52 protein-coding genes and 1 tRNA gene (1 of these 53 running past the window's edge) are annotated in these 57,671 nt (G+C 33.7%); 24 read left to right on the forward strand and 29 right to left on the reverse strand.

Annotated elements, in window-relative coordinates:
• From ACWA1B_RS14625 to ACWA1B_RS14635, 3 genes are all read right to left on the reverse strand, one after another.
• On the reverse strand, positions 1-1,290 hold a 1,290-nt coding region (locus tag ACWA1B_RS14625; protein WP_456908114.1), incomplete at its 3' end, for a MopE-related protein.
• Between the two features lie 10 nt (positions 1,291-1,300).
• The gene (locus ACWA1B_RS14630; protein ID WP_456908116.1) at positions 1,301-4,555 is read right to left on the reverse strand and encodes an RHS repeat domain-containing protein; all 3,255 of its coding nucleotides are present in this window, start codon (positions 4,553-4,555) and stop codon (positions 1,301-1,303) included.
• An 11-nt stretch (positions 4,556-4,566) separates the two neighbouring features.
• Positions 4,567-6,228, reverse strand: coding sequence for a T9SS type A sorting domain-containing protein (locus ACWA1B_RS14635; protein ID WP_456908118.1), 1,662 nt, complete (start codon positions 6,226-6,228; stop codon positions 4,567-4,569).
• A 370-nt stretch (positions 6,229-6,598) separates the two neighbouring features.
• On the opposite strand from ACWA1B_RS14635, the gene ACWA1B_RS14640 reads away from it, so the two are divergent.
• The 4 genes from ACWA1B_RS14640 to ACWA1B_RS14655 all read left to right on the forward strand — a co-directional run bounded on the left by ACWA1B_RS14640 (position 6,599) and on the right by ACWA1B_RS14655 (position 9,629).
• Positions 6,599-6,853 carry a GIY-YIG nuclease family protein gene (locus ACWA1B_RS14640; RefSeq protein WP_456908120.1) on the forward strand — a complete coding sequence of 85 codons (255 nt, stop codon included), beginning with the start codon at positions 6,599-6,601 and terminating at the stop codon, positions 6,851-6,853.
• Between the two features lie 418 nt (positions 6,854-7,271).
• Positions 7,272-7,496, forward strand: coding sequence for a TlpA family protein disulfide reductase (locus ACWA1B_RS14645; protein ID WP_456908122.1), 225 nt, complete (start codon positions 7,272-7,274; stop codon positions 7,494-7,496).
• 223 nt (positions 7,497-7,719) lie between these two features.
• Positions 7,720-8,484, forward strand: coding sequence for a ThuA domain-containing protein (locus ACWA1B_RS14650; RefSeq protein WP_456908124.1), 765 nt, complete (start codon positions 7,720-7,722; stop codon positions 8,482-8,484).
• 65 nt (positions 8,485-8,549) lie between these two features.
• Entirely contained in the window at positions 8,550-9,629 is a 1,080-nt protein-coding gene (locus tag ACWA1B_RS14655) for an acyltransferase family protein (RefSeq protein ID WP_456908126.1), read from the forward strand.
• Positions 9,630-9,711: 82 nt separating this feature from the next.
• Here the strand turns inward: ACWA1B_RS14655 and ACWA1B_RS14660 are convergent, their stop codons facing one another.
• Both ACWA1B_RS14660 and ACWA1B_RS14665 read right to left on the reverse strand, forming a co-directional pair.
• Positions 9,712-10,017 (reverse strand): hypothetical protein, encoded by a 306-nt coding sequence (locus ACWA1B_RS14660; RefSeq protein ID WP_456908128.1) that lies wholly within the window; start codon positions 10,015-10,017, stop codon positions 9,712-9,714.
• A 234-nt stretch (positions 10,018-10,251) separates the two neighbouring features.
• On the reverse strand, positions 10,252-11,106 hold the full coding sequence (locus ACWA1B_RS14665) for a leucine-rich repeat domain-containing protein (protein ID WP_456908130.1): 855 nt from the start codon (positions 11,104-11,106) through the stop codon (positions 10,252-10,254).
• Between the two features lie 179 nt (positions 11,107-11,285).
• Between ACWA1B_RS14665 and ACWA1B_RS14670 the strand changes: the two genes are divergently transcribed.
• The gene (locus ACWA1B_RS14670; protein ID WP_456908132.1) at positions 11,286-11,774 is read left to right on the forward strand and encodes a DUF1761 domain-containing protein; all 489 of its coding nucleotides are present in this window, start codon (positions 11,286-11,288) and stop codon (positions 11,772-11,774) included.
• 117 nt (positions 11,775-11,891) lie between these two features.
• Entirely contained in the window at positions 11,892-13,037 is a 1,146-nt protein-coding gene (locus ACWA1B_RS14675) for a peptidogalycan biosysnthesis protein (protein WP_456908134.1), read from the forward strand.
• A gap of 13 nt (positions 13,038-13,050) precedes the next feature.
• On the opposite strand, the gene ACWA1B_RS14680 is transcribed toward ACWA1B_RS14675, so the two are convergent.
• Complete coding sequence (locus ACWA1B_RS14680) at positions 13,051-13,920, reverse strand: diacylglycerol/lipid kinase family protein (RefSeq protein WP_456908136.1); 870 nt, start codon at positions 13,918-13,920, stop codon at positions 13,051-13,053.
• Between the two features lie 62 nt (positions 13,921-13,982).
• Here ACWA1B_RS14680 and ACWA1B_RS14685 point away from each other — a divergent pair, with 62 nt between their 5' ends.
• Positions 13,983-14,945, forward strand: coding sequence for an App1 family protein (locus ACWA1B_RS14685; RefSeq protein ID WP_456908138.1), 963 nt, complete (start codon positions 13,983-13,985; stop codon positions 14,943-14,945).
• 233 nt (positions 14,946-15,178) lie between these two features.
• Here ACWA1B_RS14685 and ACWA1B_RS14690 read toward each other — a convergent pair whose 3' ends face one another.
• On the reverse strand, positions 15,179-17,092 hold the full coding sequence (locus tag ACWA1B_RS14690) for an ABC-F family ATP-binding cassette domain-containing protein (protein ID WP_456908140.1): 1,914 nt from the start codon (positions 17,090-17,092) through the stop codon (positions 15,179-15,181).
• Between the two features lie 334 nt (positions 17,093-17,426).
• On the opposite strand from ACWA1B_RS14690, the gene ACWA1B_RS14695 reads away from it, so the two are divergent.
• On the forward strand, positions 17,427-17,810 hold the full coding sequence (locus ACWA1B_RS14695; RefSeq protein ID WP_456908142.1) for a DUF983 domain-containing protein: 384 nt from the start codon (positions 17,427-17,429) through the stop codon (positions 17,808-17,810).
• Here ACWA1B_RS14695 and ACWA1B_RS14700 read toward each other — a convergent pair.
• The 8 genes from ACWA1B_RS14700 to topA all read right to left on the reverse strand — a co-directional run bounded on the left by ACWA1B_RS14700 (position 17,776) and on the right by topA (position 28,775).
• Positions 17,776-18,864: an NAD(P)/FAD-dependent oxidoreductase gene (locus ACWA1B_RS14700; RefSeq protein WP_456908143.1), complete on the reverse strand. Its 1,089-nt coding sequence runs from the start codon at positions 18,862-18,864 to the stop codon at positions 17,776-17,778. The two genes, ACWA1B_RS14695 and ACWA1B_RS14700, sit on opposite strands and share 35 nt — an antisense overlap.
• Before the next feature lie 75 nt (positions 18,865-18,939).
• Positions 18,940-19,932 (reverse strand): type IX secretion system ring subunit PorN/GldN, encoded by a 993-nt coding sequence (porN, locus tag ACWA1B_RS14705; protein WP_456908145.1) that lies wholly within the window; start codon positions 19,930-19,932, stop codon positions 18,940-18,942.
• A gap of 164 nt (positions 19,933-20,096) precedes the next feature.
• A complete protein-coding gene (porN, locus tag ACWA1B_RS14710) occupies positions 20,097-21,086 on the reverse strand; it encodes a type IX secretion system ring subunit PorN/GldN (RefSeq protein ID WP_456908147.1) in 990 nt (329 codons plus the stop codon).
• Positions 21,087-21,130: 44 nt separating this feature from the next.
• Positions 21,131-22,669 (reverse strand): type IX secretion system motor protein PorM/GldM, encoded by a 1,539-nt coding sequence (porM, locus tag ACWA1B_RS14715; protein ID WP_456908149.1) that lies wholly within the window; start codon positions 22,667-22,669, stop codon positions 21,131-21,133.
• A gap of 52 nt (positions 22,670-22,721) precedes the next feature.
• Positions 22,722-23,369 carry a type IX secretion system motor protein PorL/GldL gene (porL, locus tag ACWA1B_RS14720; RefSeq protein WP_456908151.1) on the reverse strand — a complete coding sequence of 216 codons (648 nt, stop codon included), beginning with the start codon at positions 23,367-23,369 and terminating at the stop codon, positions 22,722-22,724.
• 57 nt (positions 23,370-23,426) lie between these two features.
• Positions 23,427-24,830 carry a T9SS ring complex lipoprotein PorK/GldK gene (gene porK, locus ACWA1B_RS14725; protein WP_426486272.1) on the reverse strand — a complete coding sequence of 468 codons (1,404 nt, stop codon included), beginning with the start codon at positions 24,828-24,830 and terminating at the stop codon, positions 23,427-23,429.
• Positions 24,831-25,092: 262 nt separating this feature from the next.
• On the reverse strand, positions 25,093-26,244 hold the full coding sequence (locus ACWA1B_RS14730; protein ID WP_456908154.1) for a formimidoylglutamase: 1,152 nt from the start codon (positions 26,242-26,244) through the stop codon (positions 25,093-25,095).
• A 14-nt stretch (positions 26,245-26,258) separates the two neighbouring features.
• Positions 26,259-28,775 carry a type I DNA topoisomerase gene (topA, locus tag ACWA1B_RS14735; protein ID WP_456908156.1) on the reverse strand — a complete coding sequence of 839 codons (2,517 nt, stop codon included), beginning with the start codon at positions 28,773-28,775 and terminating at the stop codon, positions 26,259-26,261.
• 372 nt (positions 28,776-29,147) lie between these two features.
• Here topA and miaB point away from each other — a divergent pair, with 372 nt between their 5' ends.
• The 9 genes from miaB (at position 29,148) to ACWA1B_RS14780 (ending at position 38,576) form a co-directional block, all read left to right on the forward strand.
• Positions 29,148-30,593, forward strand: a complete 1,446-nt coding sequence (miaB, locus tag ACWA1B_RS14740) for a tRNA (N6-isopentenyl adenosine(37)-C2)-methylthiotransferase MiaB (protein ID WP_456908158.1) — start codon at positions 29,148-29,150, stop codon at positions 30,591-30,593.
• Positions 30,594-30,636: 43 nt separating this feature from the next.
• Positions 30,637-31,026, forward strand: a complete 390-nt coding sequence (locus tag ACWA1B_RS14745) for a GxxExxY protein (RefSeq protein ID WP_456908160.1) — start codon at positions 30,637-30,639, stop codon at positions 31,024-31,026.
• A 191-nt stretch (positions 31,027-31,217) separates the two neighbouring features.
• A complete protein-coding gene (locus ACWA1B_RS14750; protein WP_456908162.1) occupies positions 31,218-32,474 on the forward strand; it encodes a sigma-54 interaction domain-containing protein in 1,257 nt (418 codons plus the stop codon).
• A gap of 101 nt (positions 32,475-32,575) precedes the next feature.
• Complete coding sequence (locus tag ACWA1B_RS14755) at positions 32,576-33,094, forward strand: LptE family protein (RefSeq protein WP_456908164.1); 519 nt, start codon at positions 32,576-32,578, stop codon at positions 33,092-33,094.
• Between the two features lie 85 nt (positions 33,095-33,179).
• The gene (locus ACWA1B_RS14760) at positions 33,180-34,577 is read left to right on the forward strand and encodes a tetratricopeptide repeat protein (RefSeq protein WP_456908166.1); all 1,398 of its coding nucleotides are present in this window, start codon (positions 33,180-33,182) and stop codon (positions 34,575-34,577) included.
• 3 nt (positions 34,578-34,580) lie between these two features.
• On the forward strand, positions 34,581-34,916 hold the full coding sequence (gene secG, locus ACWA1B_RS14765) for a preprotein translocase subunit SecG (RefSeq protein WP_035651795.1): 336 nt from the start codon (positions 34,581-34,583) through the stop codon (positions 34,914-34,916).
• Between the two features lie 142 nt (positions 34,917-35,058).
• Entirely contained in the window at positions 35,059-35,334 is a 276-nt protein-coding gene (locus ACWA1B_RS14770; protein WP_012023920.1) for a co-chaperone GroES, read from the forward strand.
• A 79-nt stretch (positions 35,335-35,413) separates the two neighbouring features.
• On the forward strand, positions 35,414-37,042 hold the full coding sequence (gene groL, locus ACWA1B_RS14775) for a chaperonin GroEL (protein ID WP_456908169.1): 1,629 nt from the start codon (positions 35,414-35,416) through the stop codon (positions 37,040-37,042).
• A 331-nt stretch (positions 37,043-37,373) separates the two neighbouring features.
• The gene (locus tag ACWA1B_RS14780; RefSeq protein WP_456908171.1) at positions 37,374-38,576 is read left to right on the forward strand and encodes an alkaline phosphatase family protein; all 1,203 of its coding nucleotides are present in this window, start codon (positions 37,374-37,376) and stop codon (positions 38,574-38,576) included.
• Positions 38,577-38,740: 164 nt separating this feature from the next.
• On the opposite strand, the gene ACWA1B_RS14785 is transcribed toward ACWA1B_RS14780, so the two are convergent.
• The 3 genes from ACWA1B_RS14785 to ACWA1B_RS14795 form a co-directional block, all read right to left on the reverse strand.
• A complete protein-coding gene (locus ACWA1B_RS14785; RefSeq protein WP_456908173.1) occupies positions 38,741-40,270 on the reverse strand; it encodes a SulP family inorganic anion transporter in 1,530 nt (509 codons plus the stop codon).
• A 60-nt stretch (positions 40,271-40,330) separates the two neighbouring features.
• Positions 40,331-40,543, reverse strand: a complete 213-nt coding sequence (locus tag ACWA1B_RS14790; protein WP_142450545.1) for a hypothetical protein — start codon at positions 40,541-40,543, stop codon at positions 40,331-40,333.
• A 146-nt stretch (positions 40,544-40,689) separates the two neighbouring features.
• Positions 40,690-41,061 (reverse strand): hypothetical protein, encoded by a 372-nt coding sequence (locus ACWA1B_RS14795; RefSeq protein WP_456908175.1) that lies wholly within the window; start codon positions 41,059-41,061, stop codon positions 40,690-40,692.
• Positions 41,062-41,146: 85 nt separating this feature from the next.
• Here ACWA1B_RS14795 and ACWA1B_RS14800 point away from each other — a divergent pair, with 85 nt between their 5' ends.
• The 6 genes from ACWA1B_RS14800 to ACWA1B_RS14825 all read left to right on the forward strand — a co-directional run bounded on the left by ACWA1B_RS14800 (position 41,147) and on the right by ACWA1B_RS14825 (position 46,618).
• Entirely contained in the window at positions 41,147-41,362 is a 216-nt protein-coding gene (locus ACWA1B_RS14800; protein ID WP_456908177.1) for a hypothetical protein, read from the forward strand.
• 593 nt (positions 41,363-41,955) lie between these two features.
• Entirely contained in the window at positions 41,956-43,311 is a 1,356-nt protein-coding gene (locus ACWA1B_RS14805) for a tail fiber domain-containing protein (RefSeq protein ID WP_456908179.1), read from the forward strand.
• 162 nt (positions 43,312-43,473) lie between these two features.
• Entirely contained in the window at positions 43,474-44,721 is a 1,248-nt protein-coding gene (locus ACWA1B_RS14810) for a TMEM143 family protein (RefSeq protein WP_456908181.1), read from the forward strand.
• A 3-nt stretch (positions 44,722-44,724) separates the two neighbouring features.
• The gene (locus ACWA1B_RS14815; protein ID WP_456908183.1) at positions 44,725-45,240 is read left to right on the forward strand and encodes a DUF2199 domain-containing protein; all 516 of its coding nucleotides are present in this window, start codon (positions 44,725-44,727) and stop codon (positions 45,238-45,240) included.
• A 46-nt stretch (positions 45,241-45,286) separates the two neighbouring features.
• Complete coding sequence (locus tag ACWA1B_RS14820; protein ID WP_456908184.1) at positions 45,287-45,751, forward strand: Mpo1 family 2-hydroxy fatty acid dioxygenase; 465 nt, start codon at positions 45,287-45,289, stop codon at positions 45,749-45,751.
• Between the two features lie 120 nt (positions 45,752-45,871).
• Positions 45,872-46,618: a hypothetical protein gene (locus ACWA1B_RS14825; RefSeq protein ID WP_456908186.1), complete on the forward strand. Its 747-nt coding sequence runs from the start codon at positions 45,872-45,874 to the stop codon at positions 46,616-46,618.
• 7 nt (positions 46,619-46,625) lie between these two features.
• Here ACWA1B_RS14825 and ACWA1B_RS14830 read toward each other — a convergent pair whose 3' ends face one another.
• Positions 46,626-47,420 (reverse strand): zinc-dependent peptidase, encoded by a 795-nt coding sequence (locus tag ACWA1B_RS14830; protein WP_456908188.1) that lies wholly within the window; start codon positions 47,418-47,420, stop codon positions 46,626-46,628.
• Between the two features lie 133 nt (positions 47,421-47,553).
• On the opposite strand from ACWA1B_RS14830, the gene ACWA1B_RS14835 reads away from it, so the two are divergent.
• On the forward strand, positions 47,554-47,745 hold the full coding sequence (locus tag ACWA1B_RS14835) for a hypothetical protein (protein WP_456908190.1): 192 nt from the start codon (positions 47,554-47,556) through the stop codon (positions 47,743-47,745).
• A gap of 101 nt (positions 47,746-47,846) precedes the next feature.
• Here ACWA1B_RS14835 and ACWA1B_RS14840 read toward each other — a convergent pair.
• From ACWA1B_RS14840 to murD, 10 genes are all read right to left on the reverse strand, one after another.
• Positions 47,847-47,920, reverse strand: a tRNA-Arg gene (locus ACWA1B_RS14840).
• 87 nt (positions 47,921-48,007) lie between these two features.
• Positions 48,008-48,457 (reverse strand): GatB/YqeY domain-containing protein, encoded by a 450-nt coding sequence (locus tag ACWA1B_RS14845; RefSeq protein ID WP_456908192.1) that lies wholly within the window; start codon positions 48,455-48,457, stop codon positions 48,008-48,010.
• Between the two features lie 202 nt (positions 48,458-48,659).
• Positions 48,660-50,642 carry a cell division protein FtsZ gene (gene ftsZ, locus ACWA1B_RS14850; protein WP_456908194.1) on the reverse strand — a complete coding sequence of 661 codons (1,983 nt, stop codon included), beginning with the start codon at positions 50,640-50,642 and terminating at the stop codon, positions 48,660-48,662.
• 94 nt (positions 50,643-50,736) lie between these two features.
• Positions 50,737-52,158: a cell division protein FtsA gene (ftsA, locus tag ACWA1B_RS14855; RefSeq protein WP_035651770.1), complete on the reverse strand. Its 1,422-nt coding sequence runs from the start codon at positions 52,156-52,158 to the stop codon at positions 50,737-50,739.
• A gap of 6 nt (positions 52,159-52,164) precedes the next feature.
• Positions 52,165-52,887 carry a cell division protein FtsQ/DivIB gene (locus ACWA1B_RS14860; RefSeq protein WP_456908196.1) on the reverse strand — a complete coding sequence of 241 codons (723 nt, stop codon included), beginning with the start codon at positions 52,885-52,887 and terminating at the stop codon, positions 52,165-52,167.
• On the reverse strand, positions 52,874-54,223 hold the full coding sequence (gene murC / locus ACWA1B_RS14865) for a UDP-N-acetylmuramate--L-alanine ligase (protein ID WP_456908198.1): 1,350 nt from the start codon (positions 54,221-54,223) through the stop codon (positions 52,874-52,876). The genes ACWA1B_RS14860 and murC overlap by 14 nt, the downstream gene beginning before the upstream one ends.
• Positions 54,224-54,277: 54 nt before the next feature.
• Positions 54,278-55,366, reverse strand: coding sequence for an undecaprenyldiphospho-muramoylpentapeptide beta-N-acetylglucosaminyltransferase (murG, locus tag ACWA1B_RS14870; protein ID WP_456908200.1), 1,089 nt, complete (start codon positions 55,364-55,366; stop codon positions 54,278-54,280).
• Between the two features lie 43 nt (positions 55,367-55,409).
• Entirely contained in the window at positions 55,410-56,720 is a 1,311-nt protein-coding gene (locus ACWA1B_RS14875) for an FtsW/RodA/SpoVE family cell cycle protein (protein ID WP_456908202.1), read from the reverse strand.
• Positions 56,721-56,777: 57 nt separating this feature from the next.
• Complete coding sequence (locus ACWA1B_RS14880; RefSeq protein WP_456908204.1) at positions 56,778-57,122, reverse strand: four helix bundle protein; 345 nt, start codon at positions 57,120-57,122, stop codon at positions 56,778-56,780.
• Between the two features lie 89 nt (positions 57,123-57,211).
• Positions 57,212-57,671 carry the 3' end of a UDP-N-acetylmuramoyl-L-alanine--D-glutamate ligase gene (gene murD / locus ACWA1B_RS14885; RefSeq protein WP_456908206.1) on the reverse strand. 872 nt of this gene lie beyond the right edge of the window, so 460 of the gene's 1,332 nt are visible here — the last part of the coding sequence; the start codon falls outside the window, past its right edge; it ends in the stop codon at positions 57,212-57,214.

The following is a 57,671-nucleotide window of genomic DNA, read 5'->3' on the forward strand; positions in this document are numbered from 1 at the left end:
CTTGTTGCTGTAATAAACGGATACAGATGGATTCCCGAAAGTATCACCATCACCATCATAATAAAAATACTGTGGTGCGATATTGGTTATATTGGATGTTGTGTCATTATAATCGCTCTGATTTAAAACATATCCATTAGGAGTATTACAACTAACAGTTGTTACATTCCTATCACCAAAACCATCGCCATCGCTATCTCGATACCACGTTGTATTTGGGTTTAATTCAGCCAAATAGTCGATACAATCCATGGAATTTGATACATAGCCATATGGTTGTATACAACCATAAGCAATTATCCCTGCATTTCCGTATCCATCACCGTCCTGATCACGATACCAAGGAGTATTAGGATTTACGGCAGCATTTCCATCGTTACAGTCTGAGGCATTGGCCACATAACCACCCGGCTGAGAACAGCTGGTTGTCGATATTCCCGGATTACCAAAACCGTCACTGTCCTGATCAAAATACCACACTGTATTTGGATTTATAACTGAACTGCCGTCATTGCAGTCTAATGCATTTAAGACATAATTATAACCCCCTGGTTGTGTACAGCTATTGACTGCTGCACTGGCATTACCAAATCCATCGCCATCAGCATCTTGGTACCATACTGTATTTGGATTTATAGCTGAATTGCTATCATTACAATCCGAAGCATTTAATACATAACTACCTGGTTGAGTACAGCTGACTGTCGATACTGCTCCGTTGCCAAATCCGTCCCCATCGGCATCATAATACCATCTGGTATTTGGATTTATAACTGAACTGCCATCATTACAGTCTGAGACATTAGACACATACCCCCCTGGTTGCACACAACTATTTGCGGTTACTGCTGCATTACCATATCCGTCACCATCTGAATCCTGATACCAAAGTGTATTTGGATTTATTGCTGCATTGCCATCGTTGCAATCTGAATTATTTATAACATAACCTGGTGGCTTAATACTATAAAATACAGCATTACTTGGATTTCCAAAACCATCACCATCCGAATCGTAATAAAAATACTGAGTGGGAGCAACATTAGTGATATAAGGATTACTATCATCTAAATCAGAACTTCCAGACACATACCCACTTGGCTTGGTATCTGCCATTATATATTCTGTTTTACTTCCATATCCATCACCATCTCTATCAGCATACCATTTATATGAACCTCCTCCACCTGGTGGAGCGGCCATAGGTGCTGCCATTATTTTTTCATTATTTTGTGAATACCCAAAAGACACTAAAAGCAGTAGCAGAAAAGTATATATATATTTTTTCATAATTGTATCTTTAGTTTTTATAATGATATTGATTTTCTGATACGATTTTTCCTGTTGCATCTCTTGTCAATTTTAGACGATTGAACTCGTCATATTCATAATACGTAGTATATCCTTTTGGGTCTGTTACTGTTGTTGCTCCAACTAATGGTTTATAAGTATAAGTTGTTGTCATTGCATTTGTAAGACTGTTTCTTAAAGTATTTAAGGCAGCTATCAAATTGGCTTCAGTTCCTGAGCTTGATATTGTTTCTAAATTTGCTACTGAAGATTCTACTTGTGCATAAGTTCCGTTTTCAATTTTCGCAATGGGCTGCGTTTTATTATACCCCCAGATAAAAGAGACTGTAGTACCGGCTTCAGGAGTATATTGCAAAATATTTCCTTTATCATCATATTTATCAAAGGTGATTCTCTTCTCTAAAGCGTTAGTAAATTTTGATGTATAAATGTATTTCGGCAATATTAAATTTGATGTGGTTGCGTCTTTCCCGTATACTGTTTTTTGCTCTGATAGCTTTGTCGTTGCTCTAAAATTTTCAGTTTTTAATGGTGTGTCTATCATGTTATTTGTGATCATATCGGTCACAAAAGGTTCTGCAGACAAATCCTGTGGATAATAATACTTGGTTTCCAGAGTTTCCTGTATTGATGATTTTGTGCTTTGAGAAGTCAACTGAATATGCGCTGGATTACTATATTGATACGTTGTTGTCGTTTCAATAGGATTTAATCCGTTTAAATCATATTTTTTAGAGATAGAAGATTCTAAATAAAACCAATAGCCAATTGTTTTATACTCTACAATACTGAAGTTTTCTACTGTTTGGGAGCTAGGACATGGTTCCTCATAATTTTTCCTGACAGTATATGCTTTTATTTCGTTGCTGTAAGAAGGGTCTAGCTTGTAATTATTTGTATTATCTGCTACAATTACAAATGAGCTTCCAGTTTTCTTTGGAAATATCTGTGATTTTATTTCCAAACCATTATCCCATCCAAAATTCGTTAATGGAGCACTTTTGATATCTGGTCCTAAAATAGGATTCCCAAAATTATCTCTGTGCACAATAAATTCTTTCATTTCTCCACCATTCTCAAAATTATCACCACCTTCACTAATAGTTACGTATTTGTAAAAACAATTAGTACTACCAGTATCAAATAATGAAACTATGCTACTTGAACTAATTGTGAGGAAATTATTATCTACATACCAACATAAACCCAATTGCCCTTGACCCACAGCACACGTTCTTCTTGTCATAGACAAATCAACATAATAAGGTGTTTTTCCCTTATCCCCAGAAGAATGAGTTATATCGTCTTTATTGGCGTAATGATATCGTTTGTAAATAGCTTTTGCAGATGAATCCGCAAAATCTTTAGTAGTTTTAATTCGTACTCCGCCAGTTTCCAAATTTGTATTTGATACGACTGGGGCAGTTGGATAATACTTTACTGATAATGTTGCTACCGTATTAAATCCTCCTTTAAAAAGATGTAGATAATATGTTTTTCCTGCTTTGGCATCTAAATAAAAATCTTTAGTTGTTTTACTTACAAATAAATAATTTGCATAAGAAATTTTTTCACCAGTGTATCTAATATCATATAGCGAGGGACACTGCGTTTCTCCAGAATCACAAGAAACAGTTAATGATGCTATATCGTGTCCATCATCACGAGGATCTTCTATTATATTTCCATACATATCATATCGAGGTTCTTGACCACTCGAAAAACCAACATATCCACTTAGCTCAATCCTTTGATCTACTGGAGAAGTCACGCTATATACTACAGGTTCTTCATTCCAATCAGTTCTATCTCTTGTATAACGATCTGTTTTTTTGGATGGATAAACCGTTTTTTGTCCCCAATATGTATTGCTTTCATAATCAAATTCTGTATAACCTTTTGTTGGATATACCACTTTGCTTAAAAGCCCTATTTTGGCAAAATTTGCGTCTGGCTCTTTGTCAGCTCCTTTATAATCTATATCATTTAAACTATAATCAGTTATATTTTTAGGTACTAAATTAACATTAGACTTACCATTATAATAACCCCAGTGATCTTGGCTATTTGATAATCGTTGAGGAAACCCAGATTGATTGATATATTCAAAACTGTATTTTTTTGTTGGATCTAAAAATGTTATGTTTTGTAAAAAAACACGTCCATTAGCTGTTTTTAAATAATTAAAACTTAACCTTTCTATTATATTTCCTTCTGCATTTAGCTTGGTAATTGTTTGTATTTTGCTATTTCCCTCAACTTCCTCATTAACTCCTGATGCATAATAAGCAAAAGTTATTGACCCATCCTTGCTATTATTACTGTATATTTTATTAATTCTTTTTCCAAGTACCGTCATATTATAAGCAACAATACCGCTCATAACAGGAGCACTAGCTAAAGTGCCTGAACAATCTGGTTGTATTGAAGGATAAGCCATTGTAAAAGTTTGCGAATTAGACGCTGTATAATCCATAGTCGTATCATCATATGTAAGATATACTTCTACTCCAGTTGGATGTACCATTTTACTTAAATACCATGCTGTAACACTACCACTAATTACAGAATGTCCTGCTCCTTGATTTCTAAAAGCTGTTGTTTCTTTTTCTGTGAAATAGTATTTAATACCATTTGTAGTTGTCAATAAAAAATCAGCATTATTGGTTCCAGTTCTTTCAATTTTAATTTTTTGATTGTTAACAAAAACTGGCACACCGTTTTTATCATAGACAAATTTTCCGGAATTTCCATTAAAATTAAAAGAATAAATATCTGCTTCCGTATCTGCACTTGATTGCCCAGCAGCCTGATAAAATTGTACTCTAACTTCATTAGATGCAGTTGAAAAATTATCTGGAGGATAAACTGCCGCTTGCGCTTCATCGGCTTTATCCCTTACAGTACGTGTAATAACACCACCGAAATTAAGATTCCAACCTAAGCCTACATTTGTAGCAACTTCATCCACTTTAATTCCGTTTGAACCGTAAAAAAGGGACAAGGGAGATTCTAAATCTTTTGTTTTAAAACTAATCAACGGAATTGAAAGATTGGCAGCTCCCGTAAACAATCCAACAGGAACATTTCCAAATTTCCCCAATTCACCTGCTGTTGGTGATGGAGGAGTGATATTCGGCAAAAATTTACCTGTATCAGTTTGAGCAATACTACTTGAAGAAATAAATATGAAAAACAGTAAAAACAAAACTTTTACTGAATTCTTTAAAATTAGCTTGTGCATTTTGATTTTCTTTAATTAACAGATTTTATGACTTTAACTGATTCCTTTTTAACATCGGTCTTGATGTTGATGATGTAGATTCCCTCCGCATAGCGGCTTAAATCTACAGGGACAGTTCGGCTCTCGATTTTGAATTCCTGCAATATTCTGCCTGAGATATCTACCAGAGTAGCAGTTCCTTCTTTAAAATCGTATCCTATAATTACGTTTGTATACGTTTTAACAGGGTTTGGAATCGCTTCTATACTCGATTTCACTCTCTCAACTTTTTGTTTGTCTTTTAATTTGACAACCCAAAAATCATTGCTGCCAATGTTTGAATTCTTGTCTTTTGAAGCATTTGAATTTGAAGTACCAGCCATAATATAACCTCCGTCACGGGTTTCGATTACTTTTCTGAGAATATCCTCGCCACCGCTTCCAACAGTTTTATTCCAGATTTCCTCGCCTTTTTCATCTGTTTTAAGCGCGATATAATCATTAACACCGTCTTTATCAAGACTTGCTCCAACCGCTTTTGCGATTGTAGACGCTGCGGATCTTACAATCTCAGATTTGGCATAACCGCCAACCAAAAAGCTGTGATCGTTATTTTCCACCAAAGAAGTTAAAATATCAACTTTGCCAAAATCATACGTTTTGCTCCAATCAACGCTGCCTTCCTGATCTAACTTAAGGAGCCATAAGTCTGTACCATTACTTACTATGCCTCCCTGTGTCGTCAAAGCATTTTTACTATCGGAGTTTCCTCCAATAATATATCCTCCATCCACAGTCTGATGAATAACATAAGGCTGATCATCTCCATCTGCTCCATATGTTTTCTGCCATTGAATAACTCCTGAATCGTCAATCTTTACGATCCAATAATCTCCGGCACCTTTGTTATTGTCTGTCTTTTCTCCAGAAATTGGAGAGTTTGAGTATCCAGCCAAAATATAGCCGTTGTCAGAAGTCTGCTCCATACTTCTCAACAAATCTGCATATTGGCCACCGTAGGTTTTCTGCCACTCAATATTGCCTTCTTTATTCAGCTTTACAATCCAATAGTCCATATTGCCTCGGCTTTTTTCAGATTTGCTGAATAAGTCTGCTTTTGAAGTTGCAGCCGATTTTCCATCAAGTTTAATATTTGAAATTGGCTGAGGGCTTGAGCTTGAAGAACCTCCTAAAATGTAGCCCCCATCTTTAGTCTGAAAAGCACATAATAATTCGTCCTGCCCAATTCCACCGATGGTTCTTTGCCATTGTTGTCCGCCGGCAGCGTCAAGTTTTATTACCCAGAAATCAGTAACACCTTTACAATCTTCGCCTTTTTGAAAACCACTTCCAGAACTTGATGTTCCAGCAAGGATAAAGCCTCCATCTTTGGTGCCTTTAATACTTTGGAGCAAATCAAAACCATTTCCTCCAAAGCTTTTCTGCCAGTCAAGTTCTCCCTTTTCTGACATTTTCCAGACCCAGAAATCTAAATCTCCGTGATTGTCATCGGTTTTACTCCCTGTTTTATCTGACAAAGAGCTTCCTGCCAGTATAAAACCATAATCGGCTGTTGGCTGGGCATCAAATAGATAATCGGCATGAATTCCTCCGTACGACTTTTCCCACTGGATATCTTGGGAATACGTAAATATTGGTAAGAGTAAAGGAACTAGTAGGTAAAGTTTTTTCATACAATATTGATATAGATTTGCGTAAATTATAAGATTTTATAAGCAAATCTAATTGTCTGATTTATCAAAACTTTACGGTTTTCCTCATTTTCAAATATATTTTTTTTAAAGCCTAATAAATGCGGTAAATAAGCACAAGAAGAAAAATCGATCGGAATTTGATATGACGAGATTATGTCTTAATTGGAGATTTTTTTTTTTGAAAAATTTCGACAGTGGTTTTTCTTTTTATATTATATTTTCTTCTTATTGAATGTCGTTTATTTTTTTTAAATCGTCACGAAAATGGTTCGAGAATTGTCCCGTTAGGGCTACTAAGTAAAAACACCACTTCAACAAGTGGTGTTTTTTGTTTATATCATTTTGTATTATGGAAGAATTTGTAGTTTACATTCTTTATTCTGAAAAATTCAATAAAAATTACACAGGTTATACTTCTAATCTAATTGAGAGATTCAAATCTCACAATCTTCTTGAAACAAAAGGGTATACTTTAAAATTTAGACCTTGGAAAGTGATTCATGTCGAATTTTTCAATTCAAAATCTGAGGCAATAAAAAGAGAAAAATATTTAAAAACAGGAATTGGAAGAGAATTTATTAAAAATCTAATTCTTAACATTTAGCTCTTCGGGCTTATATCCGCCGCGGCGGACACAGGTTCGAGTCCTGTTCCCGCTACTAAGTAAAACACCACTTCAACAAGTGGTGTTTTTTTTATTAAAACATTTAATGACTCGTCGGGCTCATATCCGCCGCGGTGGACACAGGTTCGAGTCCTGTTCCCGCTACTAAGTAAAGATTTAGAGAAATCTGGAGCTTTTTTGTTTTTACCTTTCTGATTCTCTTTGCGGGCACAGATTGTAAATCTGCGCCATCATTGTCTATGTATCTGAGCGAAAGATTTTCATCTATCATATAGTACTTTTCCAGTTTTTAATAATCGCTACTTTGCCCGTGCCGTGAAAAAATTCCATTTCTTCAAAAAATAGAAGAACAATATAAAGGAAAAAAATTGAGTTTGTCAGTATTTCGATAGATGCAATGAAAGATCAGCCTAAATGGAGCAAATTTGTTGTAGAAAAAAAATTAGGTGGAATTCAGTTATTGGCTGAAAATGAATGGGAATCAAAAATCATAAAAGATTATGGTATTCATGAAATCCCGATATTTATTCTTCTTGATCCTAATGGCAATATTGTTTCGGCACGTGCACCTAAACCATCTGACCCTAAACTTATTGATTTATTGAACAGTTTAAAAATATAATATCAAATTTCTAAACAATAAAAAAACTGCGTAATTCTGAAAATTTCAGAATTGCGCAGTTTCTTATTTTTATATTTCTACAAGCAGAATTACAACGCTTTTCTAGATTGCAACAAAAGATTTGTAGCTGTTTCAAAAACATTTGAAAGTCTCTCATGAAGCGAAATACCTTCTTAAAGAATAAATTATTTTTTCTATCTTCCCAAAATAAAATTCAAGCGAAATGACCTTTCTTCCTTCAATAAAAAAATCGATTTTATCCATTTTAATTCTACTGGCAAGTTTTTTTCTATTTTCCTTTTATCCGAAAAGCACCGAACAAATCACTTTTAAAAAAGAAAAAAAAGTCCTTATTTTCTCCAAAACAAACGGTTTCAGACATGAAAGCATTGCTGCAGGAATTGCCGCCATCAAAAAATTGGGAGCAGAAAATCATTTTATTGTAGATGCTACTGAAGATTCTCTTGCAATTAATTCAAAAAACTTAAAACAATATCAGGTCGTTATATTTCTTAGTGCTTCGGGGCATGTTTTGGGCGAAAAGCAGAAATTAGCTTTACAGAAATTCATTGAAAAAGGAAATGGCTTTGTAGGGATTCATTCCGCTACAAATTGCGAACCAGACTGGCCTTGGTATGCTAAAATGATCGGCGGAATTTTTGATGGTCATCCAGAACCGCAGATTGCAAAACTTGTAATTGTGAATAACGAGCATCTGTCAACCAAACATCTTCCTGCGATTTGGGAAAGAAAAGACGAATTGTACAATTTCAAATATATAAATCCAGATGTAAATGTGCTTATAAAAGTTGATGAATCATCTTACAAGGGCGGCAAACATGGCGATAATCATCCTTTGGCATGGTATCACGATTATGACGGCGGAAGAGCATTTTATACAGCCTTAGGTCATAGTCCTGAAAGCTACAGCGATCCGCTTTTTGTACAGCATTTGCTTGGCGGTATCAACTATGCATTTGGCAAATAAAAGCTTCGAAAAATAAACCAAATCAAATAATTCATCAAATCCCACCTCCATTACAACACACTTACATGACAAATTTTGAGACAATTAAACCTAAACAACATTTTAAAGTTCTTGACGGACTAAGAGGTGTTGCTGCTATAGCCGTTGTAATTTATCACTTTTTAGAAATAGCAATTTCCGATTACAGCAAGAATTTATTTGCTCATAGTTTTCTTGCTGTCGATTTTTTCTTTTGTCTTTCGGGTTTTGTAATTGCTTACGCCTATGATGACCGAATCGCAAAAATTGGCGTTGTCGAGTTCTTCAAATTGCGTCTCATACGATTACATCCACTTGTTATTTTTGGGTCAATTCTGGGTTTGATTGGGTATTTTGTTTTACCATATGGCGACATTGCAAACAGAAGTATTTCTGAAATTCTGCTCTTATTTATATGTTCATTGTTATTAATTCCGCTTCCAATAATGAAAGAGCGTTATTACAATAATTTTGGATTAAACGCTCCGGCTTGGTCTTTGTTTTGGGAATATATTGCCAATATTTTTTACTCCATATTCTTATATCGTTTATCTCGCAAAATCATTCTTTTGCTAACTTGTATTGCAGGAATAGCGCTAGCTTATGTTGCTTATTATGCAAAAGGTGTTTCAGGCGGTTGGGGTGGCGACACTTTTTGGCATGGCGCTGCACGTATTTCCTACTGTTTTCTGGCGGGAATGACCGTTTATAGATTCAAATGGATTATACCTTCAAAAATTGGATTTTTAGGACTCTCGCTACTTTTATTCCCTACTTTTATATATCCATTTAACCAGGAATTCAATTTCATTACAGAACCTCTTATTGTATTGTTTTATTTTCCGTTTATAATTGCTTTGGGAGCTGGCGCCGGAACTTCAAAAAGTACAGAAAAAGTTTGTGTCTTTTCAGGAAACATATCTTATCCGCTATATATGACACATTATTTCGCAATGTGGATATTTGCTTCTTACAATCAAACTTATAAATTTACTGGGCCGACATTATATACAGTTGTTTCTATAGGAACGCTGCTTCTAATTGGATTCGCTTATCTAGTTATGACCTATATAGATATTCCGATTCGGAAATATTTGACAGGAAAAAACAAAGTGCAAAAAGCTTAATTTTTCTTTAAGCCCTTAAACTTTTTTACAAAAAAAAACCGTTCAAAATGAACGATCTTTATATTTTTATTAAGTGCGAAACTTAAGCTCTAAACAAAGCATATTTATTATAGTTAAACAAAACTTTGTCATAAGGAACAAACAGCGAAACAATTTTTTCTGAAGATGCATCAAATTGGATTCCGTGATGTTTTCTGAATAAGTAAATTTCTTTCAGGCAATTAGAAAGACTTTGGTGGATTTCAGTTGTAAAAGTTGGAACTTTTTTATCTCCTACCAAAAGATCAATTTGATAATTTGAACTGCTTTTTGATAAGTTGTTCCCAATGATTCTCAGTGTAAATGTTGTTTTTTTTCCGTATTCTTCGCCTTGATATTGCAGTGTCATAATTTTTAACATTAAAGGTTAATTATTTTTCTCTTTCGGGCTTCAGCCAAAAGGGCCGAATCTAATTTTAAAATTAAAGAAAAAAACTAAAAGTTTTTTAAATATTTTCACAAAATTAAAGCAATAATCCTGAAAAAGGAAATAAAAAAAACCGTAACGAATTACGGTTTTCAACAATTAACTAAATATATTTAATCAACTTTTTTCAGAGTAAAATTCATTCCATAAGCACGATTAATTTTCGGTAATATTTTTTTGTCTTTCAGCATTTATTTCTAATAAAAACGGATTGCCATTTTCATCAAACATTGTCATATTTAAAGCGTCTAATAAAGCCATTTTTTTCGAAACTCCTCCTTTGAATTTATTGTAAGAAAGATTCATTTCAGAAAGTTTATTCAGTTTTCCAAGTCCCTCCGGAATTTCTCCTTCAAAACTGTTGTCAAATAAACTCAGATTCTCCAAAGCTCTAAAATTCACGATTTCTCTGCTCAAATTTCCTGATAATTTATTGCCATTTAAAAGCAATACTTTTAAGGTCGAAATTTTATAAATCGAATTTGGCAGTGAACCTTGAATTTCATTATTAAACAATGCAAGAACTTCTAATTCTTTTAATTTTCCAAGATCAGCAGGCAATTCTCCAGAAATTTTATTTTTAAAAAGCTCCAGGTCTTTCAGTTTTTGCAAATCACAGATTTCTGCCGGAATTGTTCCCGAAAATTTATTATCAGAAACATTTAAAACTTCAAGTTCTTTGAGATTATGAATGTTGTTTGGCAAATTTCCTTCTAATTTATTCTTCTGAAAATTTACCTGAACCAAATTTATCAAGTCAAAAAATTCTGCAGGTAATTCTCCTTGCAAATTATTGTCTGACAAATCTAACGCTATAACTTTTCCGTTTTCGGCACGAACTCCATACCACGTTGACACAGAAAGAGATAAATTCCATTTCACTTTCCAGTCAGGACCATTTGTGGCGTGATATAATTTTATCAGAGCCTCTTTTTCTTTATCTGAAACAGTATCTGCAAAAGAATTGAAGGAAAAAGCGAGTGCTATAAAAAAAGTAATTAAGCTTTTCATAACAGATTTGGGGTTTGTTATGCTTACAAAATTATGCATTTAACAGATATAATGCACCAAATGTCGATAAAGTGTTAATAAGTAAATAATTAACAGCTTTTTTACTACTTATTACAAAAATGTTAGATTTGCATTTTTTTTGACTAAATTTGGTTCAACTAATCTAAAAACCTCATATTATGGAAATTAACTTTATTGCACTACTAGCAGCTGCTGTTGTTACTTTAGTAACTGGATTTATTTGGTATCATCCAAAAGTATTTGGAACAATCTGGATGAGAGAAAATAATTTCACTCAAGAGCAATTAAGAACTGGAAATATGCTAAAAATCTTCGGATTAACGTATGTTTTTTCTTTAATGATTACCGTGATTTTAATGGCTTTGACCATTCATCAATCAGGTGCAGTTGGAATGGTAGGCGGACCACCGATGCTTGCTAATGCAAAACCATCATTCGCTGCATTTATGGCAGATTACGGAACTGCATACAGAACTTTTAAACACGGTGCACTTCACGGTTTTATGTCTGGATTGTTTTTTGCTTTCCCGATTGTGGGAATCAATGGTTTATTTGAAAGAAAATCCTGGAAATACATTTTAATACACGGAGGATACTGGATGCTCACACTTATGCTCATGGGAGGAATTGTCTGTGCATACGCATAATCAAACATATTAAAACCCGTTTGAGACCAAAACTCAAACGGGTTTTTCTTAATAATAACTTAAAGGAAGTAAATTATTGCAAATATTATCTAATTTTGAAGAAATTAGCGCACACTTTTGAATACAACTTATTCTTTTCAAATCTACAATCGCACGTCGTTGCTCCCTTTAGAATGGAACTCGCTTGCTGCAGAAAACATCTTTTTGACAAGGGAATATCTCGAAGTACTGGAAAATTCTTGTCCGGTAAATATGATTTGTCATTTTATTGGAATTTTTAAAGATGAAAAACTAGAAGGAATTGCTTTGACTCAATTTTTGTTTGCTGAAAAACTTGAATCTTTTGGCGAACGCGATCAATGTTTAAAGACGTCGGTACGTAATTTTGCTTTCAAAAATTTTGCTTCACATGTATTGTTCGTTGGCAATAATATGCTTACGGGACAAAATGCTTTTGTTTTTTCTAAAAATACAGAAATCCCAAAAGCTGTAAAAACACTTCATAAAGCTATAAATCAGCTCAAAAAAGATTTACGATCTTCTGGTAGAAAAGTTCATATTACGAGTATAAAAGATTTTACTTCGGAGGAAATTAAACCGCTTCAAACCGAATTCAAAAATAATTATACGTTTTCGACACAGCCCAATATGATTTTTGAAATCAATGAAAATTGGAAAACCGAGCAAGATTACATCGATGCTTTATCAAAAAAATACAGAGATCAATATAAACGGGCACGCAAAAAATCAGAAGGAATTATAAAAAAGAAAATGTCTTTGTCTGATATCAAACAGTACGAAGATGTTATTTATGATTTGTATTTTCATGTGGCAAAAAATGCACCTTTCAATACCTTTTTTCTGGCGCGAAATCATTTTAGTTTTTTCAAAGAAATCATGAAAGATAACTTTTTATTTTATGGTTATTTTTTAGATGAAAAACTTATTGGATTCAATACATTAATAAAGAATGGAAAAGTAATGGATACTTATTTTCTAGGTTATGATGAAAATCTGCAACGCGAGAAAATGTTGTATCTAAACATGCTGTACGATATGATTGCTTATTCAATCAATCAAGGTTTTAAAACAATTGTATTTGCGAGAACTGCACTCGAAATCAAAAGTTCTGTCGGCGCAAAACCTTTAAAAATGTATGGTTTGATTACGCACAGCAATGCTTTGATTAATCATAATATTGCCAAATTATTCCAGTATTTGGAACCAAAAACAGAATGGCAGGAACGAAATCCTTTTAAATAAAAATCATTTCTCTTTAAGGCACAGCTATTTTCATTTGTTTGTGCAGAATATGAATTTCTAAATCAGTTTGTGCACCACAATATTCGCCATCAATTTGAAAATTTACCGGATAATCTGTTTTTATTGTGGCTTTGTCTGTTGAAATAATGACAATATCATCAGAATCAATTGGCATGTTTCCGGTAATAATTTTTCCAATTAAAAGCAGATCTAAACTTTTCAAAATTACCAATTCAAACTTTCCGTCGTTCATAGCTCCATTTGGATTAATAATTACGCCTGTTCCGTATTTCTGTGAATTGGCAATAACAATCATTCTCGCCACATGATTTATCGTTTCGTTATTGGCAGAAATCGTGGCGACAAATGGCTCTTCAGATTCTGTTAAAGTCGTAAAAGCCTGCAATGCATATCCCCAAAAACCGCGTACATCACTTTCTTCATAGTTTTTAACCAAATTGGCATTTAATCCTAAATCGCTCAAATGAATGCTTTTTTTGCCGTTGATGCAAATCATATCCATTTCAATATAATGATTCAAAAAAGCTATTTTTAGGTTTTCTTCTATTTCGGCAGGCAAATTCAAATCGACTGACAATCCGTTTGCTGATCCTGCCGGCAAAATCCCGATAATAATATCGTAATTTTCCATTGCTTCTGCCACCATTTTAATTGTCCCGTCACCCCCTGCAACGATGATTCGTTCCGGAAAAAATTCACTATAAATCGCCTGAATTTTATTTAAATCATTTCTCCCGCTTGTTTCATACACTTTAAGATTAAAATGATTGATGGTCGCAAATTCCTGAACCGTTTCGATTAAATCAGTTTTATCAAGGTCTCCAGAAATGGGATTTACAACGAATAGAATGTTCTTTTTCAAAATTTTAGTTTTAAAAATCAATTAAATTAAGTAATTTACAGTTACATAAATATACGTAATAAATGAAACCAATCTTACAATTATATCGAGGTTATGCCAATGAACAAGAATTAATTGTAATGGGGCATGTTTTTAAAAGAACGTATGACTATGACTTTCAGAAGAAAAATTTAAAAAATGCAAAATCCATAATCAATCAATTTCGGATAAAAACAATTCAGAATTTTGATGTTTATCTGAAATATGGAAATCAGGAAATTCACACTAAAACACTAGACGACGGACATTTTAAGTTTTGTATTCCGCTTGAAAATGAAACGCATTTTGGGTGGATGAGTTACGATGTCAGTATTAAATCCAATTCAGAAACAATTACTTCAAAAGAAAGTTTCATACGTCCACACAAAGGAAAATTGGGTATTATCTCCGATATTGATGACACTTTCTTGATTTCGCATACGCAGAATATCTTCAGAAAAATTTACATTTTGTTATTTAAGAATGTGAATGACCGAAAAGTTTTTAAGGATGTTGTAGCGCATTATCAAGCTTTAAGTTCAGCTGGAAGAAATAATAAAGAGGAAGTCAATGCTTTTTTTTACATTTCGAGCAGTGAATGGAATTTGTATCGTTTTATTGTACAGTTTACCAAAATTCATCATTTACCTAGAGCTGTTATTTTATTAAAAAACATCAGAAGAGGCATCACTGATTTCTTCATGAGCGGGCGCGGCAACCATGATCATAAATTCGAGAAAATAAAACACGTTTTAGAGTTTTACCCTAACTTGAAATATATTTTATTAGGAGATGATTCGCAGCATGATCCTGTTTTATATGAACGAATCTGTAAAATATTTCCTGTTACGGTTATTGCCGTTTATATTCGACAAACAGGAAAGAAACAGAAAGAAGAAGTCAAAAAAATCATGAAAAATTTAGAAACTCTGGATGTTTCTACTTGTTATTTTAAAGAAAGCAGCCAGGCAATTGAACACTCAAAATCAATTGGGATTATTAAATAGTTTTGTTTCAGGTTTCAGGTTTGAACAGAATGAATATTTAACCGCAAAACATGCTACGTTTTTTGATCTGCTATATTTTATAAAACGCAAAGTTCGCAAAGCTTTATTAATAAATAGCTTTGCGAACTTTGCGCATTGTAAATGCAAACTATAAAAAACTTAGCATGTTTTGCGGTTAAATTACTCGTCAAGATTACAACTTGAAACCTGAAACTTTAAACCTGTAACTTTACTTATGCATTAAAATTATCGATCTCTTCCTGAACGATTTCCCAATCCAGAAGCAATTGCTCTAAATCGGCTTTCTTTTTGTTGTATGCTGTAAAAAATGATGCGTCTTCAATGTGTTTATCATAATTAGTTTCCAACATTTTATCGTTATGCTGAATATCTTTTTCTAATTGCTGAATCTGGCTTTCGATTTTGCTTAGCCTGTTTTGAAGTGCTTTTCCTTTTTTCTGATCTTCGTATGAAGTTTTGGTATTTTCTTTTACTGGCGCAGTTTTAACAACATCTTTTTTCTCTACTTCGCGCATATTCTCAAGATTGCGCTGCTCTAAGAAATAGTTAATATCGCCTAAATATTCTTTGATTTTTTGATCTTTGAATTCGTAAACAATATTCGACATTCCCTGAAGAAAATCCCTGTCGTGAGAAACCAACAATAAAGTTCCGCCAAATTTTTGAAGTGCCGCTTTTAAAACGTTTTTAGATTTGATATCTAAGTGGTTTGTAGGCTCATCCATCAGCAAAACATTGATTGGTTGCAACAATAATTTACAAAGCGCCAAGCGATTTCGTTCACCTCCAGAAAGTACTTTTACTTTTTTCTCAACATCATCACCACGGAATAAAAACGAACCTAACATATCACGAACTTTCATTCGGTTTGTGTCGGTTGCGGCATCTTCCATAGTTTGCAGCAAAGTAATTTCTCCATCTAAATATTCTGCTTGATTTTGAGCAAAATATCCTAATTGAACATTATGTCCTAATTTAATATTTCCTTGGTATTCAAACTCGTTTACAAGCGCTTTGATGAAAGTCGATTTACCTTGTCCGTTTTGACCCACAAAAGCGATTTTACTTCCTCTCTCAACAAGCAAACTAATATCTTTTAGAATCGTTTTGTCTCCGTAAGCCTTTGTAACATTTTCAGCTTCGATTACCACCTTTCCAGGTTCTTTTGAAACTGGAAACGAAATATTCATTACCGAATTGTCGTCTTCGTCAACTTCGATTCTTTCAACTTTATCTAATTTTTTAATCAACGATTGCGCCATTGAAGCTTTTGAAGCTTTTGCACGGAACTTCTCGATTAATTTTTCGGTTTCTTCAATTTTTTTCTGCTGATTCTTCTGCGTAGCTAATTGCTTTTCACGAATTTCATGACGCAATTCTAAATACTGCGAATAAGGCTTATTAAAGTCGTATGCTTTCCCTAAAGAAATTTCGATTGTGCGGTTAGTTACATTGTCCAAAAACATTTTATCGTGCGATACAATGACCACAACTCCCGGATAACTGCGAAGGAAATTCTCTAACCAAATGATACTTTCGATATCTAAGTGATTGGTAGGCTCATCCAGCAATAAAACGTCATTTGACTGCAATAAAAGCTTTGCAAGCTCGATACGCATTCTCCATCCTCCAGAAAATGTTTCTGTCTGATTATTGAAAACTTCTCTTTTGAAACCAAGGCCTAAAAGAATTTTTTCAGTATCTCCAACATAGTTATAACCACCAAGAAGTTCAAAGCGATGCGTATAATCAGATAAATCTTCAATAATTTGGCCATATTCTTCACTTTCATAATCGGTTCTTGTAACCAATTGATGATTGATTTCTTCTAATTTTTTCTCTACAACTTTAATTTCTGTAAAGGCTTCATACGCTTCTTCAAGCACTGTTCTTCCTTGTTCGAAATCAATATCCTGACGTAAAAATCCCATTCGGATATCTTTTTCCTGAGAAATAACTCCCGAATCAGGTTTAAAATCGCCGGCCAACATTTTAAGCATTGTCGATTTACCTGCTCCGTTTTTACCAACAAGACCAACGCGGTCACCGGCACCTAAACGAAAAGTAACTTCTTCAAATAAATAAGTTCCACCAAAAGAAACAGAAAGATTGTGTATATTAAGCATAATGTATTGCTGAAAAACTAGAAATTAAAATCATTGTAAATAAGCCTATTGCCTTTACAATTTTAAAAGTGCAAAAGTATAACTTTTAATTGAAAGTTTTGGGACTGAAAAGAACAGCTTAATCAATATTTCTGAATTTCAATTAATTTCGATATCATTAATGAAAAATGGGCCTCAAATTATTAGAATTTTTAGTTCTGTTTTTTGTTACCAACCACATTGAAAAAGCTAAAACTCAAATAAAATAGTATCTTTGTAAGATAACTTCATCGAAAAAAATCTTCTTTTATAAATCATTTTCTTTGAATTCAGTATAAAAAAAACAGACATAACAATGTTTAAAAAAGGATCTAAAATAAACAGTATTTTCAGCGGAAGCTGCCCAAGATGTCAAAATGAAAGCATGTATGAGGACAAAAACCCCTTACATCTGACCAAAGTTCTCAAAATGAATGAAAATTGCAGTCATTGCGGTTTAAAATATCAAATCGAACCTTCCTTTTTTTATGGCGCGATGTATGTAAGTTATGGTCTAAATGTGGCTGTCGGGATTGCAGCTTTTATAGTTTCATTTGTTTTTTTTGGAAGTACTGTTGAGCAATCATTCGTTGCAATAGTAATTACTTTAATTGTATTATTTCCTTTTGTATTAAGACTTTCCAGGAATCTATATATCAATATGTTTATTTCTTACGACCCGAAGGCTGGTCAGAAGTAAGGTTTCTTAAATACCTTTTATGAAATCGTTTAATATCAGCTTCCTTATCTAAAGGAACCTGATTTTCAATATGATCATATAAAGCTTGCGCCATTGCGGGTCCAAGCATAACGCCACGAGTACCCAAACCGTTCAGAATATGCAGCGACTTATGAACTTCATGAGTACCAAGCAAAGGTCTTCTATCTGCAACTGTTGGACGAACTCCGCCAAAATGTTTTACAATTTCAAAATCGCAGGTTATAATTTCTTTTATTTTTTCCAATAGTTCTTGTTTACCTGCTTCCGTAGGTACATCCGTTTTATCAAACCAATTGTAAGTAGCTCCTACTTTGAATAAACTCTCACCTAAAGGCAAAATAAAAACACTTGTATTAACAATAAGATCTAAATTTAAGTCGGCTGCTTTTATAATAAACAGTTCACCCTTGGTACCATCTAAAGGCAAATAATTAAAAAATGGATTTTTATGCATTCCAAAGCCTTCTGCAAAAATGATATGCCTCGCCTGAATATTTTTATACTGAATTCCAGAATCCAAAAATTCGATATTGCCGCTATCGAAAGATTCTTCTAAAAGAAAATTATTTTCAAGAAGATATTTATGATAGTGTTCTAACAGTAAAGCAGTATCAACATAGCCCGTGTGCAGTACCTCTCCGTAATCATATGGCGACTCGATTCCATTGAATTTTCTAGTAATTAGTTTCGAAGATAAAAAAGGGGCTAAATTTATCTTATCAGAAGCTGCAAACCAGTTATTTTGCTCTTCTATTGAAAAGAACTTTCGTAAGATTGGCATTTTAAAATTGAATTTTTGCTTCAATTTATCTTCTACGCGATTGTAAAATTCGTTCATCAAAACCAATTGTTCCTGAGAATTCCACACTTCACTAAAACGCTTTAAAATTACCGGATTATATAGCCCACCCGCAACCCTAGAAGAATGCTGCGACTTATCGTCAATAAGTAAAATAGTTTTATTGTTTTTAAGTGCCACTTCGGCAAAAGAAATTCCGGCCAATCCAGATCCGACGATTAAATAATCAAGCATTTTGTAAGGTATAGATAAATAAAAACTCTTACCACAAAGATAGTAAGAGTTTGTCGCATAAATTAACTTGGCTGTCTAGTAATTCCACATATCCTCTTCAAAGTTACGTATCTTCTCTTTTATCCTTTCCGATTCAAGCAATTGATTTTGTGCGTTATCTTTCATGTAATCTTTTATTTCACGATCTCCGTACACATTTTCTTCTTTATAAATAATTGCATTAAAACGTCTGGAATTTAAAATCTGATCAAACGAAATTGATGCAGCAGAGTTTACATCGTTAAAAGCTTTTGCTTCATGTAATACTGCGCGGGCATCGGGAAAGAAAACCCAAAATAGCTCAATATAATCTTTCTCGTCACTATTCATCGTATAAACATCTGGAGTAACAGGACAGATACCAATTAAGCGATACTTCAATTCTCCTTGACGCTTATCAAAATACCAATATCCTTTGATTTTGTATTGTGTAACATCCTGAGCGGTCAGATCCTGTTTTAAGATATACTCTGCAGGAACTGTGCGTGTAGGCCCAACTGTTTCTTCTTTGTAACTTACATTTTTCTTCTTACCAGTGCCTGTAACGACCTTTTTCTTTACAACATGCGACCTATAATCATCAGGATTTTGGTTGATTAGTTCTCTACCTGCATCGGTAGTATCCACACGAGATAATGATCCCTCAATATCTTTCATGGTCTTTTTGGTATTAAAATAACTGTCTGTATACACTTCGGTTATTTTACCATTTCTAATAGCTTTAGTCAAAACATCATAAAGAGAACGCCTATCAGCGCCTATATTAGCAGTATCTACAGGAAAATAAAGAGGAAAATTAATTTTTTCATTTAAATCAATAATTTCCCATGTCATTTTACCCATCAAAACATCTCTGTCTTCAACATAACCATATGACAAAGGTTTATCATTGTCAGCGATAAGTTGGGCAGGTGTCTTAATTCCAATTTGGGAAACGGTTTTTGCATTAAGCAAATTAGATTGCGCAATAGAAACAAAACTTCCTGCAACAAAAAAAATAACGATCAAAAAATTTCTCACTTTCTTCATAATTAATAGTATAAGAAATCAAACGTAACATTTTATAAAATATTGTAAATTTTCTTACAAAATTAAAATCGTAAAGATTTTATTGTCCATCAAAAAAGTTTCAGGCAAAAAAAAACTCTTACTACAAAGGTAGTAAGAGTTTTTATATAATGCTATGTTTCAACTTAGTAGTTCCACATATCTTGTTCAAAATTACGAATCTTTTCTTTTACTCTTTCAGATTCTAATAATTGGTTTTGAGCGTTATCTTTCATATAATCACTAATCGCTCTGTCTCCATAAAGGTTTTCCTCTTTGTAAACAACCGCATTAAAACGTCTAGAATTCAAAATCTGATCGAATGAAATTGGCAATGCAGAGTTATTATCATTAAATGCTTTTGCTTCATGCAAAGCTTCTCTTGAATTTGGGAAGAAAACCCAAAATAACTCAATATAATCCTTTTCATCACTATTCATCGTGTAAACGTCTGGAGTTACAGGGCAAATTCCAAGCAAACGATATTTCAATTCACTTTGACGTTTATCAAAATACCAATATCCTTTGATTTTGTATTGTGTAACGTCCTGAGCAGTTAAATCTTGCTTTAAGATATATTCTGCAGGTACTGTTCTTGAAGCTGGTACCGTTTCATCAACATAAGTAACAACTTTCTTTTTACCAGTTCCAGTTACAACTTTTTTCTTCACAACACGTGATCTATAGTCGTCTGGATTTTGGTTGATAAGCTCTCTACCAGCATCAGTTGTATCAATACGAGATAATGATCCTTCGATGTCTTTCATTGATTTTTTAGTATTAAAATAACTATCAGTATAAACTTCAGTTATCTTACCTTTTTTGATAGCTTTTGTTAAAACATCATATAATGAACGTCTATCAGGACCAATGTTAGCTGTATCTATAGGAAAGTATAAAGGAAAATTGATTTTTTCATTCAAATCGATAATCTCCCAAGTTGTTTTTCCCATCAAAATATCTCTATCATCAACATAACCGTAAGCTAAAGGCTTATCATTATCTGAGATAAGTTGCGCAGGAGTTTTAAGTCCTATTTGAGCAGGTGTTTTCGCGTTAAGCAAATTCGATTGCGCATTAGAAGCAAAACCTCCAGCAATAGAAACAATGGCTATTAAAAAATTTCTTACTTTCATCGTGGTATCATTATAAGATAGTGAACGTAGTATAAACTACTTTATTATTGTATTTCGAAAATTACTGGAGCAGTTCTTGGTAATAAATAACTTCCAGCTCCAACAAGTTTAGTTTTAATTTCAGAAATAGTAACCTGATCCCCTCTACCAGCTCTTGCAAGAACCGATTTACATTGAGCATTTAATTTGTTTCCTGTAACAACAACAGTAGGCTGTCCAGCAATTTTCAAGTTAAATCCAACAACATCTAAACCAACTTCGAAATCAAAATCCATTAATTTTGCTCCGATTGTTGCAACTTCTAGATTAGATTTAGGTCCTTTAACAACACCATAATCACCTCTAATTGTACCTGTTGGTCCAGGAATACCTTTAATTCTGAATGTTTTCTTATCTGAAACTTTGTCTCCATTTGGTAATGTACCAGTAACTGAAATTGTTGTCTCAGTACCTGTACCTGGGCTCATGTTATATTTACCTGGTTTACCAGCTGAACTTAATCCAGGAGCACTAGCAACAACTTTATTGTCAGCAACACCCGCGAATGATACAGAGATTGGATTAACAACACCTCTATATACTACATTCATTTTGTCTGCAGAAATTGTAGCTGAGTTTGGTCTTGGAACTACAACATACTTTCCAGCGAATTTAAGTGGAATGTTTTTTCCATCTTCTAAGAAAGTAAATTGTCCATTGATGTTTTGTTCTCCTACTCCACCAGCAGTTAATGAGATAACAGCCTGTCCGTTTACGATTTGTCCTGGACCTTGGAAAGAAGTTGGTTTAGTGTTTTCGTCATAACGACCTAAAACTACCTTACCAGTAACTTTTTCACCTTGGAAGTAAGCGTTTTTATCTAAAACTACAATTGCCTGATAATTGCTATAAGAAGCAGCAGCAACTGCAGCTTTTCCTAAAGCAGCACTGTAAACATCAGATTCCGCTTTTTGAACGTCATTTTGCCAAGCAGAAAGTTTAGCTAGTGAAGCAACCGCAGGGAAACCTTTAAAGTGGTAAGCTAAATATTTATCTTTTAAACCTTCTTTATTTTTAACATCAGAAACATCAAATTTCTTTTCAACCTCAGCTAAGATTGCAGCGTATTTTTTGTCTGACAAAGCAGCTTTCATGTCTGCTTTATATTTTTCAATTTTAGAAATGATTTCATTTCCTTTTTTAGTGTATCCTTCACCAGTAAACCAGTTATCTATATTATCACCTTTGTCCATCGCCTCATACGGCAATTTTCCTGTTTCTTTATCAGTTTCAAAACCTTTTAAAACATCAGCTTTTAATGAACCAATGTATGCATAAAATTCTTTTGAAGTTGTTTCAACTTTGTGAGCCGTTACTGCTGCTGTAGCAAATTCTCCTTTTGCCTCAGCTGCTTTTTGGTCTAACGACATCAACAAACCTGCATTTGATGTTTCTGAAGACGTGTTAGCACTTTCAAATTTTTCATTCATTAATCCAAAAGCAGATAAAACTTCTTTGGACATGTTCATTGCTAACATCGCGATGAAAACCAGATACATCAGGTTAATCATCTTCTGTCTAGGGGTTAATTTTCCTCCTGCCATTTTTTTCTAATTAGTTCTTATTAATAATTTTAATATAATAGTTAAAAACTAATTATCCTTTGTTACTCATTGCAGAAAGCATTCCACCGTAAACACTGTTTAAAGAAGCGATATTAGCAGTCATAGATTGCATTTGCTCTTTTAATTTAGCAGCATTTTCAGCGATTTCACTATTAGCTTGTGCGTTTCTTGAAGCGCTTTCTAATTGTACTTTATATAAACTGTTTAATGATTCCATTTGTGCAGCAGCCATAGACATTTCTTCAGCATATTTCTTTTGTCCTGCAATTGAATCAACTGTTGGAGAGATTGCTTTAGCAGCTCCTTCGAAATTTTTGATTGAGTTTCCTAAGCTTGACATTAATTCACCATCAATTTTAGCTTCTTTTAATAATGAATCTAATTTTTGAGATAGCAATCCTTGAGCATCAGATGGAGTGTCAGCTTTTGCCTCTTTTTTTCTAGCTTGTCCGTTAGCTAATTCTGGGTAAACAAGAGTCCAATCTAACTCATCATCAACTGGTTCGAAAGCAGAAAGTGCAAAGATTAACGCTTCTGTAACTAATCCAACAGAAAGCATTAATGTTCCTGTCAATGGCCCAATTTCAAAGTGAGTAATTTTGAATAAAGCTCCAATAATTACTACTGCCGCTCCCATACCATAAGCGAAATTCATTGCTTTTTTACTTAATAATGCCATAATACTTTTTTTTTAGGTTTTAAAATAGATTTGTTGGTTATTGAATTTAATTATAATTTACTTTCTTTTTTTACTGCTTCCAGTTACTTGAGTTCCCATGTAATCTTGCACAGTTCTGAATCCAATATAACTTCTAGCTGAATCAGCATATTCGTGATCACGAGTACTTACCTGTAGGAAGTAAGCAACATCTTTCCAAGATCCTCCACGAACTACTTTTCTTTGATTGTTTCCGTCAATAACATTTGGGTTCATTGTAGAAACATATTCGTATGCATTTGGGTTGTAAGCTGAATCCGTCCATTCTGAAACGTTTCCTGCCATATTATATAAACCATAACCATTTACCTCATAAGACTTAGCTTCAACTGTGTACAAAGCTTCATCAGCAGCATAATCTCCTCTACTTGGTTTGAAGTTTGCCATGAAACAACCTCTATCACTCTTAGTGTAAGGACCTCCCCATGGGTAAGTTGCTGATTCCAGGCCTCCTCTTGCAGCATACTCCCATTCAGCCTCTGTTGGCAATCTGAAAGCATTTACTAAGTCACGTCCTTTTTTCTTAGATTTAATATAACTGTTTTTGTTTAAAGTTCTCCAAGCACAGAAAGCTTTTGCTTGTTTCCAAGTAACACCTACTACAGGATAATCACCGTAAGCTTTATGCCAGAAGTAGTCATTATGCATTGGCTCATTATATGAGTAAGCGAAATCTTTAATCCAAACTGTAGTATCGGGGTAAACACTTACTTGTTCTGTTTTAACGAAATCTTTTCTTTTTCCTACTTTAGCTTTTGCTGCAGCCTGAATATCCATCCAAGAATAACGGAATTTCAATTTATTTACATCAATTGTTCTCAAACCATTGTAAGATTCTTCAATTGGCAAATACATAGAATCCATTACTTCAGTGTAATACTCATCTGGATAAGCTTTTGTATCTTTAATTAACTTTACTTTTTTGTTTAATTTTCTACCAGCATATGGATCATCTTTTGTTCCTACACTGTAGTAGTTATCATACATATATTTATCATAAGCCGTCATTTTATCTGGCTCAGAATCATTAAATGCATAATCAGCAATACTGCCGCCTTTTTTTCCTTTAGCATCACCTGTAGCTTTTTGACCAGTTTCATCTGCCAAAATTGCTAAACGAACTCTCATTGTAGAGTCTTTTACCCACTCCACAAACTGACGATACTCGCTATTAGTGATTTCAGTCTCATCCATATAGAACGAACGAACTGTTACCGTTTTAGTTGGAGCATCTTCTACATTAGCTAAGTCAGCATCAGATTTACCCATAATAAAAGATCCGCCTGGAACCAAAGTCATTCCATAAGGTTTTTCAGGATGCCATTTCCCTCCTGTAACACCAACTAATTCACCTTTGTCACCTGACTTACCACAGCCAATTACTAGTGTTAACATTGCTGCAAATGCAATAAACTTCTTCATATAAATTTGGATTATCTATTCATTATTAAAAGTCCGTAAACGTATTTATTATTTATCTAAAAAACAATACTACTTGCGAATTTTATTTTACCGTTCAAAAATAATGTTAAATAAAATAAAAAAAAAATATTTCATCGATAAACTAACGTAAAAAATCGACCAAAAACATCAAATTTTATAATATATAATCTTTTTCTTATTAATATTTCTTAAATAATTTTTTAAGATTTTAAAAAATTAAGATTTTATTTGAAATTTTCTTCTACAAAGCATTTTTTCGCTGTGCTTTCCACCATCTTTCTGGCAATTCTTGATTGCAGGCGCATAAATATTCGTCGTATGAACACGGTAATAACGTATTTCTTTTCAATTTATTGCTGCCATTTGAAACAAATGGAATTTCAATCCACCAACGATCTGTTTTATCACTTTTGTAAAAAATAAGCTCCTCTTCTTCTAAAGGAACAATATATTTCAAATAATTTGTTCGACTTCCAAAAGGATATTCTTTTGAACGATAATGATATCCCTCAATAAAATACCAAACTATTTGCGCTATTAATACAGCTTCATGAACCGTACTATTATGATTAAAAATTCCGAATGCGGAAACTTTATCACTTATTCCTGAATATCTTGCTAAAGAACAGATCTCTTTTCCATTAAAACCATTTGGCTCAAACGAAACCAAATTCCCTGACTCTGAAGATTTTACAGAATTCAAATCAATACTAACCAAATCTGCATCTCTAAAAACAGGTTCCGCCAATGCAATATTAGTTGAAATTTCCCCTAATCTATAAGCATCAAAAAATAGTTTTTCGATCAAATCAATTTCTTCCTGAGAATTGTAATAGGTTTGATATCCTATATTACAATAATTAAACAGGTTATTTGGCTCATCTATAATGATTTTCGTCAAATAGGAACTAGCCGAAACCGATTCATTTTCTTTGCCAAAATCAAATCGGTTATCTACCGAAACTAAATTTACCATTTGCTCCAAATCGTCATAAGAACGATACAAAGCATACGTCAAATCCTGAGAACCTCCTAGAACTATAGGAATGATTTTATTTTTAATTAAAGAAGCCACAACTTTTTTAAGTGCAAAATAAGTATCATCGACTGAGTCTCCAGCCAGGATATCACCTAGATCTGCAATAGATGCATCCCAATTACCAGGAAACATACCATACAGCTTCTTACGAATTGCAGTCAGGTTAACTTCGTTTACCATATTAATGTTTCGTCTGTCCTCTAAAACACCAATAATCGCAATATTTATTTTACTTAAATCAGGAAATTGATCGTGGGTATGTAAAACTATTTTACTACCCAATTCTTGAGAAGACAACGAATTGATGAAATTTACAATTCCGTCGTTAACTGGTTCTAGAAAATCAAATTCCATTTATAGTACTTAAATTATTTCTTTTTAGCTGCTGCTTTTTTTGCCGGAGCCTTCTTTGCTGTTGTTGTTTTTTTTGCCGGAGCTTTTTTAGCTGGAGTTTTTGCTGCAATCATTTCCTGAACCTGAGGTAATGTTAATTTTGTTGCATCAACATCTTTACTTAGTTCGATTTTGATTTTACCTTTTGTAATAACAGATCGCCCCCAGCGTGCTTTTTCAACCAAAATACCTTCTTCTTCCCAATTGTGTAGCACTTTATCAATGTTCTTTTGCAATTTATCTTCAATCAATTCTTCAACATCAGCCTGAGATAAATTATCAAAATTGTATTTTTTGCTCACATTTACAAAAAGGCCATTCCATTTGATAAAAGGACCAAAACGTCCTACACCTTTTTGAACCGCTTCTCCTTTATATATAGCAATTGGCGCATCAGCAAGTGCTTTTTCGTCAATTAATTCCTGAGCTCTTTCTTTTGAAACACCTAAAGGATCCTCTCCTCTTGGCAACGAAATAAAGACACTTCCGTGACGTACATAAGGACCATAACGTCCATTATTAACTTCTACTTCTTCTCCTTTATAATCACCTAAACTTTTAGGAAGTAAAAATAAATTCAAAGCTTCTTCAAGAGTAATATTTCCAATATTTTGATCTGCCATTAGGCTGGCAAACTTTTTATCTTCGTCATCTGCTTCTCCAATTTGAGCCATTGGACCAAATTTTCCTAAACGGACAGAAACTTGTCTTCCGTCAGCATCCTTTCCAAGAATTCTTTCACCACTTTCACGTTCTGCATTTGCTTCAACTTCTTTTACATTTGGATGAAACTGATTGTAGAAATCCTGCATCATTATTGCCCAGTCGATATTTCCTTCGGCAATTTCGTCAAAGTCTTGCTCTACTTTTGCAGTAAAATTATAATCTAGAATGTTTCCGAAATTCTTCACTAAGAAATCAGTAACAATTGTTCCGATATCTGTCGGAACTAATTTCCCTTTGTCAGAACCCGTGTTTTCTTTTAAAACCTTCTCTCCTACTTTGCTATTTTGCAAAGTAAGTTGTGTATAATTACGTTCCTGACCTTCCAAAGTTCCTTTTTCAACATAATTTCTGTTGATGATTGTCGAAATGGTTGGTGCATATGTAGAAGGACGACCAATTCCAAGTTCTTCAAGTTTTTTAACCAAAGATGCCTCCGTATAACGTGCAGGCGGTCTTGAATATCGTTCTGTGGCTGTAATATAGTTATTTGCTAACTTTTCATTTACTTTTAAAGCAGGAAGCATTCCTTCTTGTTCTTCCTCATCATCATCATGTCCTTCCAAGTAAACTTTTAAGAAACCTTCAAAAAGCAATACTTCACCAGAAGCTGTAAAAACTTCATTATGATTATCTGCTTCAATTTTTACGTTTGTTCTTTCTAACTGTGCGTCGCTCATTTGCGAAGCCAAAGTTCTTTTCCAGATCAAATCATACAAACGAGCCTGATCACGATCGATATTTACCGAATGGCGTGACATATCAGTAGGACGAATTGCCTCGTGCGCTTCTTGTGCTCCTTTGCTTTTGTTTGCAAAAGTTCTCGGTTTGGAGAATTCTTTTCCGTAAGATTTTATGATTTCAGCTTCAGCTGCATCCATTGCATCTTTTGAAAGATTCACCGAATCCGTTCTCATATAAGTAATAAGTCCGGCTTCATACAAACGTTGCGCTAATTGCATTGTAATTCCAACTGGTAAATACAATTTTCTTGCTGCTTCCTGTTGAAGCGTCGAAGTTGTAAAAGGTGCTGTTGGTGATTTTTTGGTAGGTTTAGTTTCTAAATCGGCTACCTTATATTTAGAACCGATGTTTTTATTTAAAAAATCTTCGGCTTCTTTTTTAGTATTGAAGTTTTTAGGCAGTTTTGCTTTGAAAACTTTTCCAGCTTCATTTACAAATTCTGCAACAATTGAATAAGTCGCTACTGCATTAAAACTTTGAATTTCGCGCTCTCTTTCTACAATCAAACGTACAGAAACAGATTGTACACGTCCGGCAGAAAGTCCTCCTTTGATTTTTCTCCATAAAACCGGAGATAATTCGTAACCCACTAAACGATCCAGCACACGACGTGCTTGTTGCGCGTTTACTAAATTGTAATCAATTTCTCTTGGATTATCGATCGCTTTAAGAATCGCAGATTTTGTAATCTCATGAAAAACAATTCGTTTTGTTTTTTTTGTATCCAGTTTTAATTCTTCCGCCAAGTGCCATGAAATAGCCTCTCCCTCGCGGTCCTCATCGCTTGCCAACCAAACCATTTCGGCATTCTTAGATAGTGTTTTAAGTTTACTTACCAAAGCTTTTTTATCCGGAGAAACTTCATATTTAGGTTTAAAACCATTCTCTACATCTACCCCTATTTCCTTTGATGGTAAGTCGGCTATGTGACCATAACTTGACTCCACCTGAAAATCGTTCCCAAGAAATTTCTCGATCGTTTTCGCCTTTGCAGGTGATTCCACTATTACTAAATTCTTTGCCATTGCTCTTATTTTCTGCAACAAAAGTATTTATTTTTTTTAAATATCAACCTTATGATTGCATTTTTGAGTTATTTTAATAATATGTTTCTCAAAATTGCAGATTTATCTGTAATCTCTCCTATTATATATATAGGTGTAATTTTTACATCATTATGACCGAGAAATTCCTTTATTTTAGATCGCAGATTTTAGTTTTTAGATTTATCGCAATCGCATTTAAACTTTTCCCTAATACATATCAATTGAAAAAATACCCCATAATCTACAATCTAAAATCTGCGATCTAAAATTTTTAAAACATTGTTAATTCTTTCCCTGCCATCTTGTCATATTCACATCAATTACCCTATCTTTGCACTTTGAAATTTTACAATGGAAAAGATTATTGAAGAAAGCAAACAGGGCGAAAGTCTTGTTTTGGAGAATAAACCTGAAAATACTAAAAAACTTTTTATAGAAAGTTACGGATGTGCGATGAATTTTTCGGACAGTGAAGTCGTAGCCTCTATTTTATCTGACGGAGGATATAACACTACTTCAGTTTTAGAAGAAGCTGATTTGGTTTTGGTAAATACTTGTTCAATTAGAGATAAGGCAGAACAAACAATTCGTAAACGTCTGGAAAAATACAACGCTGTAAAACGCACAAATCCGAAAATGAAAGTAGGCGTTCTAGGTTGTATGGCGGAACGTTTGAAAAGTCAATTTTTGGAGGAAGAAAAAATAGTCGACCTTGTTGTTGGCCCTGATGCTTATAAAGATCTTCCGAATTTATTAGCCGAAGTTGAAGAAGGTCGTGACGCTATTAATGTAATTTTATCAAAAGAAGAAACTTACGGAGACATTTCGCCAGTTCGTTTGATGAGTAACGGAATCACAGCTTTAGTTTCGATTACTCGTGGTTGCGATAATATGTGTACGTTTTGCGTTGTTCCTTTTACACGCGGACGTGAGCGTAGTCGTGAGCCTCAAAGTATCATGAATGAAATCAAAGATCTTTGGGAGAAAGGTTTTAAAGAAATTACACTTTTAGGACAAAACGTCGATAGTTATCTTTGGTATGGCGGCGGATTAAAAAAAGATTTCGTAAACGCTTCTGAAATGCAAAAAGCAACTGCTGTCGATTTTGATCAATTGCTGGAAATGGTTGCGGTTGGTTTTCCAAAAATGAGAATCAGATTCTCAACTTCAAATCCGCAGGATATGCACGAAAGCATTCTTCATGTTATTGCAAAATATCCAAATATCTGTAAACACATTCACTTGCCAGTTCAGTCTGGAAGTAATCGAATTTTGAAAGAAATGAATCGCTTGCATACTCGTGAAGAATATATGGCCTTGATTGATAAAATTAGAGCAATTATTCCAGATGCTTCGATTTCGCAAGATATGATTGCCGGATTTCCAACAGAAACCGAAGAGGATCACCAAGATACCTTGAGTTTAATGGAATATGTAAAATATAATTTCGGTTATATGTATTCCTATTCTGAACGTCCCGGAACTTTGGCAGGAAGAAAAATGAAAGATGATGTTGAAGAAGAAACCAAAGCCCGAAGATTACAGGAAATTGTCGATTTACAACAAAAACATGCTTGGTTTAGAAGTGAAGAATTTGTTGGAAAAACAGTTGAAGTTTTGGTAGAAAAAGTTTCTAAAAAATCTGCAGCCGAATTTTCAGGAAGAAACTCTCAAAGTATAACAGTAGTTTTCCCGAAGGAGAATTACAAAATTGGAGATTTTGTAAATGTAAAAATCACAAGCTGTACTTCTGGAACACTGAAAGGTGAAGCTGTAGGATATTCTGAAATGAATTAATTTTTAACCGCAAATTACACAAATTTCCGCAAATTATTTTTTTATGATTGATGGCAACGAATATTACTACAAGAAAGATCAAAATTATCAAATTGTAGGTATGTGCATGGAAGTACATAGATTATTAGGACCCGGATTACTTGAAATTGTATATAAAGATGCATTAGAAATTGAATTTAAAAATAACAACATTCCATATCATCGAGAAAAAGAATTTGCAATTGAATATAAGGGAACTATTTTGCCTCATAAATTTTATGCCGATTTTGTGGTTTATGATGACATAATATTAGAAGTAAAATCTGTAAAAGAAATCTGTAATGATCATCTTGCACAGGTTTTAAATTATATGAAACTAGCAGATACTCCTGTTGGAATAATTGCAAATTTTCAAAACAAATCATTAGTGCACAAAAGATTAATAAATTCATAAATAAAATTTGCGCTAATTTGTGTAATTTGTGGTTAATTAGTAATAAAGATTTCTAACGATTTTAAAAAAGATCCGTATTACTCATTTTAATCTGTGGCAAAAGATAAAAATTATAGGCCAAAAGTTTAAACGTTAAAGGTCAAATCAAAAACTTGAAACCTGAAACAAAAAAACTTGAAACAAAAAACTATATGGAAACAGTTCAAGCAATAAAACAACGATTTGAAATTATTGGAAATGATCCGAAATTAAATCGTGCTATCGAAAAAGCCATTCAGGTTGCTCCAACTGATATTTCGGTTATGGTAACTGGAGAAAGTGGTGTTGGTAAAGAAAATATTCCAAGAATTATACATTCGCTTTCACACAGAAAGCACGGAAAATATATTGCCGTAAACTGTGGTGCAATTCCGGAAGGAACTATTGACAGTGAACTTTTTGGTCACGAAAAAGGAGCTTTTACCGGTGCAACAAGTACACGTGAAGGTTATTTTGAAGTGGCTGACGGAGGAACAATTTTTCTTGATGAAGTTGGTGAATTGCCATTGACAACTCAGGTTAGATTACTTCGTGTTTTGGAAAATGGCGAATTCATAAAAGTAGGTTCTTCTCAGGTTCAGAAAACCAATGTGAGAATTGTTGCTGCAACAAACGTGAATTTATTTAATGCAATCGAAAAAGGAAAATTCCGTGAAGATTTGTATTATCGTTTAACAACGGTAGAAATTACATTACCACCTTTGCGTGAGCGAAATGACGACATCCATTTATTATTCAGAAAATTTGTTGCCGATTTTGCTCATAAATACAAAATGCCGCCTTTAAGATTAGATGACGATGCAGTGCAGCTTTTGCAAAAATTCAGATGGAGCGGAAATATTCGCCAACTCCGAAATGTTGCAGAGCAAATTTCGGTTTTAGAAACCAATCGCGATATTAGTCTGGCAACTTTGCAATCTTATTTACCTGCCGAAGGAAGCAGCTTGCCTTCTGTAATTAGCGACAGTAAAAAAGAAAGTGATTTCAGTACAGAAAGAGACATATTATATAAGGTGCTTTTTGATATGAAAAGTGACCTTAATGATTTGAAAAAACTGACACTCGAACTAATGAAAAATGGTTCTTCAAAAGTACAGGATATCAATCCAAATTTAATTCAGAAAATATACGGGAATCAAGAAAACGACAGCGAAATTGATTTTGAAGAAGAACCAAGAACAGCAGTCATGACGCCTGCAAGCCGTGAAGACAATTATCAAATTCAGGACGATAATTATTTATTTGCCGAAACCATTGAGGAGGAAGAAATTTTACGTTTAGAACAAAAGGAAATCGAAATGATCAAAAAATCATTAGAAAAAAACAAAGGAAAACGTAAAGCTGCTGCCGATGAATTGGGGATTTCTGAAAGAACATTATATCGAAAAATTAAACAATTTGATTTATAAAAATAATTAAATTACGATTTCAAATTCCAAAATTCAATTACCTATATTTGGACACAATTGGAATTTGGATCTTATAACATTGGACTTTTCTAATCATCATTATGAAAAAAATATATTCTCTATTTGCATTTTTAAGTCTGTTCTTATTAAGCGGATGCAATGTTTACAACTTTACAGGAACAGGAACTATTGATGCCAAAACATTTCAGGTTAACTTTTTCCAAAATAATGCCGATTTAATTGAACCTGGAATCGACCGACAATTCACATTGGCATTACAAGATTTGATTATGAATCAAACCAACCTTAATTTAGTAAGCAACAGTGGAGATTTAGTATATGAAGGAGAAATTGTAGATTACAGAATAAGTCCGATGACAGCAACAGCTGTTGCTGCAGATGGTAGCGTAGGAGCTGCACAAAACCGTTTAACAATTCGTGTAAATGTTCGTTTTACAAACAAGAAAAACGAAAAGGATGATTTCGAAAAACAATTTGAATTTTATAATGACTTTGCAGGAACAGATTTGCCCACAGGAACAGTTTTAAACAATGCAATTCAGACTATTTTTGAAAGAATCACTCAAGATATTTTCAATGAGTCATTGGCCAAATGGTAATAATGTTTATTTGTTGAATCGTTTAATCGATTTAACAGTTAAACGAATAAACGATTAAACAATAAAAAACGATTAAACAGTAAAAATGAACGTAACCGATTATACATACCTAATAAACAAACCTGATACCGTTACAGAAAAACAGGCTGAAACATTAGGAAGTGTTTTGAATGAATTTCCATATTTTCAAAGTGCACGCGCATTGCGATTAAAAGGTCTTTACAAACAAAACAGCTTTAAGTATAATTATGCTTTAAAAGTAACGGCTGCGCACACTACCGATCGTTCGGTTTTGTTTGATTTTATTACTTCAGAAGAATTTACTCCTATTCAGGGCGAATATTACAATCGCAAATTGAGAGATCTTTTGAATATTACAGTTTTTGATGTTGAAATTATCTCGGCCGAAGAAAAAAAGAAACTTGCTGAAGTGCGAATAGATCCTATTGAAAAATCAATTTTGGATTCTATTAAAGAAGCAACAACTGTAACTTTTGAAGAACCAACAAAAACAGAAGAAAAACCAATTGAACCTGTTTTTGAAGAAAAAACAATTCAATCTGAATTTCAAGAACCAGCAGTCGAACTTTCTGTTAAAGAAGAAACACCTATTATTAAGGAACCAAGCAGAACTTTTCTGGAAGACAGATTAGATGATGAAATTCCAAATATACATATAGATCCAATTCAAAAATCAGTATTCAATGCTATTAAGGAAGCGGAGAATGTAATTTTTGAAGAAGTTAAAACACCTGAAGAATCCGTTTCGATTAAAATTCCGGAAACAATAATTACTCCGGAAGAAACTATAATTTCAGAAAACCCTCAAGTAGCTGAAACTCCAGAAACAATACTGATTACTGAAGAGACAATAACCATTTCAGAACCCGAAAAAATCGAAATACCTGAAACGGTAATCAAAGCTGAGGAAATCACAACACTTCCAGATCCAATAAAAGTTGAAATTTCTGAAGCAGTAAAAACTGCGGAAGAAAATTTAGAAATCGGAAAACCACTAGATTTTTCAGGAAATGAAAAACATTCATTTCAGGAGTGGCTACAATTAGCTAGAACAGAACCTATTGACAGAACCAAAGAAGCGCCAATGGAAGAAAATCTAACAGAGAATGCGATTGAAAAAGCAGAACAAACATTAGGAACAGTCGCTAAAGAAGAAAAAGTAGAAGACAAAAAAAAGAAAAAAGCCGAAATAATCGACCGTTTTATTGAGGCAAACCCAAAAATTTCTCCAATAAAGCAAACTGCAATAACAGCATCAGCTCAGCTCGACATCAATAAAGACGAGAGTTCTTATTTAATGACAGAGACTTTAGCCCGAGTATATTTGGAACAAAAAAAATATACAAAAGCAATTCAAGCATATGAAATATTAATTTTGAAATATCCAGAAAAAATTACTTTCTTTGCAGACCGCATATCGGATATAAAGATTTTACAACAAAATAACAATAACAATAATTAAGTAATGAGCACATTTTCAATTTTTTTAGTTTTAATCACAATAGTTTGTTTTCTATTGATCGTCGTAATTATGGTACAAAACCCTAAAGGAGGCGGATTATCTTCTACTATCAGCGGAACACAAATGTTAGGCGGTGTACAAAAAACAACTGACTTTTTAGATAAAAGTACTTGGACATTAGCTACTGTTTTGATTGTTTTAATTTTACTTTCAAGCTTAAGCTTTACAGGATCATTAAACGACACAGGATCTAAAATTATTGAAAAAACTGAAGCTCCTGCAACTACACCAGCAGCTCCTGCTCAAGGAACTCCTGCACCTGCAGCACCAGCAAAATAATTAAAGCTCGATATAAAATCAAATGCCAGCCTGTCAAAGCTGGCATTTTTTTTAAGAAAAAATGTCAGTTTACTGAGCGTGGCATAATTTCTGAAAGTTTCTTGAACATTAAAAAACGTATAACTAATAATAATAAAAAATCATGGCATTAAACATTAAACCCCTTTCAGACCGCGTACTTATTGAACCTGTTGCAGCTGAAACTAAAACTGCCTCAGGTATTTTTATTCCAGACACTGCCAAAGAAAAACCACAAAAAGGAACTGTAGTTGCAGTTGGAAACGGATCTAAAGATCATACTATGACTGTAAAAGTTGGCGATACTGTTCTTTATGGTAAATATGCAGGAACTGAACTAAAATTAGAAGGAACTGATTATCTAATCATGCGTGAGGACGATATTTTAGCGATTATCTAAAAATATTGTATTAAGTACGGAGCATTAAGAACTTCATTTAACTTGAAACAAATCAAACTTTAAACAAAAATTAAAAAAAATGGCAAAAGATATAAAATTTGATATTGAAGCACGTGACGGATTAAAACGTGGTGTTGATGCATTAGCAAATGCTGTAAAAGTAACTCTTGGACCAAAAGGTCGTAACGTAATTATCGGAAAATCATTTGGTGGACCTACAGTTACTAAAGATGGTGTTTCTGTTGCAAAAGAAATCGAATTAAAAGACCCATTAGAAAATATGGGTGCGCAAATGGTAAAAGAAGTTGCTTCTAAAACCAATGATTTAGCGGGTGACGGAACAACAACTGCTACAGTTTTAGCTCAGGCTATCGTAAAAGAAGGCCTTAAAAACGTTGCTGCAGGTGCAAATCCAATGGATTTAAAACGTGGTATCGACAAAGCGGTCGAAACTATCGTGGCTGATTTAGCTAAACAAGCTAAAGTTGTTGGAAGTGATTCTGATAAAATCAAACAAATTGCTTCTATCTCTGCTAACAATGACGAAGTTATTGGTGAGTTAATCGCTACTGCTTTCGCTAAAGTTGGAAAAGAAGGTGTTATCACTGTTGAAGAGGCTAAAGGAACGGATACTTTCGTAGATGTTGTTGAAGGAATGCAGTTTGACAGAGGATATCTTTCTCCTTACTTTGTAACAAATCCAGAGAAAATGGAAGTTGAATTAGACTCTCCATATATCTTATTATACGACAAAAAAGTATCTTCTTTAAAAGAATTACTTCCAGTTTTAGAGCCAGTTGCTCAATCAGGAAAACCATTATTGATTATTGCTGAAGATGTTGACGGAGAAGCTCTTTCTACATTAGTAGTAAACAAATTAAGAGGTGCTCTTAAAATTGCTGCTGTAAAAGCTCCAGGTTTTGGTGACAGAAGAAAAGCAATGTTAGAAGATATCGCAATCTTAACGGGTGGAACTGTAATTTCTGAAGAAAGAGGTTATACTTTAGAAAATACAACTATCGAAATGTTAGGAAACGCAAAAAGAGTTTCTATCGATAAAGACAACACAACTATCGTAAGTGGTGCTGGTGAGGCTGATATCATCAAAAACAGAGTTAACCAAATTAAAGGTCAGATGGAAACTACTACATCTGATTACGATAAAGAAAAATTGCAAGAGCGTTTGGCTAAATTAGCTGGCGGTGTTGCTGTTCTTTATGTTGGTGCTGCTTCCGAAGTTGAAATGAAAGAGAAAAAAGACAGAGTTGACGACGCTTTACACGCAACTCGTGCAGCTGTAGAAGAAGGAATCGTTGCTGGAGGTGGTGTTGCTTTATTACGAGCAAAACTTGCTTTAGCAGACTTAAAAGCTGACAATGCTGATGAAGCAACTGGAATTCAAATCGTTTCTCGCGCAGTTGAAGCTCCATTAAGAACTATCGTTGAAAATGCTGGTCTTGAAGGTTCTGTTGTTGTAGCTAAAGTTGCTGAAGGTTCAGGAGATTTTGGATACAATGCAAAAACGGACGAATATGTAGATATGCTTAAAGCTGGAATTATCGATCCTAAAAAAGTTACTCGTGTTGCATTAGAAAATGCTGCATCTGTTTCTGGAATGATCTTAACTACAGAATGTGCATTAATTGATATTAAAGAAGAAAGCGCTGGCGGAATGCCAATGGGTGGCGGAATGCCAGGAATGATGTAATCGTTCTTTTCTTAAAACTTAAAACGCCAGATTAATGTCTGGCGTTTTTTGTTCGCCACGAATTCACGAATTTTATTTTTCTAAACTTTATGGATTTTTTTTAACCTTAGATTACACAAATTAAAAGGATTTCAATCTGTGAGAATCTTTTTTAATCTGTGGCAAAATTCTTTCACATAAAGCATTCGTTTAATTAATGATAATGATTTTTAAAGACAAAGATTTGAAAAATAAAATTCGTGAATTCGTGGCTATCACCTTTATTTAACATTCTCTTTTTCTTTAAAAAATCTGTTATCTCTACCTTTGCAGTTCTATTTAAAATTGCAAAATGAGAAAATTCACAACTCAGCTTCTATCTTTTACATTCTTACTTCTTACTACTTTTTCGCAAGCCCAAACCAATAAAGATACTTACATCGTTTTAGTTTCAATGGATGGATTTCGCTGGGATTATCAAAAACAATTCAATCTTCCAAATCTAAAGCAAATTGAAAAAGAAGGCGTTCATGCTAAATCAATGAAACCATCTTATCCGAGCAAAACTTTCCCGAATCATTATTCTATAGTGACAGGCCTTTATCCGGATCATCACGGAATTATTAATAATGTTTTTTATGATTCAGCTTTGAAGGAATCTTTCTCATTATCATCTTATGCAAAAAATGATTCAAGATTTTATGGCGGAAATCCGATTTGGAATTTAGCAGAGCAACAAGGTGTAAAAACAGCTTCTTTTTTCTGGCCAGGTTCTGATATTGATAAACGAAATCCGAGTTATTTCAAAAAATACGACAACAAAATTCCGTACAGAGCTAGAATTGATACCGTTATGAAATGGTTACAACTTCCTGAGAAACAAAGACCACATTTAGTTACATTATATTTTGACGAACCAGATCATACAGGACATAATTTTGGTCCGCTTTCGTCAGAAAATAAAAAAATGGTCATTAAAATGGATTCCATTATGGGAGAAATATCCCGAAAACTGGATCAATTACCAATAGGAAAACAAATCAATTTGGTTATTGTCTCTGACCACGGAATGGCCAATATCAGCAATGATAAAAAAGTAGCCGTTTTAGACTATATAAAACCTGAATGGCTGGGTTACAAAGACGTAATTAATCCAATTATGAGTTTACAGGCAAAAGCTGGATTTCAGGATTCAATTGCAAATGCTTTAAAAAAAGTCCCTCATATCAAATTCTGGAAAGCAACTGAAGTTCCAAAAAGACTACATTACGGAACCAATCCGCGAGTTCATGATTTTGTTATTGAAGCTGATAAAGGATGGAGTTTGGTAAGCAAAGAGTCTCAAAACATAAAAGGCGGAACTCACGGTTATGACAACAATGAAAAAGATATGCATGCTATTTTTTATGCAAAAGGTCCAGCTTTCAAAGTAAACAAGAAAATAAAAACATTTCAGAATGTTTCCGTTTATCCTTTAATAGCTCATATTTTAGGATTGCAAATTGGTGAAGTTGACGGGAAACTGATTGATGTAAAATCAGCTTTAGTTAATTAGACAATGTGACTATTTAATAATTAAATATTACTAAAATAACAATAAACTCGACAGGTTTTAAAAACCTATCGGGTTTGTTTATATATCCTGCATACATAAGACGCTCTGTAATGCATCGCTATCGAAAACCTAAACAGATAAATTAATTTACTATCAAACAATTATTAAGACACAACTTTATAAGTTGGATCTTCAATCACATTTACATTTATCACCGCATCAGCATTTTTAAGTAATTGACGGCAGTCTGCACTTAAATGCTGTAGTTCTATAGTTTTATTCACTTGATTATATTTTTTAGTCAAATTGTTCAGCGCTTCAATTGCCGACATATCAGAAACACGGCTTTCTTTAAAATCAATTATAACATGATTTGGGTCATTTTGAATATCAAATTTTTCCATAAAAGCAGTTATCGAGCCAAAAAATAACGGACCATAAATCTCGTAATGTTTTATTCCGTTTTCATCTATATAGTTTCTAGCACGAATTCTTTTGGCGCTTTCCCAGGCAAAAACTAAAGCCGAAATAATTACGCCAATCAAGACAGCCAAAGCCAGATTATGAAGCACAATTGTAATTACAGCAACCAAAATCCCTACAAAAATATCGTGTCTTGGCATTTTGTTGATAATCCTGAAACTTGCCCATTCAAAAGTGGTAATGGCCACCATCATCATAACACCAACTAATGCAGCCATTGGCAATTTCCCAATTACCGGCGCTCCAAAAAGAATAATAATCAAAATAGTCAGCGCAGCAATAATTCCCGAAAGTCGGGCACGTGAGCCAGCGCCAAGATTAACTAAAGTTTGTGCAATCATTGGACAGCCTCCCATTCCGTAGAAAAAACCGTTTAAAATATTCGAACTTCCTTGTGCAATACATTCACGATTACTGTTTCCTCGGGTTCCGGTAATTTCATCGACTAAATTAAGCGTCAGTAAACCTTCCGTTAAACCAACTGCAGCAACAATAACCGAATACGGAAATATGATTTTAAAAGTTTCAAAAGAAAGTGGAATATTTGGAATATGAAAAGGAGGAAATCCACCTTGAACAGAAGCAATATCTTCAACCGTTTTGGTTTCTATGTTAAAGATAATAACCAAAGCAAAAACCACGATAATAGCAACCAAAGAAGCCGGAACCGTTTTTGTGATTTTAGGGAAAACCAAAACAATAGCAATTGTCAGTGCAACCAAACCGAGCATAATATAAAGAGGCGTTCCCTGAAGCCAGGAAACCTGCCCGTTGACAATAGTTTTGAACTGTTCCAATTGTGACATAAAGATCACTACCGCCAAACCATTTACAAAACCAAACATTACAGGTTGCGGCACTAGGCGAATAAATTTTCCAAGTTTAAAAAGCCCAATACAAATTTGAACTACACCGCCCAATGCGACAGCAGCAAAAACATATTCGATACCGTGCGATTTCATTAAGGCAATTAAAACAATTACAGTAGCTCCCGCCCCGCCCGATATCATTCCCGGTCTTCCTCCAAAAATAGCCGTTACCAATCCGGCAATAAAAGCAGCATATAAACCAACTAAAGGCGGGAATCCAGCCAAAATTGCAAACGACAACGATTCTGGAATCATGGTCATGGCAACAGTTAAACCGGCTAAAATCTCGTTTTTGTAATTGATTTTTTGCGTAAAATCGAAGAGTCGGAATGCTTTTTTCATAGGACACAAATGTAAAAAATAATACCTAGAAGAGACCCAAGCTTTTCTATTCTCTACATTCTACTCCAACCTCACACAAGTATACCCTAAACAATGCACATAATCAATTATATTATCACATTCAAGATCAACACCTTCAACCCTTAATATCTTATCACAATCCTCCAGGTCAAAATTGATTTTGTAATCTGGAAACTGAGTTTGGATAACAGCAATAACATAATTTTTATCTGCCTCTTTCTGAACATTTGTTTTAAAAACTTCCACCACCATAACCGTCTAGATTTGAGTGATTTAAAATTAAATAAAAACTTTCAAAATTGAAATTTTTATTTAAGTAAATTCTCTACTTTTTATTACGAAGAAATAGATTTTGAACGGAAAACAACATTCAGTATAATTTTAGCTATAAGGCACGATTACTCTTCCTTTCTACTATAAACAGCCACCTTATCCTCTAAATACATAATTTCCTTTTTAAGACTTTCGATAGTTTCTTTTCGAGAATCGGCGAGGTCTTTATAATGTGACGAAAAATCGTGATCTGAGGATTCTGATTGTAAATTTACTGTTCGGCGCAACATAGGACCTTCATTTCTTATCAACCATTCGCAGCTATATTGTGGATATATTTCAACAATCTTTAAAATCCATTTTGCTTGTATGTCACTTTTTTTGGCAATAGCACGAGATAGAACACCTTTGCTTGCACCAATTTTTTCTTCTAGCTTTGTTATCCCAATCCCTTCATTGTCAGCCAAACACTTAATATTATCTAGAATACCACTCATTTATGTAAGAAATTGTTTTCAAATTATTTGGTTTTGTTGAAAATTATCATCTATATTTGTTTCACTATTTAAAACAAATTAGACAATGGACAAAAGTAAGACAAAAAACTATAATTCCTACAATTCTACAATACTAGAGGCTTTGTTTTTAAAATATGGAGTCTCAAAATATTATATTCGTCAATGCGTGAAAGGCGCTATAAAAGGAATCAAAGCGGATAATATCAAAAAAGACTATTTCATAATGGAAAAAGCACACGGAGATATTGTTTCTCATCTTATAAAAAAATCATTAGAGTAAACTTCAAAAGAAATTATATAAATAAATTAAAAGGATTCTATTTTCTAATTTAAAGATAGAAATAAATGGTTATTTGAGACTAAATCCCCGAAGCTTATGCAACGGGGATTTATTTTTTCATTTTCCATCTGAGGGTAAAACGCATTATAAACTAATAATTCATACACATTCACTAAAACACGTATAAATACCTATCGCCATTATTTTATTTATTATTAAAATTGTGATGAATAATTTTTTCTGTTATAAGAAATTAAAATACATTTTCCGCAAGGAAGGTGGGGGTAAATTTTGTCACTTTTTTTTTGAAACAAAGTGGGATTTGAAATCGCTGGAACCGATTGGAAATTTCACTTTTTTTTTGCCATCTTGACGAAAGAAAGATAACCCTCATAAATTCCGCAACGATCCTATCAAAAACCCAAAAAATACACTTCTACAAAGTTATAGAACCTCAATTCTGTCCTATTGTAATACAAACAAGACTTTTAGAGGGAATAAAAATACAGCCTCTTTTTACTTTTGCACCCGCTCATTTATCTTCGAGAAAATCTGATAAATGGATAAAAACAAGTAAAAAGTAAAAAAAGAGAATGAGAAAAATTATACTTATGCTGACATTAATTCAAAGCGGATTCGTGATGGCACAGACAGAAACTGAAAAAGTGGTAACCCCAAACGGGAAAAAAGTAAAAGTTTACACAAATCCAGTCACTACTGTTGACAATGGTTTAACCAGAACTGGGGGAAATGTACAATTGGGCGGAGATTTAACAAAGCCTACTTTAATAAAAACAACTTCTGAAAATCCCTTAGCCATTGGAGGTTTGCAAAACGGAACTTTAACAGATCAATTGTTAACTACGGATGCTAACGGCGTTTTAAGGAAAATATCTAATGGTAATTGGTGGAATACTAATGGAAACACAGGAACAATTGCAGGAACAAATTTTATTGGAACTACAGATGATCAGGATTTAGTTTTTAAAAGAAAAAGCATACAAGCTGGACGTATAGCTATATTAAATACATCTTTTGGAGCATTTTCCTTACCTACAACAAGTACTGGAACTCAAAATTCCGCATTTGGATCATCAACCTTATTCTCCAATACAACTGGTAGCAATAATACCGCATTCGGTGGTGCTTCTCTATATAATAATACTACCGGAAATTACAATACTGCGTTAGGTTATTTTTCACTAAATTCTAATAAGAGCGGGGAATACAATACAGCTGTAGGACAACTTGCTCTTTCATTTACATTTAATGGCTCAGCAAATGTAGGTATTGGTTACAATGCAGGATCATATATTACTTCAGGTAAAAATAATACCGCGATAGGAAGTTCATCTCTGCCAGAAATAAAAGATGGTGAAAATAATGTTGCTATTGGTTTTCAAAGCGGAACTGGTTCAGCAAACCCCGCTACGGTAAAAAAAATGAGTAATAGCGTTTATATTGGTTCTAATACACACACTAGCTCTGACGATGTAAAAAATGAAGTGGTAATTGGAGATTCTGCAAGAGGAAAAGGTTCAAATACAGTTACAATTGGTAATTCTGATATAACTGATATAGGCGGTTACGTTCCTTGGTCAAATTATTCTGATTCTCGTTTAAAAAAGAATATCGTTAGCAGTACATACGGTTTAGATTTTATAAATAAATTACGTCCTGTGCTTTATAACATGAAAACAGGAACCACAGAATTACAATCTGGTTTTATTGCTCAGGAAGTAGAAAGTGCGGCAAATAGTATTGGTTATAAATTTAGCGGAATTGTAAAACCACAAAGTGATACTGATTTTTATAGTTTGCGTTATTCAGATTTTGTCGTGCCATTAGTAAAATCAGTGCAAGAGCTGAAAAAACAGTTGGAAGAGAAAGAAGAGAGAATTTTAGATCTTGAAAATCGTTTGCTAAAAATAGAGCAAAAACTTAAATAGTAATTGAAAGGAAGCATTTAGCTTCCTTCTTTATTTTCAACTATTTTATTTTAAAAAAATCCAACCTTTGCCACTTTGCTACTCCGCACCTTTGCTCCTCGAAAAAAAGCAGTATTTTTGCATTTCTGTAAACGCCACGAAATTAAAAGCCCAGAAATCGATATGACACGAGAACATTATATTCCGTTTAATAAAGAATTTTTACTCGAAGAGCAAATTACCGCTTTCGCTAATGACCCTAAAAAAGTAGATGGTTTTAAGAAACTTTTCGAAATAATCGAACACTATTATCATTACGAATCTTTTAACTTAAACCGAAATCTAAAGCAAAACTATGCACTTTATGATCCTGATTTAAGTGAGAAAGAACGAGAACAGTTTATCAATAAAAGCGATTTTCCAGTTTTTAAAGAAACACTACTGAAAGTCCTTGAACGTGGTAATTACTACAGAATTAATCAAAAAGCTTTAAACGATGCCTTTAACGAATCTGATTTAATTGGACTGAATCTTTCTATCGACTTTAATGCTTTCAAAGATTTTGAACTCTACGCGCGCGGACATCATAAAGCAAAAGAAAAAGTCAAAAAATATTTCTTCTGGAAAAAAGAAATCGAAATTGAATATTATGATCGTGTTTTAGTTTATTTAAACTACAGCGATGAAGATTTTCTAAATAAAAAGAAAGTCAAATTAGGCAAAATGCCAATTGATCCAGGTTCAATTGCACTGAAAATCTTTAAGCGTGTTCCGAAAAACGATCTTGAAACGATTTTCCCAAATGCGATTCCGAAAATGTCTGTCAAAGACAAAATGCTGCTTTGGGTTCCGGGGATTTTTGGTGGAATTTCGTTATTAAGTGCCAAAGTTATTCCAGCTTTAATCAACATGTATAATGCCTATGAAACGGGCGAAACCATTGACTTATTGAACAGCAAAACTTCTCTTAATCAGGGATTAATTGCTTTAGGAATTTTGTCTGCCTATTGTTTCCGCCAATACAATAATTTCATAAACAAAAAAATCCGATATTCTAAAATGCTTTCTGATAGTTTGTATTTCAAGAATCTCGGAAACAACAGTGGCGCATTTTATTCGCTTTTGAATTCGTCTGAAGAAGAAGTAATGAAAGAAACTATTTTGGCTTATTCGTTTTTACATAAAAGCGACAAACCATTAAGCGCAGAAGAGCTCGACTCTCAAATAGAATCCTGGTTTAAAACCCAATTAAAAACCGATTTGGATTTTGATGTCAACGATGCTTTATTAAAATTAAAAAGTATTGGACTTGGTGTAGAAAATAATGGAAAGTGGGAAGTTATTCCGGTTAAAGAAGCGCTTATCACAATTGATGAACTTTGGGATAATGTTTTTCAATACAATCAGAACGTAAGTTTATTAAAAAACTAAAAAATGTATACCTACAAATGTTCCTGCTGCGGAGAAATTTTTAATCAAATGCCTTTGTGTTTTGGAAACGAATTCCCTGCTTATTATTTTACTATTCCGCCAAAAGAAAGAGAAAAACGAATTGAATATGGAGGAAGTTGGTGCTATATAGATGAAGATTTTTTTTTCCATCAAGGGAGATTGACAATTCCGATAATTGATTATCATGAAGATTTGGTTTTTAATGTATGGACTACGATAAGTGAAGATAATTTCTGCTTACGAATGGATTTATGGGAAGATCCAAACCGAGTAAATCAAAAACCTTATTTTGGTTGGATGCAAACCAATGTACCTACTTACGGTGAAACTTTATCTTTAAAATCGATTGCAATTGAACAAGGCTTAGATTTAATTCCTGAAATAAGAATGATTGAAGAAAATCATCCTTTGACGATAGACCAAGAAAACGGAATTACATTAGAAAAAGCCATTTCTATTGTCGATGAAATAATGAAAATACAACACGGTAAAACCTAAAAGAAATTTCATTAGATTTACACATCTAATCTTAAAACCACAAAAAATGAGAACATTAGATCAATGGTTTGCTGAATATGCCGTAAGTCATCAAAACCCTAAAAACAAAGCGATACATTACATTTGCGTTCCCGCAATTTTCTTTTCGATTGTTGGTTTATTAATGAGTATTCCGAGCGGAATTATTGCTAATACTTTAAAACTGAATGCACCAGTTATTGAGAATTGGGCTTTTGTAGTTTTACTTTTTGTTCTCGTTTTTTATATCCGATTATCGATTGCAATGGCGGTTAAAATTGCCGTTTTTTCTGCAATTTGTTTAATTCTAAATTATTATATCGACCAGTTTGTGCCGTTGTGGATGTTCTCGATTGGTGTTTTTGTTATCGCTTGGATTGGACAATTTTACGGACACAATATTGAAGGCAAAAAACCTTCTTTCTTAAAAGATCTTCAGTTTTTATTAATTGGCCCAGCTTGGGTTGTCGAGAATTTATTTTCTCGAAAATAAATTCTAATGGCGCACGGATAACGAGGATTTAAACGGATTAACGCATATTTTTTTACATACTAATTATCAAATACTTACAAAACATTCTCATAACTTTATCTTTCGATAAATGAAATATTTATGAAAATAAGTGTCAAAGAAATCAAAATTGAAAATTATGATATTTTCACCTACAGACGAATCAGGCGCGCCATTGGGTATTTAGGCATAAGTCTACCTATTCTTTTGGTTGGTTTTTCGCTTGTTTCTTTTTTTCAAACCTCTATACAACCTTCCATCAGTGATTATTATTATACTAATTTGAGGGAAATTTTCACCGGAACTTTATCTGCTGTCGGCTTATTTTTAATTCGGTACAAAGGCCACGGAAATGCTTCTATCTTGAAAAATGATAATTTACTGACCAATATTGCCGGAATTATGGCAATTGGTGTCGCACTAATTCCCACAAACCCATCTGACTTTTCACAAAAAATATACACGTTTATTCCATCAACAAAAACTTGGTTGGGATGGTTTCATTATGGCTTTGCCGGAGTTTTCTTTTTGGTATTGGCTTTACTCGCGATCAATGTTTTTACGATTGGTCAGACAGGCGAAACTAGAACTTCTAAAAGCATTTTAAACGAAAATAATATTTACAGATTTTGCGGTTATACGATTTTGGGATCACTGATCCTGGTGCCTATTTCAGAAAAATTTAAACTGTTTACGTATTCCACTTTGGTTTTCGAAACTATTGCTCTTTTTGCCTTTGGAATTGCCTGGCTGATAAAAGGTCGCGCTCTTGGTGATAGGGGAAAAATTGGTCGAAAATTATACCAGGAAAACAACGCTGTAGATACCGAAAAAATATTGGAAGAATAAGCGGACTCTACAGTTCGCTATAATTTATCATTAATTTGACACGTTCAAACAACTCTGGAAATTCTTTTTTAAAGATTTCAGGCGTTTCAAAAAAATGCTCCAAAATTACAGCCAAAAACTCAAATTTATTGGTATACGCATAATCTCTAAAATAATTCCTTTCTTTAAGCTTGTTCGTTAAATATTGATTATCGAAATACTTTTCGATTTCGGTAAATTCATCACAGAAAATCACAGCTCCTGGGTCTGAGCTTTTTCTGGAATAAAAATGAAGAACATGAGTAAATTCATGTAACCCAAGATTAATATTATCTTGCGTCTTATGTCCGCTTTGGAAATCTTCCCATGAAAAAACAACCGATTTCATCCTCGGATTATATTCTCCTTTGTGATATGCCTGATTGATTGTCGAATAATAGGCTGTTGGGTAAATAATAATATTTTCAAAAAGCTCAAGTAGGTAATTTCGCATTCCGAAAGTCAACATTACGTAAGTTCCGGCAATAATCAATTTCATCTCTTGAGTGACTTCAATTTCTTTTCCTTCAAAATTGTAATGTTCAATGAAACACCCTACCCGATGTTCAAAATATCTTTTCTTTTTATCCGATAAATTAAAATAATATGGAAATTCGCGTTCCAAAATGGTCTTATCTCTCGGATCAATTTGTTTTAAAATTGGGTACCAAAACAAAAATAATGGCTTATTGAACATCAACAGATAAATAGGCTCAATGATTCTGAAAACAATTACTCCTAATACTAAAGCAATCAAGATTCCGATAAAGAAGAAAACAAACATATTTTAAATTTGATTTGGGATTGAAGAACCTGTCGTCCTCTACTTTGCTAAAATAGGAAATCGGAATTAAAATATTTCATTATATTAGCTTAATAATCAGAAAAGAATTACTAATCACAATCAAACATTAAATATGGAAAACAAAAGCGCATTACGATTTACTTTTTCGATTATCGCAATCATTTTAGGCGTAGTATTGTTTAAGCAATTTGACTTTGAAACGCTAAAATTTGAAAAGCCAGCTCTGGCGATTATTTATATTGTTGTCTTTTTATTTTCGATTTTTGTACTGATTAAGAATTATAAGAAGAAAACTGAGAAATAATTAACCGTTATTTTTTTATTCATAAAATTGTCTCATAGATATTGGACAATTGCATAATAAAAAAGCGCAAGTCTTAAAAGATAAGACTTGCGCTTTTATAGTGACCCCGGAGGGGTTCGAACCCCCAACCCTCAGAGCCGAAATCTGATATTCTATCCAGTTGAACTACGAGGTCATTTTTATTTTAGATTTATGACTTTAGAATTCAAATTCAATCTAAAATCTGTCCCGATGGCTATCGGGACTAAAATCTAAAATTATATTACGAAAGTAATTTCTTCACAATTGTCGAAATGGTTTTTCCTTCAGCAGTTCCGCCTAATTGAGCAGATGCCAATCCCATAACTTTACCCATTGAAGCTATTCCAGAAGCTCCAGTTTCAGCAATTATTTTTGCTATAACAGCTTCTACTTCCTCTTCGCTTAATTGAGCTGGTAAAAACTTCTCGATTACTGCCACCTGAGCTAATTCTGGTTCAGCTAAGTCTGGACGATTTTGTTCTGTAAAGATTCTTGCGCTTTCTTTACGCGTTTTTACTAATCGCTGAAGCAATTTAATCTCATCGTCTTCAGTCAATTCTTCTTTAGATCCTGATGCCGTTGAAGCTAATAATAATTCAGATTTAACTGCTCTTAATGCTTCTAAAGCTACTGTATCTTTTGCTTTCATGGCCGTTTTTATTTCGTCCATGATTTGTGTCTGTAAACTCATCTTTATTTTTATTTGAATAAGCAACGCTTACTAATTGATATATTAATTTGGAATTTGTTCTCGACTTCGCTCGAACTGACAATAAGATTCACTTTAAAAACCTATTTAGGAAGTCAAATTTCTAAATTCTGTGCGAAGATAAAAAAAATAACCCGAAAATTAAATCCAATTTTCGGGCTATCCTAATATTAAGATTGTAAAATTAATCTACGTTGTCGTGCAAAAATGAATTATTTGAACGCAATTGCAAATCGTTGTTACTGTCTGTTCCAACTGAAATTCTCGAATTGGTGTTATTTGACTGAGAATTCGACAAATCGATTCCTAATCTTTTGTAAGCTGGCTCTTTTTCCAACTCATCAATTCTAGAAACATTGTTATGAAATTTATAATTAAATTCTTTTAGTTTCTTTCTTCTTTCTTCGGCACGCAAACGCAATGTTTCTTCAATTGTCAATTCCATTGGAGAAACTTCTGCAGTTGTTGTAAAATCAGGCTGGCTTGCAAAATCAACTCTTGGTTTCAACGTAATGTTTAATTCCTCAGGAACTACATCTTCAACCACTTTTTCAACTGGTTTTGAAGCTGTCAATTCATTTTCAACTTCCATATATTCTTCTAACGAATATTTGATGATACCATTATCAGAAAGTTCAGTTACCGGAACAAATGAAACCGGATCGTTCACTTTAATATTGCGAGTTTCGTTTGTTAACTCAAACATGATTTTAGTTTCCTGCTCAGCAACTGGTTCTTTTTTAACTTCAGGTTCACTTCTAAAAAGAGGTAAATCAAATGAGAAAGTCGTTTGTTCTTCCTTTTCAAAAGTTCTTTGCTGTACTGGCTTTACTTCTTGGTAAGCTGGCACTTCTGGTGCAGAAATTTTAAAATCGATATCTGTAATTGGAGAAACGATTTCAAAAGTCACATCAAGATTTTTAATAAACTCAGACATCACTACCAATTCTTCCTGATTAATTGTTGGCGGCGTAACTGGAGCAACTGGAGTTTGAGCTACGGGAGCAACCGTATCTTCCATTAAATCAAAAACAACTTTATCCTCAGATTTTGCAGTAGGTGTTTCAGCGTTCAAATCAAAAGAAGTAAGTGGTCTATTTGTTAAATTATGAACACTTCTTTGCTCATCTTCTAACGTGTGAATAATTTTCTTTGGCTCTGTATTAACGATTTCGTTTTGTTGTTCAACATCAAAACCAGTAGCAATAATAGTTACAGCAATAGCTTCACCAAGAGCTTCGTCTTCACCAACTCCCATGATAATATTTGCATTGTAACCTGCCTCGGCCTGGATATGATCGTTGATCTCTCCGATTTCATCAAGCGTTATTTCATTAGATCCAGAAACGATAAGCAACAATACGTTTTTGGCTCCTGTAATTTTATTATCGTTTAACAACGGAGAATCCAATGCTGATACAATCGCATCTTTTGCTCTGTTTTCGCCTTCTGACACAGCAGATCCCATAATTGCCGTTCCGCTATTTGCTAAAACTGTTTTAGCATCACGTAAATCGATATTTTGAGTATAGTGGTGCGTAATTACTTCGGCAATACCTCTTGAGGCAGTTGCCAAAACTTCATCAGCTTTCGAGAATCCGGCTTTAAAGCCAAGGTTTCCGTAAACTTCTCTTAGTTTATTATTATTAATTACGATCAAAGAGTCAACTTGTTTACGTAATTTTTCGATTCCTAAAAGCGCTTGTTCCTGACGTACTTTCCCTTCAAATTGAAACGGAATTGTCACGATACCGACTGTTAAGATTTCTCTTTCTTTTGCTAATTGCGCGATAACCGGAGCAGCACCTGTACCAGTACCACCACCCATACCAGCGGTAATAAATACCATTTTGGTACCACGGTCTAACATCTTTTCGATATCGGCAATACTTTCAATAGCAGACTGCTGTCCAACGTCAGGATTTGCTCCTGCTCCAAGACCTTCTGTCAAATTCATACCCAACTGAATTTTGTTAGGCACCGAACTATTCTGCAGCGCTTGTGAATCGGTATTACAAACGATGAAATCAACACCTTTAATACCTTGTTTAAACATATGGTTGATAGCATTGCTACCTCCTCCACCTACACCTATTACTTTGATTACATTTGATTGGTTTTTTGGCAAATCAAATGAAATGCTTCCAAATTCTGAGTTGCTCATCATCTTTTTGGTTTTTTAATTCTTATTTAGTACATTTTTTACTTCTTGACTTGGGGCAAAAAGTAATCCTTTTCTCTTTTCTCTATTCGGCTTATATTTATTCAGCGTTGTCTAAAAAATCTTTGATTTTATCGACGTATCTGTCAAAAAATGATCTCCTTATTTTGGTTTCTGTAGATTCTGCTTCTACTTTATTTGTTCTTGTTTCTCTTGGTTCTTCAATAGTTTCTACTCTTTCAACGTAATTTTCTTCTACTTCGTATCGCTGCTGCACTGGTGGTTGTTGCTGAACTGGAGCATTTCTGTAAACAACTTTTGGTTGCTCATTTACAATTTCCATTCGAACAGCACTTTGAGTACTATTTTCGATACTGTTCATTACTAAACCAACAGCTGTTGCAAACAATGGACTAGAAATTTCTTCGCTTGAATTTCCGGCTAAATGTTCATTTGGATATCCAATTCTTGTGTCCATTCCGGTAATATACTCAACTAATTGTTTAATATGTTTTAGCTGAGCGCCACCACCTGTAAGAACAATTCCTGCAATTAATTTTTTACGAGGATCTTCGTGTCCGTAAGCTTTAATTTCGGCAAAAACCTGCTCAATAATTTCCACTACACGTGCATGAATAATTTTCGAAAGGTTTTTAAGCGAAATTTCTTTTGGCTCTCTTCCTCTTAAACCAGGAATAGAAACAATTTCGTTGTCTTTATTTTCTCCAGGCCAAGCTGATCCGAATTTTATTTTTAAAAGCTCTGCTTGTTTTTCAATTATCGAACAGCCTTCTTTAATATCATCTGTAATTACGTTTCCTCCAAAAGGAATTACTGCTGTGTGACGAATGATTCCATCTTTAAAAATGGCCAAATCCGTAGTTCCGCCTCCAATATCAATTAACGCAACACCCGCTTCTTTTTCTTCCTGACTTAAAACTGCATCTGCCGAAGCTAATGGTTCCAAAGTCAATCCTGAAAGTTCAATTCCTGAACTCTGAATACATCTTCCAACATTTCTGATTGAAGATGCCTGACCAACTACAACGTGAAAACTAGATTCTAATCTTCCGCCGTACATTCCAATTGGTTCTTTAATCTCAGATTGTCCGTCAATTTTAAATTCTTGTGGCAAAACGTGAATAATTTCTTCACCCGGCAACATAGCCAGTTTATTTACCTGATCAATCAAAAGCTGAATATCTTTTTCGCCAATAACTTCCTCTGGATTATTACGGCTGATGTAATCTGTATGCTGAATACTTCTGATGTGTTGCCCGGCAATTCCCACAACAACATCTTTAATTTTATAACCTGAATTGTTTTCTGCTTCAAGTATTGCTTGCTGAATTGACTGAATAGTTTGCGTGATGTTGTTTACAACTCCTCTCGCAACACCCAGACTTTTGGATTTTCCAATACCCAAAATCTCCAATTTGCCATACTCGTTCTTCTTGCCTATCATGGCAACTATCTTTGTCGTTCCAATATCTAGACCTACTGCAATGTTATCTTTTTCCATTTTCTATTATTTTGTGCAAACTACTTGTTCCGTAAACCTAAGGTCAATCTTATTGTATTTGTATAACGAACTATCTAAAACTGCTTTTTGAAAAAACGCCTTATAGTTTCTAAATTTTTTATCAACATTCATCGTTCTTCCAAAATCTATGACAAAATCATAGTTTCGATTAAACATTTTTAGGCTGCCATTAGGCATAATTTGTATTGCAATGATGTTTTTTTTCAAAAACGCATCGTCATAAATTGTGCGAAATAAAGCAGCTAAATCTTCGTTATTTTTTTCATTTATTGCCCCCGAAACAAGAGGAACTCGCGCTGTAAAATTGTCTGACAAGGGCATTTTATTGCCCTCATAGTCAATATAAAAAGATTGATCACCATCGTAAACTCGCGCTACTGGTGTCTTCTGTTTCACTACCGCTTTTAGAACGCCATCGATACTTACAAAAACGTCTGACTTCTCAATCATGTCTTGCGTATCAAGGGATTTTTCTATCTTATTCAAATCTAGTTCATCTTTTCTAATACTCGAAGCGTCTCTTTTATTTTCTATCAACAATTTATTAACCGTTTCTGCCTTCACAAAAAGCGCATTTTCTCCTACAAAAACGACTATCGATTTCTTCAATTTTCGATCGCCATTTCGATGCTGTGCGAAAGAATATAAAAAAAGTACGAGTCCTAAAATAAGTACTAATCGAATATTTGTCCAATTAAATATTTTCATCTAGCATTTTTTTGATTGACGGAACCATTTCTCCAATATCACCTGCTCCTATTGTTACAATTATTGGAGCATCATTGGCTTTGATTTTTTCCAATAAATCTTCTTTTGCAACAATTTGTTTGTTCGAATTTGTCATTTTTCCCAACAGCCATTCTGATGTAACTCCTTCCATTGGCAATTCGCGTGCTGGATAAATATCCATTAAAAACACTTCGTCGAATTTTGACAAACTTTCTGCAAATCCATCCACAAAATCTTTTGTTCGACTGAATAAATGCGGCTGGAAAATCGCCAGTACTTTTCGTCCCGGATACAATTCCCTAACTGCTTGATGAACAGCATTTATTTCTGTTGGATGATGTGCATAATCATCTATGTAAACTAACTTATCCGATTTAATCTGATAAGAAAAACGTCTTCTGATCCCTCTGAATGAAGCAATGGCTTTTGCAATAGCGTCGGTCGGGGTGCCGTACGTTTTAGCCATCGCAATAGCCATCAGTCCATTCATTAAATTGTGTTTTCCAGGCAATCCAAAATGAAGGTCTTTTATAATTTCTGATGGTGTCTGTACATCAAAAACATAGCTTCCGTCTTCAATTCGAACATTATAAGCCTTATAAAGTGCATCTTCATTTATAGCACACTGAACGCCTTCTAAAGGCAATTCTTTTGTGATAAAAAGATTGTTTTTATCTTCTACTTTTGAAGCAAATTCTCTGAAAGAATCTTCAATAGCATCACTTGTTCCATAAATATCTAAATGATCTGCATCCATTGAAGTTACGCAGGCGATATTTGGATGCAAATGCAAAAACGATCTGTCAAACTCATCTGCTTCAACAACTGTTACCGTTTTTCCGGTTCCAATTAAATTTGAGTTATAATTTTCTACAATTCCTCCAACAAACGCCGTAACATCTGCTCCGCTTTCATACAAAATATGCCCTAGAATACTAGATGTTGTTGTTTTTCCGTGCGTTCCTGCCACTGCAAAACTAAAAGTGTCTTTAGTAATAATTCCTAAAACCTCTGCACGCTTTTTAATTTCGTAATTTCTTTCAATAAAATAATTCCATTCTGAATGTGTTTTAGGAACTGCAGGAGTAAAAATCACCAATGTATTTTCTACAAAATAATCAGTTGGAATCAAATTAATATTATCTTCAAAATGAATATCAATACCACTTTCAATTAATTCACTTGTAAGCATTGACGGCGTTTTATCGTAACCTGAAACCTGTTTCCCAATATATTTAAAATAGCGGGCCAGGGCACTCATTCCGATGCCTCCAATACCAATAAAATAAACGTTTTGTATTTGATTTAAATTCATTTTAATTTGCTTTAAGCATTAAGCTTTAGGCTTTAAGCCATTAACTTTATTTTATTATTTAATTAACTTCACAATCTCTGCTACAATATCTTGTGTAGCTTTTGGCATTGCCAGTTTTTTAATGTTCGAACTTAATTGTTTTTGTTTTCCTTCATCTTTCAGCAGTGCTTCAAAAACAATACTGAATTCATTATCCAATTCTGATTCTTTCAATAAAATAGCACCTTTGGCATCAACAATTGCCTGCGCATTTTTAGTTTGATGATCTTCAGCAACATTTGGCGACGGAATAAAAATTACTGGTTTTCCAACAATACATAATTCTGAAACCGATGATGCTCCGGCTCTCGAAATAATCACATCGGCAGCTGCATAAACAAAATCCATTCTTTCAATGAAATCAACAACTCTAACGTTTTGCTGATTGTATTTTTTATAATCTTCAAAATATAACTTTCCGCATTGCCAGATTAGCTGAACATCCTGCGAAAGAAAATTTTGCAATTCTTTTTCAATTAACTGATTGATTCTTCTTGCACCTAAGCTTCCACCTAAAACCAGCAATGTTTTTTTATTCGGATCTAAACCATAAAAAGTAATTGCTTCATCGCGTTTACTTTCAATATCAATTAAATCCTGACGAACCGGATTTCCAGTCAAAACAATTTTATCAGCTGGAAAAAATCGCTCTAAATTTTTGTAAGCAACACAAATGGCATTTGCTTTTTTGCTTAACAATTTATTTGTTATACCTGGAAAAGAATTCTGTTCCTGAATAACTGTTGGAATTCCCGCTCCACCTGCTGCCTGCAATAATGGTCCACTCGCAAAACCTCCCGTTCCGATTACTACGTTTGGCTTAAACTTTTTAATAATTCGTCTTGACTCTAATAAACTCGAAGCCAATTTAAGAGGAAACATCATATTCTGCAAAGTCAATTTTCGCTGTAAACCTGCAATCCAAAGACCTTTTATTTCGTAACCAGCCTGAGGCACTTTTTGCATTTCCATTTTATCTTTGGCGCCTACAAAAAGAAATTCTGCATCAGGAAATTGTAATTTTAATTCATTTGCAATTGCAATTGCAGGATAAATATGCCCTCCTGTTCCTCCTCCGCTAAGTATGAATTTATACTTTGTCATCTTTCTAAAAATTACAACTTTTTAAAAAATTATTATATTTAACTTATTTATTCAAAACAGCATTCATCGGATTTCTTGAATTATCTTCGATTGAATACATTGCCTCTTCTTCATATACTTCATCAGCTGGCAAATCCTCTTCTGCTAATTCTTTATCAATTAATCTTTGCAGTGCTTCTTTTCTTCGTTCTTTCTCTATTTTCTCTTCTGCAATTTCTTCTTCTTTTTTTGTAACGCTGATGATAATTCCGAGGCCTAAACAGGTCATCCAAATCGAACTTCCTCCTGAACTTATCAGCGGCAAAGTTTGTCCTGTAACCGGCAATAATTCAACCGCAACTGCCATATTAATCATCGCCTGAAATATCATTGGAAACCCAAGTCCGACGACGACTAATTTTCCAAATAATGTATTGGCTTTGTGCGATGCTATAACAAATCGAAACAAAAGCAATAAATACAAAATCAATATTGCAACTCCTCCTACTAATCCATATTCTTCAACAATAATGGCATAAATAAAATCGGAAGATGATTGTGGCAAAAAGTTTTTCTGAACGCTTTTCCCCGGACCTAAACCGCCTAATTTTCCAGATGCAATGGCAATTTTAGCTTTTTCGATCTGATAATCATCTTCATCAGGTTTATCTGTTGTAAAATTCATGATACGACTTTCCCAGGTTGAAACCCTGCTGAAAAATCTTGAATCCGGAAAAGCTTTTGCAACCAAAAGGAAAAATGCCAACATGGCAATTCCAGAACCGATAATAATCCCAATATGTTTTAATGGATATTTTCCAATGAACGTAAGCATTAAAACCATTGCAAAAATCAATGCTGTAGTTGAAAAATTCGCAGGCAGAATCAATGCCAATGTAATAAACACCGGAATCCAAAGCTGTATAAATGATACTTGGAAAGGCTCATTTTCTTCTTTCTTTTTAGACAAATATCGTGCTACAAAAATGAACAAAACAATCGAAGCCAAAGTTGAAGTCTGAAATGTAATTCCAATAAATGGCACCTGAATCCAACGGCTCGCATTTGCTCCCGCAATAACAGTTCCTTTCAACAATGTATAAAGCAACAAGAACCAAACTATTGGCAAAGCAATTTTTGAAATCGCTCTGAAATAATGATACGGCACTTTATGCACCCAATAAATAATCAAGAATCCGATACAAATGTGAGCCAAATGTTTTACCAAATACCCTAATGTATTTCCGGTTCCGTGACCTATATATGCTAAATTACTACTCGCACTAAAAACAGGCATAAACGAAAACAGTGCTAATAAAGCCACGAATGACCATATTACTCTATCTCCTTTTAGTTTATTTACCAGTTCTTTCATCTTAATTTTAGATTTCTGATTTTAGATTTTAAATTATTTTCTAAAACCTTCGATTTTTTATTTATTGATTCTTTTATTTACTGTTTTTAAACTGCTGACGAAAATGGCTGTTAACTTATTTCCTTCTTTCAAAATCATTTCTAATTCTGATTTATCACTCCAATCTTTTTCTTTTATAATTTCCAACCAAAATAAAGTTTCATCAGCTTCTTCTAAAACAATATTCATTTTAGAAATAAATTCTTTATCACTTCTTGCTGTGCAAACTCCTCTATAATTTGCTCCAACAGACGTACCACTTCTTACAATTTGATTTGCAATTACTTTTACAATGTATGCACCAGGTAATTTTTCAGCTAAACCAATTACACCCAAAGAGAACTTTTTTGTTCTCAACTTCATTTCATCCGTCGTCATAATCAAAAAGAACTTATATCATTTTGAGTTCAAAGCTTAGCGATAATCTAAAATCTGAACTCTAAAATCTAAAATTATAAATTATGAACCGCTTGTTTGAATTGCTTTCCTCTGTCTTCGTAGTTTTCGAATAAATCGAAACTTGCGCAGGCTGGAGACAATAAAACGGCATCGCCTTTTTCTGTTAATCTTTGTGCTGTTTTTACAGCATCGTTCATATTGTTTACTTCAACCATAATATCAACAACATTTCCAAAAGCATCAATAATTTTACGATTATCGATTCCTAAGCAAATAATTGCTTTTACTTTTTCACGTACTAATGACATTAATTCGTTGTAATCATTTCCTTTATCAACACCTCCTACAATCCAAACAGTCGGAACATTCATGCTGTCTAACGCAAAGAAAGTTGCATTTACATTTGTTGCTTTTGAATCGTTGATATATTGTACGTTTTGTATTTTTAATACTTTTTCTAAACGGTGCTCAACACCCTGAAAATTAGATAAACTTTCGCGAATTGTTGCATTT

It is taken from the genome of Flavobacterium xizangense, from assembly GCF_054075145.1.

Bases quoted from the DNA above. Each gene is read 5' to 3' on its own strand.
- ACWA1B_RS14630 (WP_456908116.1), bottom strand. From the start codon at position 4,555: ATGCACAAGCTAATTTTAAAGAATTCAGTAAAAGTTTTGTTTTTACTG.
- ACWA1B_RS14635 (WP_456908118.1), bottom strand. From the start codon at position 6,228: ATGAAAAAACTTTACCTACTAGTTCCTTTACTCTTACCAATATTTACG.
- ACWA1B_RS14640 (WP_456908120.1), top strand. From the start codon at position 6,599: ATGGAAGAATTTGTAGTTTACATTCTTTATTCTGAAAAATTCAATAAA.
- ACWA1B_RS14645 (WP_456908122.1), top strand. From the start codon at position 7,272: ATGAAAGATCAGCCTAAATGGAGCAAATTTGTTGTAGAAAAAAAATTA.
- ACWA1B_RS14650 (WP_456908124.1), top strand. From the start codon at position 7,720: ATGACCTTTCTTCCTTCAATAAAAAAATCGATTTTATCCATTTTAATT.
- ACWA1B_RS14655 (WP_456908126.1), top strand. From the start codon at position 8,550: ATGACAAATTTTGAGACAATTAAACCTAAACAACATTTTAAAGTTCTT.
- ACWA1B_RS14660 (WP_456908128.1), bottom strand. From the start codon at position 10,017: ATGACACTGCAATATCAAGGCGAAGAATACGGAAAAAAAACAACATTT.
- ACWA1B_RS14665 (WP_456908130.1), bottom strand. From the start codon at position 11,106: ATGAAAAGCTTAATTACTTTTTTTATAGCACTCGCTTTTTCCTTCAAT.
- ACWA1B_RS14670 (WP_456908132.1), top strand. From the start codon at position 11,286: ATGGAAATTAACTTTATTGCACTACTAGCAGCTGCTGTTGTTACTTTA.
- ACWA1B_RS14685 (WP_456908138.1), top strand. From the start codon at position 13,983: ATGAAACCAATCTTACAATTATATCGAGGTTATGCCAATGAACAAGAA.
- ACWA1B_RS14690 (WP_456908140.1), bottom strand. From the start codon at position 17,092: ATGCTTAATATACACAATCTTTCTGTTTCTTTTGGTGGAACTTATTTA.
- ACWA1B_RS14695 (WP_456908142.1), top strand. From the start codon at position 17,427: ATGTTTAAAAAAGGATCTAAAATAAACAGTATTTTCAGCGGAAGCTGC.
- ACWA1B_RS14700 (WP_456908143.1), bottom strand. From the start codon at position 18,864: ATGCTTGATTATTTAATCGTCGGATCTGGATTGGCCGGAATTTCTTTT.
- porN (WP_456908145.1), bottom strand. From the start codon at position 19,932: ATGAAGAAAGTGAGAAATTTTTTGATCGTTATTTTTTTTGTTGCAGGA.
- porN (WP_456908147.1), bottom strand. From the start codon at position 21,086: ATGAAAGTAAGAAATTTTTTAATAGCCATTGTTTCTATTGCTGGAGGT.
- porM (WP_456908149.1), bottom strand. From the start codon at position 22,669: ATGGCAGGAGGAAAATTAACCCCTAGACAGAAGATGATTAACCTGATG.
- porL (WP_456908151.1), bottom strand. From the start codon at position 23,369: ATGGCATTATTAAGTAAAAAAGCAATGAATTTCGCTTATGGTATGGGA.
- porK (WP_426486272.1), bottom strand. From the start codon at position 24,830: ATGAAGAAGTTTATTGCATTTGCAGCAATGTTAACACTAGTAATTGGC.
- ACWA1B_RS14730 (WP_456908154.1), bottom strand. From the start codon at position 26,244: ATGGAATTTGATTTTCTAGAACCAGTTAACGACGGAATTGTAAATTTC.
- topA (WP_456908156.1), bottom strand. From the start codon at position 28,775: ATGGCAAAGAATTTAGTAATAGTGGAATCACCTGCAAAGGCGAAAACG.
- miaB (WP_456908158.1), top strand. From the start codon at position 29,148: ATGGAAAAGATTATTGAAGAAAGCAAACAGGGCGAAAGTCTTGTTTTG.
- ACWA1B_RS14745 (WP_456908160.1), top strand. From the start codon at position 30,637: ATGATTGATGGCAACGAATATTACTACAAGAAAGATCAAAATTATCAA.
- ACWA1B_RS14750 (WP_456908162.1), top strand. From the start codon at position 31,218: ATGGAAACAGTTCAAGCAATAAAACAACGATTTGAAATTATTGGAAAT.
- ACWA1B_RS14755 (WP_456908164.1), top strand. From the start codon at position 32,576: ATGAAAAAAATATATTCTCTATTTGCATTTTTAAGTCTGTTCTTATTA.
- ACWA1B_RS14760 (WP_456908166.1), top strand. From the start codon at position 33,180: ATGAACGTAACCGATTATACATACCTAATAAACAAACCTGATACCGTT.
- secG (WP_035651795.1), top strand. From the start codon at position 34,581: ATGAGCACATTTTCAATTTTTTTAGTTTTAATCACAATAGTTTGTTTT.
- ACWA1B_RS14770 (WP_012023920.1), top strand. From the start codon at position 35,059: ATGGCATTAAACATTAAACCCCTTTCAGACCGCGTACTTATTGAACCT.
- groL (WP_456908169.1), top strand. From the start codon at position 35,414: ATGGCAAAAGATATAAAATTTGATATTGAAGCACGTGACGGATTAAAA.
- ACWA1B_RS14780 (WP_456908171.1), top strand. From the start codon at position 37,374: ATGAGAAAATTCACAACTCAGCTTCTATCTTTTACATTCTTACTTCTT.
- ACWA1B_RS14785 (WP_456908173.1), bottom strand. From the start codon at position 40,270: ATGAAAAAAGCATTCCGACTCTTCGATTTTACGCAAAAAATCAATTAC.
- ACWA1B_RS14790 (WP_142450545.1), bottom strand. From the start codon at position 40,543: ATGGTGGTGGAAGTTTTTAAAACAAATGTTCAGAAAGAGGCAGATAAA.
- ACWA1B_RS14795 (WP_456908175.1), bottom strand. From the start codon at position 41,061: ATGAGTGGTATTCTAGATAATATTAAGTGTTTGGCTGACAATGAAGGG.
- ACWA1B_RS14800 (WP_456908177.1), top strand. From the start codon at position 41,147: ATGGACAAAAGTAAGACAAAAAACTATAATTCCTACAATTCTACAATA.
- ACWA1B_RS14805 (WP_456908179.1), top strand. From the start codon at position 41,956: ATGAGAAAAATTATACTTATGCTGACATTAATTCAAAGCGGATTCGTG.
- ACWA1B_RS14810 (WP_456908181.1), top strand. From the start codon at position 43,474: ATGACACGAGAACATTATATTCCGTTTAATAAAGAATTTTTACTCGAA.
- ACWA1B_RS14815 (WP_456908183.1), top strand. From the start codon at position 44,725: ATGTATACCTACAAATGTTCCTGCTGCGGAGAAATTTTTAATCAAATG.
- ACWA1B_RS14820 (WP_456908184.1), top strand. From the start codon at position 45,287: ATGAGAACATTAGATCAATGGTTTGCTGAATATGCCGTAAGTCATCAA.
- ACWA1B_RS14825 (WP_456908186.1), top strand. From the start codon at position 45,872: ATGAAAATAAGTGTCAAAGAAATCAAAATTGAAAATTATGATATTTTC.
- ACWA1B_RS14830 (WP_456908188.1), bottom strand. From the start codon at position 47,420: ATGTTTGTTTTCTTCTTTATCGGAATCTTGATTGCTTTAGTATTAGGA.
- ACWA1B_RS14835 (WP_456908190.1), top strand. From the start codon at position 47,554: ATGGAAAACAAAAGCGCATTACGATTTACTTTTTCGATTATCGCAATC.
- ACWA1B_RS14845 (WP_456908192.1), bottom strand. From the start codon at position 48,457: ATGAGTTTACAGACACAAATCATGGACGAAATAAAAACGGCCATGAAA.
- ftsZ (WP_456908194.1), bottom strand. From the start codon at position 50,642: ATGATGAGCAACTCAGAATTTGGAAGCATTTCATTTGATTTGCCAAAA.
- ftsA (WP_035651770.1), bottom strand. From the start codon at position 52,158: ATGGAAAAAGATAACATTGCAGTAGGTCTAGATATTGGAACGACAAAG.
- ACWA1B_RS14860 (WP_456908196.1), bottom strand. From the start codon at position 52,887: ATGAAAATATTTAATTGGACAAATATTCGATTAGTACTTATTTTAGGA.
- murC (WP_456908198.1), bottom strand. From the start codon at position 54,223: ATGAATTTAAATCAAATACAAAACGTTTATTTTATTGGTATTGGAGGC.
- murG (WP_456908200.1), bottom strand. From the start codon at position 55,366: ATGACAAAGTATAAATTCATACTTAGCGGAGGAGGAACAGGAGGGCAT.
- ACWA1B_RS14875 (WP_456908202.1), bottom strand. From the start codon at position 56,720: ATGAAAGAACTGGTAAATAAACTAAAAGGAGATAGAGTAATATGGTCA.
- ACWA1B_RS14880 (WP_456908204.1), bottom strand. From the start codon at position 57,122: ATGAAGTTGAGAACAAAAAAGTTCTCTTTGGGTGTAATTGGTTTAGCT.